The sequence below is a fragment of the Nocardia panacis genome, assembly GCF_003598715.1.
Classification (GTDB): Bacteria; Actinomycetota; Actinomycetes; order Mycobacteriales; family Mycobacteriaceae; genus Nocardia; species Nocardia panacis.
In genome coordinates this window covers 1-55,149 of sequence record NZ_QZFU01000033.1, presented here as the reverse complement: position 1 = coordinate 55,149, position 55,149 = coordinate 1, and the positions used below count along the sequence as shown (strand labels likewise).

Genomic DNA, 55,149 nt, shown 5'->3' with positions numbered 1-55,149 from the left:
CCCCGGTATTCGACGGCGACCGCCACATCGACCTGCCGGTCCATCACCATCGGCAGACTCGCGTCGCCCTCGGCGTCGTGCACGCGGACCCGGATCCGGGGCGCCGTCCGGGCGAGGCGCGCCAGGGCGGGGGCGACGACCAGGCCGATGCCGGTCGCGAAGGACGCGACGGTGACCCTCCCCTCGGTGCCCGAGTTGTGCGCGACGAGTTCGGCCTCGGCTCGCTCCAACTGGGCGAGGATGGCGTTGGTGTGGCGCACCAGGATCTCCCCGGCGGGCGTGAGGCGCACACCGCGGGCGCTGCGCTCGACGAGCCGGTGGCCGGTCTCCCGCTCCAGCGCGGCGAGCTGCTGGGAAACGGCCGAAGGCGTGAGATACAGCGCGGCGGCAGCGGAGGTCACCGTGCCGTGGTCGGACACCGCACGCAGAATGTGCAGCCGCCGTGCTTCGAGCATTGCAGCTCCCCCTGGTCAACTGGACCGCGCGGCCAAGCGGTCGGCTTGGTCGAGGTGATCGCGCAGGCCGAGGAGTTCCCAGCGCTGGAGGGCCAAGGGGACGTTGCCTTCGCACCAGAGCCGGTAGTGGAACTCCTGCAGATCCACATGATCGTACCGACTGTGGGCGGTGGCGAGGAGGTCCAGAATCTGCCTCTTACCGATCTGGTAGCTGAGGCCCTGGGCGGGGGTGGCGGCGAAGAGCGCGGCTTCTTCCCTGGCCGTGGCGCGATCCATCGGTACGGTCTCGGCCAGCAGAGCGGCGGCGTCGTCCAGGGTGATCTCACCCAGGGACAGGCCGAGGTCGATATCGACCCGCAGGGCGCGCAGCCGCATCGAGTTGGCGAGGAAGACGCCACTGGCGGGTGTGTCGTCGAACAGTCCGGACAAGAGCATCAACTCTTCGTTGTAGAACGCGATGCCTTCGTTGGGCAGCGAGTCGTAGAAGTACCGGCGGGCCGGGTTCGGGTGCTGCCAGGACAAGGCCAGTTGGTGAGCATGAACCCCTTCGTGGACGATGCCGGTGCGCGGGTCGAGGATCTTGGCCTGCTGGAAGTAGGACAGGCCAGGTTCCGGGGCGCGCACATAACGCAGTGCGTCCTCATCCGGGCGTGCCTGCGAGGAGAGGTAGTGGGGCACCCCCAGCCAGGTCAGTGGCGCCACGTAGGGCGGCATGGCGGCGAAACGGTAGCGACGCAACGTGTTCGGCAACCGCAGCAGACCGCGTTCGGCATAGAAGCGGCGCACGTCGGCCTCCAAGATGTGCTGTCGGTCGATGTAGAAGGCATCCGCGACAGGAGCGGCACCGCCGGCCGCGCGGCGGCGCCAGCTCGCCTCGGTCAGTACGGCGCGCTGGAACTCGACGCGCGCATACTGGCGCATCTGCTCGGGCGTGTACGGGACGAGCGCGACACGGTGCAGGTAGAAAGCAAGGGCTTCGCCGCCGACTGCTGTCGCACCGGTGAATGTCCGACCGCCGAGCCAGTCACGGAAGGCCGCCAGATGTCCGGCGGCGGCCTCGGCAAGGCCGGGGAGATCCGCGGCGAAGGGCGCGGGCAGCAGCGGAGCCAGCGCCGCCAGCGCCTGCGTCAGACTGCGGGGGCCATCTGCGAGCAGTCGCCCCGCGTAGGCGGCGAACGGCGCGGCGGCCTGTTCGGTCAAGTTGGTTCGCGCGTGCCGCAGCGTCTCGGGGACTTGCCGCAACTGGCGAAGGATCGCGGCCGCGCGCCCCTCTTCGAAGGGCGGCGGCGCCAGCAGCAGGGTGTACAGGGGCACCAGGGCCTGGTCGAGGTAGAAGCAGGCGTTGCGCTGCCAGTTGCGCAGAAGCTCCAGTTCCCAGTGGACCTTGGCCAGCGCGGACCCCAGGAGTCGACCGTCGATCTGAATCGCGAGGGGTGCACCGGTCAGGTCGATTGCCCTGTGGCGGCCGGCGAATTCGCCGAGTCGCCGTCGGCGGTCGGCGATCGCGTCGGGCGACCAGTCCGCGACCCAGTCCGCAGGCCGCTCCACCCGTGGGACATCGTCGTAGGAGTCGGGTTGGGTACGGATGCGCCAGTCCCAGAATTCCGCGATCAGCTGGGCGAGTTCGTGCGCGACCTTCTCGGTCATCGGTCACGGTCCTTGTCTGTGTGCGGTCGGCATTCAGGTCGGCGCGTCCGGCGAGAGCGAGGGCGCCCCGCGAGGTCAGATCATCATTTCGGGGGTGCCGACCGGAGCATCGGTGAAGCGCGAGAGTCGGAACGACTCGATGGACCGCTCGGTATGACCGTCCAGGGACAGGTCGGCGGCGATCTCACCGAGGACCGGGCCGAGGGTGAAGCCGTGGCCGGACAGGCCGGTGATGACGACAAGGCCCTTGGGTCCAGCGTGACCGTCGATGACCGGTAGCCCGTCGGGGGTCATGTCGACTACGCCGCCCCAGTAGCGGGAGATCTTCGCGTTCCGGAGTCGCGGGATCACGGTGGATAGCCGGGACAATGCGGTATGCACGACGGGCTTGTCGACCGGCGGTTCGGGCGAAATCGCAGGCACCAGGGCCGTATCCAACGTGGAGCGGTGGCGGATCTGCTCGAGAATGCGCTTGGTATCCAGGCGGAGCTTGGTGTTCTTGCGAAACGCAACGGCACGCGGCAACCAGTAGCGCAGTCCGTGGAAGTCCGCCAGCGAGACGCCGTGGGAGACCTTCGCGTTGAGGCCCGCGCTGACCACCACCTGGCCGCCGGGACGTTGCCGCGCGCCGAATCCGAACGCGCGGATGGTCTGGGTGAACAGGGGTTCGACCGGATCGGTTTCCAGCTCTGACATGACGACCGGCATGATCGGTACATCGAGCCCGACGGTCTTGACGAGGTACGGGGTCCAGACACCGGCGGCGACGACCACCGCGCCCGCCCGGATCGGCCCATCGGTGGTGTTCACACCGGTGATCGAGCCGCCTGCCTCGAGGAGTTCGGTGACCTTGATGCCGTACGCGATGCGGGCGCCTGCGCGCTCGGCGCGGCGAACATAGTGTTCGGTGCCCTTGTCCGGCCGGCATTGGGCGTCGAGGGGACTCCACATGGCTCCGAGGAATGGCCCGGTGGCGCACGGGATGATCCGGCGGGTCGCGGCCGCGTCGAGCAACCGGACCTCGGTGAGTCCGGCTCGGTGCGCTTCGATGACCAGGTCGCTCAGGAGGGGCAACTCCTCATGGCGGGTGTGGAAGTAGAGATTGCCGCCGGTGACCAGTTCGAAATCGCTTTCGGCCGCCGCCTCGGTCCACAGCTCGAGCGCCTCCCGTGCCAGCGGGAATTCGGCGCGGTGGCGGCCCTGGACTCGTAGCGAGCCCTGCGCCCGTCCCGATCCTTCCCGCGCGGGTCCTTGTTCCTTGTCGAGCAGGACGACCGAAGCTCCGCGCGCCGCGGCCGCGGCGGCAGTCGCGGCGCCGGTGATTCCGCTACCGATGACAATGACATCGACGGTGGTTGGCAAACTCATCGGGAGGATTCTCCTGCTGGTGGTTCTGGGTTGTTGCCTGCTCACGAGCGTGCGCGCGCGTCCAGGCGCCGCAGCTCGTTCTCATCGACGGTGACACCGAGGCCGGGACCCCGCGGGACCGCTATGTGCCCGTCGAGAACCTCGATCTGCGGCTCGGTGATCTGCTGCCGGTATTTCAGCGGTCCCATCAGGTAGGACGGGTAGCCCAGTCGGGGAAGAGCGGCGGCTAGTTGCAGACCCATGGCGGTGGCGATACCCATCTCGATGACGCTGCCGACCATCACTCCCACACCGCTGCCCGCCGCGATCTGCGCCGCCTGCAAGGCCGCTGTGGGTCCGCCGAGTTTGGCGTGCCCGACGTTGATCACGGTGGCGGTGCGCTCACGGGCCACCCTGGCCGCGTCGGACACCGTGCGCACGGCTTCGTCGGCGGCGATGTCGATGCGCAAGTCGCCGACGAGCTGGTGTTGGAATGCGGCGGCGGCAGGGGGCAGCGGCTGTTCCAGCATGGCGAGCCCGATCTCGCCGACCCGTGGAAGTGCGCGCACCAGGTCGCTGGGTGTCCACATGCCGTTGATATCGACGAACAGTTCGATATCGGGGCCGACCGCGTCGCGTACGGCCCGCAGTCTGTCCAGGTCGGCATCGATCTCGCCCCGGCCTGCGTAGAGCTTGAGCCACCGGTAGGTCTGGCTCTGCGCAACCGCGGTCTCCACCATCTTCGCCGGGTCCTCGTCCCAGCCGACGGACCCGTGCACCTCGGTGCGGTCGCGGCACGCCCCGCCGAGAAGTGTGTGGACAGGCACCTGCAGTGCCCGGCCGAGCAGATCCAGCAGGGCGGTATCAACGGCGGCCACCGTGAACGGTGCGGATCTCACGACACGCTCGAGATCGCCCAGCAGTCGAACCCGATTCCCCGGGTCCTTGCCGATCAGTGTCGGGGCGACGCGCTGCTCGACGAGTTCCACGACGGACTTCTGGGTCTCACCGGTGAACGCGGGCACCGGGCATGCCTCACCGTATCCGGCCACACCGTCGTCGCTGCGGATGATCACCACGACGTTGGGTGAAGTGGTGCGGTCAGTGGTCCCGAACCGGAAGGCCGTCCTGAACGACACGGTGAGTGGGACGGCCTCCACGGACTGAATCTTCATGGCGGTGTCGTGCTCCTTCTTGCCCCGAGGACGGGCAGGTGCGGGCGTCTTCGAATATACAAATGGGTCACCCACAAGTCCACATCTGAGTCAAATTGGTCCGCCATCCCTCAGCGTTGATGGAGCAGGACGTGTTGACGTGACAGAATGCTCGACCGAACGGTAAATTGGTATTCCCAATGTTCGGAGGTGGGCGCAGTGGTCTCAACCACGCGGGAGACGTCGAGATTGCTGGTTCCGCATGCGCCGAGGCGGTACGAAGCCGTGGTGGACGGCCTGCTGGAACTGGTGGAGGCCCGTGGGATACGGCCCGGTCAGGCGTTGCCGACCGAGCGAGAGCTGGCGGAGCTGTTCGGGGTGAGCCGCAATGTGCTGCGTCAGGCGTTCGGTGTGCTCGAAGAACGTGGCCTGCTGCGCACAGTGCAGGGATCGGGCCGCTATTTGCGGGAGACCACCGAGCCCCGGAACGACGGACTGGGCGCCCGCGCGGCCGTGGAGGTCGCCTCGATCGCGGATGTACTGGAGGCCCGGACCCTGATCGAGGTGCGGGTGGCCGCACTCGCCTGCGACCGTCGAACCGCCGAGCAGGCACAGACACTGGCGGTGCTGGCGGGCCGCCTGACCTCCTGGGAGGACAATCTCGCCTTCCACTGCGCGGTGGCCGCGGCCACCCAGAACTTCGTATTGGAACGACTGGTGCGCCAGCAGGCCGAACTGGCGGGCGAACTGCACCAGCGCGAGCACTACCGGGATCCCGACGAATTGGATCTGATGCGCGGCGAACACCAAGCGATCGCCGCCGCGATCGCCGCCCGCGACGGAGCGAGAGCACAGGAACTCGTGCAGCGACACCTGGAACACGCCCGCCGCGTGGTGTTCACCTCGACAGACGGAACAATCTAGGCGTCGGAGGCCGACCGCCAAGCGAACTACGAGCTTGCGCAGCCGGCGAATGGTCGATTCCGCCGCGCTCGCGAATTGCTTTCAGCCCTGTTCGGTGAGCGGCGCCAGGATGGCGTTCAGGCCGAATTCGAAGACGTCCCACTGGGTGAAGGTGGGGAAGTCGTCGGTGAGCGCGTGCATGGAGGGGTATGCCTCGGCGGGCAGGCGGGCCCACTCCTGCCGCACCCGCTCCCAGTGCTGCGGGTCCTCGTCCCAGGCGTGCCGGGTGGGATAGACGGTCGCGCAGCCGAGTACGAACCGGATCAGTGTCGCCAGCAGGCCGATGGCGGTGCGGTGGTCGATGTTCAGCCGCGCCAGCCGACCGTACAGCTGCTCGGTGATCTTGGCTTCGACGTCGTCGATTTTCTGAGTCGACTGGATATCGAGTTGCAGCAGCGCCGGATACGCGGTGTACAGGCGGAAGTAGGCACGCATCACCTGGCGGAGCCATTCGACGTCCTCGACGTCGGGATCGGGCCATTCGAACCGGCTCAATAGCTCCGTCATCACCGCGGCCAGGATGGCGTCCTTGTCGCGGAAGTGCGTGTAGAGCGCCATCGGGCGCACGGCGAGTTCTCCGGCGAGCCTGCGGGTGCTCAGTGCGGCGAGCCCGTCGCGGTCGATCAGGTCGATCGCCGTGTCCACGATGAGCTCGGGGTTGAGGGTGCCACGCGGCGCCCGCGTGCGCGGTGAGTTGTGCGACGGCATCCGGCTTCCAGTCTCGTTCGCTCGGAAATGTTCAGCAAAGTGTATTCAACAACATAGTGTACGGCGTACTGTACGGTGGCTCACCGTTGGTAGATACGAGGGAGACCCTCATGTCCGTCGAAGAACTGCCCGCCGAGGCCTACGCCCGTGCGGAGCGGTTGCTACTGCACAACCGGCCCCGGCTGGCCCTGCGCGCGAAGATCAAACCCCGCTGGATCGGCGACACGGATACGTTCTGGTATCGCGTGGAGACCGCGCGCGGCGGGGAATTCGTGCTGGTTGACGTCGCGGCCCGCACCCGAGTACCCGCGTTCGACCACGAGCGGCTGGCCGCGGCGCTGGCCGCGGCGAGCACACAGCCGGTCGAGCCGTACGCCTTGCCATTGCGGGAGATCGAATTCGTCGACGACGCAGTGGCTTTCGACGCGTTCGGAGCGCACTGGATGTACCGACCCGATACCGACACCTGCACGCAGGACCAGCAGCACCGCAGTCCTTCGCCGCTCGAAGTGGCCTCACCGGACAAGAAGTGGGTGGCGTTCCGTCGAGCACACGACGTGTGGGTGCGCTCGGTCGAAACCGGTGCGGAATTCGCGCTCACCACCGACGGCACCGCGGACCGGAGTTATGCCGCCAACCCGGACGCGGCGAGCAACCGGGTCGTGCTGGGCAAGCTCGGACTGTCGGAGGCGCCGCCGGTGCTGGTGTGGTCGCCGGATTCAACGCGCATCCTCACCCACCGCGTCGACCAGAGCGAGCTGGCCTGGATGCCTCTGGTCGAGGCCGGACCGTCGGACGGGAGCAGGCCCCGGTTGCACGCTTACCGCTACGCGATTCCCGGCGAGAACCTTCCGCGCGGCGAGTGGTTCGTGCTCGATATCGCCGAGCGGACAGCCACCGCAGCCGATGCCGAACCGTTCCTGCTCGCGCTGTACAGCCCCATCGTCCTCGGCAAGGCGTGGTGGGCTCGTGACGGCCGGACGGCGTACTACCTGGATCAACCGCGCGACCTGCGCACCCTGCGACTGCATGCCCTCGACGCCACGACCGGCGCGGTGCGCACAGTGCTCGAGGAGCACGGCGACACGCGCGTCGAGGCCACTCAGGAGATCGCACACCGGCCGATCGTGCACGTGCTGACCGGCGGACGAGAGGTCCTGTGGTACTCGCAGCGCGACGGCTGGGGGCACCTGTACCGCTACGAGGACGGCGAACTGGTCGAGCAGCTCACCAAAGGTTCGTTCGCCGTGCAGGACATCGCGCACGTGGACGAGTCCGAGCGGGTCGCGTATCTCGTTGTCTCCGGCTTGGTGGCCGACGATCCATACCGTCGGTCGCTGGTGCGGGTGGATCTGGACGGCGGCGCGCTGACCCGGCTCACCGGCGACGACCTGGACCACGTGATCACCACACCCGAGCACGGCCGGTGGTTCGTCGACTCGGAGTCCATTGTGGACACACCGCCGGTGACGACGGTGCGTGGACAGGATGGCGCGGTGCTGGTGGAGCTGGAGCGGGCCGATATCGGACCGCTGCTCGCCGCCGGGTGGACGCCGCCGGAGCGGATCCGGACCCTCGCGGCCGACGGCGTGACGCCGGTCTTCGGCCTGCTGTACAAGCCGTACGGCTTCGACGAGACACAACGCTATCCGGTGCTCGATCACCCCTACCCCGGACCGCAGAAGCATCGCGTCGAGCCCTGCTTCACACAGGATTTCTACGGAATCCGAGCCGAAGCCGCCGCCGGACTCGGATTCGCGGTGCTGGCCATCGACGGTCGCGGAACTCCGGGCCGGGACAAGGCTTTCCACGACTACTCCTACCGGAATCTGGGCAGCGCGGGCGCGCTGGACGACCACGTCGCGGCACTGCGTCAACTGGCCGAAACCCGCCCGTGGCTGGACCTGGACCGTGTCGGCATCTTCGGAGTGTCCGGCGGCGGATTCACAACAGTCCGGGCGATGGGCCTGTACCCCGAGTTCTACAAGGTCGGCGTGGCCGAAGCGGGCAACCACGACAACCGCTGCTACCACGCGCTGTGGGCCGAAACCTACGATGGCCCACCGGATCCCGAGATCTACGAGCGCACCGCCAATATCGGCCTCGCCGACCGGATCGACGGCAAGCTCCTGCTGATCCACGGCGAGCTGGACGACAACGTCACCCCGCACCTGACGATGCGCCTGGTCGACGCGTTGATCGAGGCCAACAGGGACTTCGACCTTTTGATCGTCCCCGGCGTCGAGCACAGCTTCCTCGGCCGCGAGAACTACGTCACCCGCCGCCGCTGGGACCACCTGGTGCGGCACCTCATGGGCCGACGGCCCCCGGCGGGCTACCGGCTCGCCGATGTCCCGATCACACCCGAGCTGCTCGAAGCGCTCGGCGGCTGAACCACAAAGGAGTACGACACATGCCCACCTTCTCCGCCGACGCGCTGCGGCGACTCTGCGACGACACGCGCGAACGGCTCTCCGTCACCGGCGCCCAGGTCGCGATCGCGAGCGGCGACACGGTGCTGCAGGCTGTTTCCGGCATCGCGAACGCCGAACTCGGGACTCCGGTCACCGACAACACGGTGTTCCAGATCGGCTCGACCACCAAGGTCTACACCGCCACCCTTGTCCTGCAACTGGTCGACGCGGGCCTGGTGGACCTCGACACCCCTGTCACCCACTACCTGCCCGGCGTGCGCCTGGCCGCAGGGGAACGCTGGCGGGAAATCACCCCGCGCCACCTGATGGCGATGACCAGCGGCCTGGACAACGGGCCGTACACCGACACCGGCAACGACGACGACTGCATCGGCCGCTACCTCGACCTGCTCGCCGAGATCCCGCCGGCCTTCGCACCCGGCACGGCGTACGGGTACAGCAACGCCTCCACCAACGTATCCGGCCGCCTGATCGAGACGATCACCGGAGACAACTGGGATGTGGCGCTGCGCGAGCGGCTGCTGCGCCCGGCCGGGCTCGTCGAGTCGGTCAGCCTGTTCGCGGACCTGCCCTACCACCCGACCGCGGTGGGCCACCTGCCCGGCGCGACCGGCGTGGTCCGCCCGTGGTGCTTCGCCCGCGGCTGTGGCCCGGCCGGTTCGTCACTGGCCACCACCGCACGCGACCTGGCCCGCTTCGGCCAACTCCTCGTCCGCCGCGGCAAGGCCGCCGACGGGACGCAGGTGCTCTCGGAGCAGGCCGTCGACATCATGCAGACGGTGCAGGTGGACGTGCCCGCCAGGGTGTTCGCCGACTCCTGGTGCGTCGGCCCCTACCGCAAAATATGGGACGGTGTCGAGGTTTTCGGCCACAGCGGCACCACCCCCAACGGATCCTCCTGCCTGCTCTGGATGCCCGCGCACGACATCGCGGTGGCCACGGTCGTCAACACACCGTCGCGGGGGTATCCGTTCGCCGACGCGATCTTCGACGTGATCTTCCGCGACTGGCTCGGTGTCGCCAAACCGTCCCGCCCGACTCCCGATCCCGAACTCGAATTCGATCCGTCCGTCTACACCGGCCGATACCACGCCCACGGTGTGGAGTACACGATCAGCATGGACAACGGTGTGCTGTTCTTCGACATGGAGCAGGTCGGCGGCGCGGCCGCCCGCACCGAACTGCTGCCGATCGCCGCACACCGATTCCTGCCCGCCGACGACGCCGTCACCGGCAACCACACCTGGGATATCGCCTTCACCCTCGGCCCCGACGGTGCAGCCGGTCACCTGCACAACGGCGCCTTCACCGCGCGCCGGGTCCACTGACCCCAACCTCGACGCCCTGATTCCGGTCCCCACGTCTCTCACCGTGATGTTCCAGGGCTGAAGGGTCGGTACCGCACCTGCGATATCGACCCTTCATTCGAGTCTGGGGCGGTTCGGCGCCGCCGCCGTTGGTGCGACGCGACCAACGCGGCGCCTATTCATCACCTGTCCCGCGCGTTCACCGGCCTTCGGTCCGTCGCTCGACGAGAATCGCTTCGGCGTCGAAAGCCGGTCGGTGTCGCGGCTGACGACACCTGAGTTCCTCGGATCGATGTCAACGGCCGAAAAGCCGGCGCCTGCGTGGTTGCGGCTGCTCAGCACAGGTGCATCGCTGGGCCTTCGGCACATCGCCGAGCACCTGCTCAACGTGGCTACCGCATCCGGAGTAGCCGGGCTTCCCGCATCGGCGGCAGGTGATTCGGTGGCACATTCCTCGTGTTTCCTTCCTTCTCAGGTTATTTCGTGTACCGCTCAGCGGCAGATCCGGTCCGCGCCCGCAGCGCGCCAGGTTCGATACCCGCCGTCGAGGTTGACCGCCTCGCGGCCGAGCTGGTTCAGCAATCGGGTGGCGCTGTTGCCGCGCTGACCGACCTGGCAGAGGACGAGGATCGGACCGGCCGGGATCTCCTCGACACGAGCGCGAAGCTCGTCCAGCGGGATGTTGCGTGCACCGGGGATCGACCCGGCGGCGAATTCTTCCGGCGTGCGCACATCGACAGCGTGCGAGCCCGTGCTGATCGCCTCGTCGAGTTCGTGCCACTGGATGGTGCGCAGCGCGCCGATGCGCAGGTTGTCGGCCATGTAGCCGAGCATGTTGATCGCGTCCTTGGCCGATCCGAACTGCGGCGCGTAGGCCAGTTCCAGGTCCATCAGCCGCGAGGCCGCGATGCCCCCTGCCATCGCGGTGGCCAGCACGTCGATGCGCTTGTCGACGCCGTCCGCGCCCACCGCCTGCGCGCCCAGAATCTGGTCGGTGTCGGGATCGACAAGTAGTTTCAGCGACATCGCGGCCGCGTCCGGGTAGTAGCCCGCGTGGGCGAGCGGGTGCGAATGGATAACGCGGAAGGGGCGTTTCGCGGCGCGCAGCCGCTTCTCGCTCCATCCGGTCATCGCCGCGGTGAGACCGAACACACCAACGATCGCCGTCCCCAGAGCGGGCGGGTCGATCGCAGGCAGTCCGGCGATGACGTCCGCGACCAGCCGTCCCTGGCGATTCGCGGAGTTGGCCAACGGGATCAACCCCGATTGGCCGCTGACCGAGTCCCGCTTCTCCACCACATCACCGACGGCGTAGATGTGCGGCATCGAGGTGCGCAGCCGATCGTCGACGACCACTCCTGCGCCGGAACCGATTTCCAGTCCGGCCTCGCGGGCGAGCCCACTTTCCGGGCGCACGCCGATCGACATGATCACCAGATCGGCGGGAACCACACTGCCGTCGGACAGCGTCACGGTGTCGGCCTCGATGGTCGACACCTCGGCACCCAGTTCGAGCCGAATACCGTGGGTGCGCATCTCGGCCGCGACCGGGGCCGCCATCTCGACATCCAACGGCCCCAGCACCTGCGGGCCACGCTCGATCACCGTGGTCGAGATCCCGCGCCGCACAAGATTCTCCGCCATCTCCACACCGATGAACCCCGCACCGATCACGACCGCCGACCGGGCATTACCGACCGCCTCGACCACGCGGTCCACGTCGGTGACATCCCGCAGCACCAGCGCACGTTCAACTCCGGGCAGGCGCGCAACGACAGCGGAAGCGCCTGTGCTCAGCACCAATTCGTCGAAGGACTCGACATATTCGCGGCCCGAATCCAGTTCGCGCACGGTGACGGTCCGGCCGACCGGGTCCACGGCCGTCGCTTCGTGGCGCACCCGCACATCGAGGCGGAATCGCGCCGCGAGCGACTCGGGCGTCTGCAACAGCAGCGACTCCCGCTTCGGGATCACGCCGCCGACGTAGTACGGAAGACCGCAGTTCGCGAAGGACACGTGCGCGCCGCGTTCGAGCACGACGATCTGCGCGGACTCGCTCAGCCGCCGCATGCGGGTCGCGGCCGACATGCCACCGGCCACACCACCGATGATCAGAACTTTCATCTCACACCTCTCAGACGGGCCGCGGCAGCAGCTGCGCCGGATGCCACTCTTCCGACTTGTATACCCCTGGGGGTATCTTCTGCCCAATATACCCATGGGGGTATGAAAGGGAAAGTGATGAGCGACTCTCCGACAGCGCCCCAGCCACACGCCCACGCGGCCGGACACATTCGGCGGCGCGCCGAGAGGACGCGTTCGCGGTGCGTCTGGCACTGCTGCCGGTACTGCTGCGATCGACCGGCAACGGCGCCTGGCGGTCGCCCGCCCGGCTGCGCAAGGCGTTGCCGTCGATCAGCTTCGCCCACAACCGACAAGCTCGCCCCCGGCACGGCTCACACCGAGCTCGGAAATACCCCCACGGGTATCATGAACTGAGGTATTTCGACGAAAGGACGCTCGCCATGATCGGCAACGAAGAGACCATCGCCCAAGTGCTGAACCGGCTGCGCCGCGCCCACGGCCAACTCGCGGGCGTCATCTCCATGATCGAACAGGGCCGCGACTGCAAGGACGTCGTCACCCAACTCGCCGCCGTCTCCAAAGCCCTGGACCGCGCCGGCTTCAAAATCGTCGCCACCGGCCTGCGCGAATGCCTCACCGGCGACCCCGCCGACGGCTCCGAACCAATGACCGAAGCCGAACTCGAAAAACTGTTCCTCGCCCTCGCCTGACCCGAATACGCAGGCGAGGACCATTCTTCACCGCCTTCGCCGGCGCAAACCTGCAGTTTCACAGCGCGAGCGGATGACGCCCGGCCACGTCGCTACTCCAGCGAGCCGACGTCCCCACCGCACCGGTGACGGATCGACTAAGCCGCTCTCGGCTACCTGTTTCCGCCGGCGGCATGGGGATACAGGTATGCCGCCGAGACATGCGCGGCGGCACTGGATTGGTTCGTCGACGCACTCCCCGGCGAACCGTTGGCGCTTCGCACGCACAGCGCCACCGACCGGGCGATGCGGCCGGTGGCGAAACTCGGATTCGAAGAGGTGGAGCGGATCGAGGGATACGGCACCGAACAGTGGTTCGGCGGGTCGAACTCGGGCGCGTCGTAGCTCGGGCAGCGACTGTCCAGCGCCTCCTACTGCTCGAGGTCGGTGAATCCATAAGGGACGCAGCAGGGATCCTCGAGGTATTCGTCGCTGTCGACGTCGACATCCTCGTCGAGATCCTCGTGGTCACCGTACGGATCGACTATCTTCACGAAGTCGTATTTCGTCGCGATCTCACCGACCAGTGGCGGGACTTCGATCCGGTCCCAATCGACGGTGACCACGATGGCGTCGTCGAGTTCGCCGGAGAGCACCCGGTCGCCCAGCCGGAGCCACTCCTCGGAGGCGATATCGGGATGATCCGGGAATTCCGAGGCTTGAAAGATGAGATCCGGATAGCCGTCGATCGATACCTTGACGAAAGGGTGCAGGTCGATCGTCTGCACCAGGCTGCCCTGCTCATAGACATTGACTCGAAGATCCGAGCCGAACCAGCACAGCAGATACAGATTGAAGCCTTTCTGCGACAGTTCGCTCTCCAGATCGGACCGCACCTCGTCGAGAGTGCCTCTGATGTAGTGGGCATCCTTTCCCGCACTGCCTGACACCGCCGAGAACACCAGGTCGTAGAAGCTCTTGGGCATGACGGTCAGACTAGTGACGGACTACCGCATCTCCGCGCTCCAACTATGCCTGCCAATAGTTCAAGGGGCAGCACAATTCAGGTCGGCACGGCCAATATCCAACCCTCGCAAAGCATCTCGGACAGTATCCGGGCAGGTCTGCCCGTTGGTTCCGATCGCGCGGAACCCGCCACCGAGCGCACGCGCGAACCGACCCCGTTGCGCCGGCGGCACATTCGAGATGACGAGTGAAAGGTTCAACTACCGAGTGCACACCCGAGCCGAGCGATCGCCCGCCTCGGTAATCGATTCCGCCGGTGCGGAATTCAAAACCCGACGCGACATCCACCCCGCCGTTGCTCATACGGTGACCGCATCCGATTCGGACCCGAGGGCGCGGGATGTGGGGGGGCGTGAGGTTCGCGACCGACCAACTCGAGGCATATCGGTTCGGCGGCCAGATCCGCAGCCCAATCGAGGACTTCGACATCGCCATGCGTCCTGCGCAGTGAACCGCCGCCATCGCTGACAGAACACCCAAACGCCCGGGACTGCTGCACGATCGGGTGACAGATTTGATCACGCGGGTGCCCGAGCATGGCGTGGCCGCAGCGTGGGCAGCGCAGGCGTCCGGTGAGCAGGTAGTCGGAGGAGTTCGCGGCGCGGTGGGCGTGGGATTCCCCGCACGCTTCGAGGACAATCGAGCTGGCCGGTCGTGTTCGCGCATGGGTTCTTCCTGGATTCGGCGATGTTCGCTCCCCAAGCGGAACACCTGATCGGGCAGGGCTTTCGGGTGTTGTGCCGGGATGCTCGTGGGCATGGCACGACGGAGTCGGATCCCGATGTGCCGTTCACGTATTGGGATTCCGCGCGGATCTGCTGGTGGTGCTGGAAACGGCAGGGATTGGCCGCGCGACGCTGGCGGGAATGTCGGAGGGCGGCTATACCGAGTTGCGGGTGGCCCCGACCGCGGGCCGACCGGGCCACGGCCCCCAGCACGAGCGCACTCGCCGCAGCGACGCCCGCCACCGCCACCCGGCCCCCGGCAACGCGGCGAGGTGATCGAGGAGGTACGAGGACCGGGTCTGTCCAGATACATCGACAGACCCGGCGCCGATAAAAGTCGCGGAGTCGTGCAGTCGCTTACTTCAGATCTGCCGCCGAGGCGACGACGACGCCGTAGATGTCGCCGATCTGGGCGAGCGCGGCGTGGTGAAGTTGTTCGGCGGTGACGGCGGCGACCGGGGAACGCAGGGGCCGGGTGGCGCAAGCGTCCGCGACGACGGTCGGGGCATTGCCCCGCAGGAAGGCACCCTCGGCCGTGAAGGTGACGCACATGTGAGTCATGAAGCCGGCGAGGACGATCTCGGAATTGCCTGCAGTGTCCACCTTTTCGCCGAGGTCGGTGCCGATGAACGCTCCGGGTGCGTGCTTGACGACGACCGATTCGCCGGCGATCGGTGCGACCTTCGGGTGGATCTGCCCGATGTCGGCGGCCGTGTCGTACAGCGACCCTGGGCCGTCGTCGTGTACGACATGGATCACCGTCGTTCCGGCTTCGCGCGCTCGGCGCAGCAGGTCGGCGGCGGCCTCGAGCGCGCGCTCCCATCCGGTCAGCTCCATCACGCCGCGTGTGTAGGTGTTCTGGTAGTCGATCAGGATCAGGGTCGCCTCGGCGAGCGTCGCCGGGGTCCGACCGAGTCCGTTGATCTCGCGCAGAGTGGTGCTCATCGATATGCCTTCCGGTGGATCGGCGCCACCTCATGGTGGCCGATTTCGACGGTATTGCCACCGAATCGTGTCGGCAATGTCATGTAATCTGCAGATTCGGACATCGCAGTGAGGGGCTATGGACAGGTTGATCGCCGTCGTGCTGTTCGATCGTGTCGACCTGCTGGATGTGACCGGACCTGCGGAAGTGTTCTCGCTGGCGGAGCGCGTGATGGACGGGCCGAGTGGCTATCGCGTCGTGCTGGCCGCGCCGACCATGGATCCGGTGACGACCTCCGCGGGGGTGCGAATGCTTCCGGATCTCACCTTCGACGAATTGTCCACTCACGCAATCGATACCCTCATCGTTCCCGGCGCAGTGGAGTCCGGCGATGGGACGGAGATCCGTGCCGTCGCGGATCCGGCTGTGGTGCACTGGGTTCGCGTATTGGCTTCGGGTGCCGGCCGGGTGGCGTCGGTGTGCGTGGGAGCGCACATACTCGCTGCGGCAGGTCTGCTGGACGGCAAGCGCGCCACCACGCACTGGTCCACCGCCGCCCAACTCGCCGCCGAATACCCGGCGATCCGCGTGGACGCCGACCCGATCTTCATCCGCGACGAAAACGTCTGGACGGGTGCGGGTTTGAGCGCCTGCCTCGACCTGTCCCTGGCCCTGCTCGCCGACGATTTCGGTGAGGAGGTCGCGCTGCGCGTGGCCCGTGAGCTGGTGGTGTATCTCAAAAGGCCCAGTGGGCAGAGTCAATTCAGCGTCCGCCTGGACGTCGTCTCGCCCACCCGCCGGGTCGAGGAGATACGTCACTACATCACCCGCAACCTCGCACGCCCCCTCACTGTCGCCGACCTCGCCGCCCAGGTTTGCGTCAGCGAGCGCCAGCTGACCCGAATCTTCAAGCAGGAGTTGGGAACGACGCCGGCGACCTATCTCGAATCGGCCCGCGTCGAGGTGGCCCGGCACCGCCTCGAAACCACCGACGACACCTTGGACCGGATAGCCGCCGCCTGCGGCTTCAACACCATCGACACCCTGACTCGCGCCTTCCGCCGCCGACTGGGCACTACGGCGGCCGAGTACCGCAACCGCTTCCGCATCACCTGAACGCCAGGGCTGCGTCCTCGTCGAAGCGTCGATCGGATCGTGTTGTGTCCCAGCCATTTTCGCCGGATGCCGCTCATGGTCAGGCGCGCGGCGGTGCCGCGACGGCCTGCGGGTCGTGGAGGGCGAGGCGGTATCGGTCGTAGGCGTCCGCGGCCAGGTCGAGGCGGTCGGCCAGCCCGTCGGTGACCTCCACGTCCTCGTCCGTGATCCCGACTCGGGCATACGCCTCGAGGTGGACGAGTCGCTCGATCCGGGGCCGGACCCCGAGGGGATCCGTTCCGGCGGGGACCTCGGCCGAGATGATCCGATCGAGGGCGAGGACGGCATCGATCGAGGCCCTGGTCGCGGTGCCGAGCCGGGCGAGGGCGTCATCGTATTGGTAGGCGGGCAGGTCGACGGTGTCCTACCGGTGAGAGGCATCAATGCCCGATAGATGCGTGTCTGTTCGGTATGGAATCGGGCCAAGGCGGCGGTCATGGGGTCGGTCGGCCTCGTCGGTGGTGTCCCTGCGGCACACCCCGAGGATCTGGGCGGCGGTCGGCAACATTCATGTCATTCCTTTCTGGGTGTGGTGGATTCCATTGTGGTTTCCAGGGTTTCGCCGCTGTCGAGGGGGACGACGATGCGGGTCCCGATGCCGCCGATCTCGCTGCGCGCCCGTTCCACCGTCACCCCCGCGAGGCCGTCGGCGGTGTGCTGGAGCGTGGCGGGGATCTCGGCGTGCGGGGCGTGGGGGTCCCAGAGCAGGATCGTGAGCGCTGCCCCGGCGGGGCACAGGATTTGCAGACGCGCCGCGTCCGCGCTGGTGGTTCGCGGAGTGTGCCGGGGTGGGGGTGTGATCGCGGCGCGCAGCAACTCCAGCACGCGCGGCACGAGGAGGGCCAGGCCGCCGCGTTCGAATCGGAATTTCACTCCGGCGGCCATGACATCCTCGTCGAGGACCGAGATGTTGACCAGACAGTCGGAATGCTCGGTGGCGGGCCGCACCCGATGCAACTCTATATCGAGCGTGCGTGACGCGGGCATCCGGAGCGGCGGTGGGCGCAGGTCGACGATCTCGACGGCCGGCGCTGTGGCCGAGATCAGATGCCGGACGGCCATTTCCGGTATCCCCAGCCCGGACAGGTGCCGGGCCGGGACCAGCAACCGCCCCGGCAGCCCACGCATCCCCTGATGGGTGCGGGCCATCGCCGCCATCATCCGCATCAACGCGGTATTCGGCGGCGCGGAGCCGACCACGGCCGCGAGGTCGATCCCCCGCGCCCGCGCGGCGTCACCCAACGGGGTCAGGATCACCGCCTCGTACTCCTGTTCGGCGGTGCGGGCCAGGTCGCACGCGCGGGCACCAGGCGTGTCGATGCGCCGCCTGCACGGCGTGATCGATGCCCGTGACCAGCCACGGCAGCACGACCAGCGCCAACGCCCACGGGCTGTCGATCGAATCCGACAAGACGACGGCAACGATCACAGAGACACTGTCAGACGCATGATCGCAACCGGCCAACTCAAGGCCTATCGGTTCGGCGGCCAGATCCGCATTGCCATCGCAAGACTTCGACATCGCCATGCGTCCTGTGCGGTGAACCGGCACCATCGCCGACCTAATACCCAAACGCGACCGGTGTTATTGCACGTATATTGCACGAAAAACGGCTGGTCACCGCAAAACCTGCGATGACCAGCCGTTTCCTTGTGGTCCCAACCATGATCAACCCGAACCACCCCACGGCCTACGGATCGCAATTGCGGATCAAGCCAGTCGGTACACGCAGCACGCCATCAAGGGATTGACCTGCGGATTCATCTGATGCGGCCGGCGAGGGCACTGTTCTGCGGAACATTCGGCGCAGATCCGTCACTGCCCGACTCGTCCACCGGCTGTGGTCCATCGTTCGATACGAATCGCCGTGGAGCGCGGGGGCAACTGACAGTCGCTCACTCATTGCCCGAGAAACGCTCGATAGGCGGACATTTCCGGATGTTATCGGCTAGAAGCGTATTTGCGGTACGGACGAGGTCGGCGATGGCTTTGGATCTGCTGTGTGGTGGCCAGGCGATGACGGTTGTGACGGCCGGTGCGTCCGGTACCGGCACGATGGCGTGATCGTCACGTAATTGAGCTCGGAGCGACTCGGGCATGACCGCGCAGGCCCGTCCGAGCCTGATCAGCTGGGTCAACTGGGTGTGGTCGCGAACCTGCGGGCCCGGGCCGTCCGGATAACTTCCATCAGGTCGAGGCCAGCGCGGTAGGGGCAGGTCTGTCAGGGCGTTGACCTCGGCCATCGACATGTGGGTCCGGTTGGCGAGGGGGTGCCCGGCGGGCAGGACCACGACCTGCCCTTCGGTGTGCAGGTCCTCGGTGTCGAATCCGGCCGTCGTGTCGTACGGCTTCAGGAGCAGAGCAACGTCGGCACGCCCGTTGCGTAGCAGGTTTTCCGTTTCGCCTGGCCCGCACACCACCACCTCGACTGCGACAGCGCCCGGTTCGGCGGCGTAGGCGTCGAGCAGTTTCAACAACAGTTCGCCCGATGCTCCGGCCTTGGTGGCCAGCACCATTCCGGGCTTGTCGGCAGCGGCGCGGCGGGTGCGGTGCTCGGCGGCTTCGACCGCTTCGAGGGCGAGGCGGGCCTGGCGCAGCAGCACCGACCCGGCTTGGGTCAACGTGATCGCGCGGGGATTGCGGTGCAGCAGAACGACTCCGAGCCGTCGTTCCAACCGCTGGATCGCCCGCGACAGCGGTGGTTGCGCCATCGTGAGCCGTTGTGCCGCCCGCCCGAAGTGCAATTCTTCGGCGACGGCGACGAAGTATCGCAACTCCCTGGTCTCCACCGTGGCATCGTATCCGGCGCCCACCACGACCGATACCCGTGCGGTATCGTCGACCACCCGATCGGTCTTGGACGCCCCACCTGCGGCCGAATCAAGATCGACGGCATGAGTGAGCAGACAATCGCGCTGGTGACCGGCGCGAACAAAGGAATCGGATACGAGATCGCGGCGGGCCTGGGCGCCCTCGGCTGGCGAATCGGTGTGGGCGCGCGCGATCGGCAACGCCGCGAGACTGCGGTGGAGAAGTTGCACGCGGCCGGAATCGATGCGTTCGGCGTGCCGCTCGACGTGACCGACGACGCGAGCGTCGCCACCGCGGCCAAGCTGATCGCCGATCATGCCGGAGGGCTCGACGTCCTTGTCAACAATGCCGCGATCAACGGCATCACCGGCAATTTGCCGCAGACACCCACCACGGTCGATCCCGCGACCGTGCGAACTATAGTGGAAACCAACGTGATCGGGGTCATTCGGGTGACCAACGCGATGCTGCCCATGCTGCACGCTTCGGCTTCACCGCGAATCGTCAACATATCCAGCAGTGTCGGTTCGCTCGCCCTGCAAACCACACCCGGCATCGACATGGGCCCAGTTCCTGCTGCCTATTTGGCGTCGAAGACCTTCCTCAACGCCGTCACCATCCAGTACGTCAAGGAACTGGGTGATACCAACATCCTGATCAACTCGGGCTGTCCCGGTTTGACCGCCACCGACTTCACCGGTTTCAGCGGCGACCGCACACCACAACAGGGGGCGGCGATCGCGATTCGCCTCGCGACCCTGCCCGACGACGGCCCGACCGGCGGATTCTTCGACGACGCCGGAGTAGTGCCTTGGTGACAGGCGCACCGGTCCGAACCATTCCCGTTCTCGAAGTCAGCGGCGCATCGCGCGCCGAAGGAGCAGCAAGACAATGACAAAGGCAGTCAGGTACGACGAATTCGGCGGAATCGACGTCCTGCGGATCGAGGAGGTCGACCGCCCCGTGCCAGGGGACCGGCAGGTCCTCGTGCAGGTGAAAGCGGCAGGCATCAACCCCGGCGAGGCGGCTCTACGCACCGGCGCGATGACGGACATCTTTCCCTCGACCTTTCCCTCCGGGCAGGGCAGCGACCTCGCCGGAGTCGTCGTCGAGATCGGTGCCGGAGCCGACCGATTCGCGCCCGGCGACGAGGTGATCGGATTCTCCGAGAAGCGCTCCTCCCAGGCCGAACTGGTCCTCGTTGACGTCGACAACCTCACCCCCAAACCGGAGAACGTCACATGGGAGGTGGCGGGCGGCCTCTACATTGCCGGCGTGACCGCATGGGGGGCAGTGCATTCCGTACAGCTCGAGAAGGGCGAGACCATCGTCGTCTCCGGAGCCGCCGGAGGAGTCGGCTCACTCGCCGTCCAGCTCGCCCGCCGCGCCGGAGCCACGGTCATCGGCCTGGCGAGCGAGCGCAACCACGAGTGGCTGCGAGGCCACGGCGTGATCCCCGTCGCATACGGTGACGGTGTCACGGACCGGATCACCGCGGCCGCACCGGGCGGCATCCACGCCTTCATCGACACCTACGGCGACGGGTACGTCGAACTGGCCCTCGCTCTCGGCGTCGCAATCGAGCGGATCGACACCCTCATCGATTTCCCAGCAGCCGCAAAGCACGGGGTCAAAACCGAACCCGGACCCAACGGCAGGCCGGGCGCCCAGGTCCTCGCCGAACTGGCCGGCCTGATCGCCGACGGGCACCTCGAAGTCCCGATCGCGAACGCCTACCCGCTGACCCAGGTTCGTCAGGCCTACACCGAACTCGAACGCAGACACACCCATGGCAAAATCGTTCTGAGGCCCTAGCCGACGCCACACAGTGCGGCGCGCTTTCAGGGAACTACCCGACCGTAGGGCTGATTCCCATCAGCACGGTTGCCTGCCACCCCAAGATCACGACACCGCCGATATTCGATGCAATTGCGGACGCCGTTCCGCCCGCCTCGGATCAGCACGGCCAGTCGATCTTCCGATGACTTTCGAACGGACCGCGGTTGGGGCTACGCACCGTCGAAAGTCGACCCGGTTCGGGTTGATACTCAAATGCAGCGAAGCTGCAGGCCCTCTGGCCTGCAGCTTCGCCGAGTGGTGGTCCCAGCTGGGATCGAACCAGCGACCTTCCGCGTGTGAGGCGGACATCGATTCTGGTTTACCTGCACGAATGTGACTGGTAGACATAGCCTCAACGTGTACAACAGTGGGCAACTGTGCCACCTTGGCTACAGTGTCCGGCCACAGTTGAAGGGGCTGCCACCAGTGGAGTTACGCAACGGCGTATGGGTCGAGACCGTCGTCATCGAAGCGGCCACGAAAGCCGATCTGACAAAACGCGTCGCGGCGGTGAAACGCACCATTAAGGAATTCGACAAGAAAAAGCCGAAACCGCGTCGCGAGTCCGGCGAAGGATCGGTGTACCGACGTGAATCCGATGGAATGTGGGTGGGGCGGCTCGAATTGGAGGCAGGATCGGATGGGCAACGGCGGCGGTCGAAACCCGTGTACTCGGCGGACCGGGCGGAGCTAATCAAGAAGTTGGACAAGCTCAAAGGTGAGCTGTCGCAGGGACTCACACAGCTAGATCAGCAGATGACCATCGCGGTGTGGCTCGAGTACTGGATCGACCATATCGCGAAGTTCAGGATGCGCCCACATGCATGGCGGTCCTACAGGTCCGCGATCAGGACACGCATCATCCCCGCTATCGGGCATCTGAAGCTGGCGCAGTTGGAGCCGAAGCACGTCCGGTACATGCACAAGCACATCCTGGGGCGGACGTACAAGCGCGGCGGGGAAGACGTTCCGTACACGACGCGGAGCGTCGAGGAGGCGCACAACGTCTTGTCAGCGGCGCTGGCAGCCGCCAGAGAGGAAGGGAAAGCGCATCGCAATGTGGCAGAGAAGGTGACGAAGCCGCAGGTGTTGTCCGAGTCGCATGGAGCGCTCACGGCGACTCAGGCTCGGTCGGTGTTGCTGGCGGCGATGGAGGCCAAGGACCCCTTGGTGACCCGTTGGGCGGCGGGACTCATGCTCGGCGGCCGGCAAGGTGAGCTGCTCGGTTTGCAGTGGGATCGGGTGGATTTCGAGGAAGGGTCGCTAGATCTGGCGTGGCAGTTGGAATGGTTGCCGCTGAAGAAGGAAGCCGACCCGGACGACCCGAAGCGTTTCGACGTGCAGCCCGGTTTCAAACACACGCCGCTGTGGCGGGGTGCCGCGTTGACGGACCCGAAGACATCGAAGTCGCAGCGAGTTACCCCGCTGCCTGTGCCGCTGGCCGCGATCCTCAAGGTGTACCGCGAGACGTGGGAACCGAACCCGTGGAATCTGGTGTGGACACTGCCGCGGCCGAGGCTGAAGGAGTTGCCGGGAATGCCGATTTCGGATGTGCTGGATCGGAAGGGATGGAAGGCGGCGCAGGAACGCGCGGGCATCAAGGATGTGGTGGACGTTCACGCGATGCGGGGGACGACGGCAACGCTACTGCTGGAAGCTGGTGTCGACGCGAAGATCATCCAGTCGATCCTTGGGCACGCTTCCGTAGTGACGACTCGCGGCTATCAAACAGTGGATCTGACGCTGGCGAGGTCGGCGCTGGGGAACCTGGATGCGCTGCTGGAGCTGGAGTGAGCCGCTGATTTTCCCATTCCTGGGTCCGGAATTTTTCAAGGTGAATGAGACCATTCGGTGTGTTATGCCGCTTGGGGTCGCTGGTCCTCCTGTTCGGGTTGGTTGATCCACGCGGCGGTGGGTAGGTCGATGATCTTCGGGGCGGTGGTGATGGCGCCGAATCGGTGCGGGTGGCGGGCACGGGCGGCGGTGAGAACCCGGCGGCGTTCGGCGTCGCGGGCGGCGGCCAGGCCGTGGAACACCTCGGCCGGAGTGTGCAGCCCGATCCCGGTGTGGCGGTGTCGGTGGTTGTACCAGTCGACGAAATGGTTCATGAATTGCCGTGCCTGCCAGAGTGATCCGAACCGGGTGGGGAATTCCGGCGCGTATTTCAGGGTCTTGAACCACGCCGCGGAGTACGGGTTGTCGTTGGACACCCGTGGCCGCGAGTGCTAGCGGGTGACCTCGAGGTCGGCCAGCAGCGCGGTCACCGATTTCGAGGTCATGGCGGTGCCCCGGTCGGCGTGGACTACGTGCGGGACGCCGTGTGTGCCGAAGATCTGTTCCATCAATTCCGCTGCCAGCACACCGGATTCGCGGTGATGGACATGACAGCCGACAATGTAGCGGGAATAGATGTCGATCATCACGTAGGCGTCGTAATAGATGCCCTTGCCCGGCCCGGCCGGCTTGGTGATGTCCCACGAATACACCTGGCGCGGTGCGGTGGCCACCAGTTCCGGGCAGTTCGATTTCGGGTGCCGCGCCAAGCGTCTTCGCTCCTTGACCAGGGTGTTCTCGGCCAGAATCCGATACATCGTGGACACCGAGCACAGGTAGGTGCCCTCGTCGAGCAGGGTCGCCCACACCGTCAACGGTGCACAATCGACGAACTCTGGCGAGTTCAGCACCGCCAGCACCCGCACCCGCTCGGCGTCGGTGAGCTTGTTGCGCGGTGTCGACCGACGTTGCGGGAGCTGTTGCGCGGCACTGGGTTTGGTATTCCTGTTCATCGTGGCTCGCGACAGGCCGGTCAGGGCCGCGGCCGCGCGGGTGGCCACCCCGGCCTCGCGCGGTCGGGCGTAGGCGCTGCTCAACGCTTGCCGGGCCGCTGGTCCTGCTCCGCGCTCTCGGAGATCGTTTCCAAGAGCGCGACCGCTTTTCCCATGATGTCCAGCGCGGCCTCGGTGGTCGCCAATCGTTTGTCCTTCAACTCCAACTCCTGCTTCAGCCGGGCGATCTCGGCTTGTTCGGCGGTGAGTTTGCCGCCCCTCTTCCCAGCGGTGACCGCTTGCTCATAGGCGGTCAGGTGCGCCAATTTCTCGGCCGCGGTGAACGCGCGCCGACGGCGGGGACCATCGCCCCGAGCAGAAGAAACCATGCGCCCAGTCTCGCGCACCGGCATCGCCGTAGTCATCGACGGATAGATCCGATCTCGCCCCGCGTCAGGCAGAAGTTGCTGTGAACCGGTGGTCTCAACTCACCCTGACACGCAGGGGTCCGGCAAACATTCTAAATGGTAACAACATCATAAAGCGGACGATTTGCCGGTAAAACCGGCCGGTTCGTCCTATCATGACTGGCTACCAGCGCGTTCAGCGCCGAGGGATGGGGCGGATCTATGGCGATTGCATGTGATGACACACATGGAGATTCCGCCCCTCCGCTCACTCCGGTGGCCATGGCTTGGTCGCTGGGGTTTTGCGGCGGCGCTTCCATTCGGAAACGTCCGAATGTATGTTCGGGATAAGTGGCAGTGGGAGGTCGCAAGGCGATGAGGGGCGAGTGCAGCGAGTCAGAGAGCGGTCGATTACATCCGAGGCCGACGCGGTGAGCGCACCAGACTGGGCGCGCCGCACGGCGGGGGATCGAAGCGAGGTTCGCGGTTCGCGAGCGCAGATGATCATTCCGCGGACTCTGGCTGCGCTGAGTGAGCTTGGGATCGTGATGGCGGAGCCGTGCGGTCGTGTGGCCATCGATCCGGCAACGCTGTATGCCGAAATCGGTTGTCTCATTGTCAATTACGACGGCACTGTCGAGGTGGTGGCGGCCGACGATGCGACGGTCGAACAGCAGGTGGAGCTTATCCGACAGGCGAGGATCGCGCGCATTGATGGGCCAACCGGTGTTGGCTGGCGGGGCGTGGATGGGTTGGGTTGGGTGTGCTCGGTGTTCGAGCCGCCGCGCTGACTAGATGGCGCGGCGGGTCGCGGACCGCCGCGCTTTGAGCTGATCGATTTTCTCGATGCTTGTCTCGCCGGTGACGGACCCTTTGCCGGTGACGCGGGGGCCATACCCGTCTTCGGCGGTGGCGCCTCGGCTTTGCGTCAGTAGGTCCGCTCGCGTCAGGAGAGTGTGGGGACTCATGCCGAGCGCTTCGGCGATTGTCTCGATGTCGTTGAGGTCGAATGGTTTGTCTCCGCGTAGGCGGGCGGACAGGTAGCTGGACGAGATCCCTGTGACCTCTACGACGGTCTTCTGCTCGAGATTGCGCCGCGCCAGTTCGGCCCTGATCTCGTCGGCCACCGCGAGGGCGTATGGGCCAGCAGGCCCTTTGGCTGCCTTACTCATGAGCAAAACGGTACCAGTTAGAGGGTGAATCCCTCAATGATGTGCACAGTCCTTAACAAATCAATTCAATCCTTAACTGCCTTGCTCAATCCTTATTTAAGGACTAGGGTTGAGGTATGGATCAGCCGACAGCCAGCTACGCGAGCTTCGTGGCCACGGAAATCCGTGCTGAGATGGCCCGTCAACGAAAATCACGCGTCGATTTGGCCAGGCTCCTCGGGGTTTCCGAAGGCACAGCAACCAACCGGGTATCAGGCACATACGCTTTCGACCTGAATGAACTCGTGACCGTCTGCCAATGGCTGGGGAAGCCATTGGCAGACATCACGAAGGCCGCCCAGCAGGAATGGGATGCCGCGTCATGACCAGGGCGCGAACACCGGACGACCTGGCAACGCCTGTCGCGGTGCAGATCAGCTACAGCGTGAAGCAGGCCGCCGCAGCGACCGGGATGAGTGAGTGGACCATTCGAGACCTGGTGCGCCGGAACCGGCTTGCCGCTCGGTACGCTGGTTCCCAGATCCTCGTGGATGCCGAATCCCTGGCGTCCTACTACAATTCGCTGCCGTCCGAGCGGCAGGTCGAGCGTGAATGCGCGGCCAATCGGAGGTCGGCGTGACCGTCGATCTGATGCCTTTCATCTACGAGGGTGCGCAACTACGGACGATCGTCATCGACGGTGAGCCGTGGTTTGTCGCGGCCGATGCGTGCCGGATGCTTGATCTTCGCGACACGTCATCGGCCCTGAAGATGGTGGACGAAGACGACCGGACCCATTTGCGCAGGTCAGATACTCCGCAGTTTTTGCGGAGTATCGCCCCGCAGGTTCAATCCCTCATTGCCGTGAACGAGTCCGGCCTGTACGCGCTGATCTTCCAGAGCAACAAGGACACTGCGCGACGAGTGCGCCGATGGGTTACCGGCGAGGTATTGCCCGCGATCCGTAAAACCGGCGGCTACGGCCAGGCCGTGAACCGCCTCACCCCGCTGGAGTACGCGCGCCAACTGGTCGCCGCCGAGGAACGCGCCGCCATTGAGGAAGCCGCGCGCATCGAGGCCGAGCAGCACGCCCGCGCCTTGACCGCTCCCGCCTCCGCTTGGTCACATCTCGCGGAATCGAGTGGGGACTACTCGGTCGCTGACGCAGCGAAAGTTCTTTCCCGCGACTCGAATATCTCGATCGGCCGCGATCGACTGTTTCGGTTCATGCAGGGAGAGGGCTGGGTTTTCCGTGACGCCAGCACGGATGCGTGGAAGGCGTATCAGACCCAGGTCGACACCGGCCGCCTGGTGGAGAAGTTGGGACACCCATACCTGCACGAACCATCCGGTGAGAGGCGTCTTCCCGCGCCGACGATCCGGATCACCGCGAAAGGTCTTGCCGCCCTGCATAGACGGCTGGGCGGTGGTGACGCGCTGCCGATTCCGACGGCCGCGCCCCAAGAGGAGCACTGAACATGCCCGATATGCCCGATATGCCCGATATGGTACAAGGAGGCTGTGCAATGGGCACACCGCTCGAACAGATCGACACCGAAACCCTTGCCGCACGCGCGGCTGTGCTGGCAGACCTCGCCAAATTCGTTGGCGAGCAACGCGACCTGCACAAGGCCGAGCTGTCGAAGCGGATGCCGCGCGGCTCGAAGATCACCGGCCGCCACCCTGCTGATGACACTCTGTCGCTGGGCACGGTCACCATGTCGGACCCGCGCGCAGAGGCATACATCGTTGACCGCGACGCATTCGAGAAGTGGTGCAGGTCAACCTATCCCTCTCGTATCGAGGTCTGGCCGGAATTCGGTCCCGCTGAGGAAGTGGCAGCAGTTCTGGCCGAGCACGCCCCGCACCTGGTCACCATCCATTCGAGTGTGCCGGGTCCGGTAAAGGAGCAAGCGTTGGACCGCGCGGAGTCCGAGGACGTGCCGGGTACCGAGCGCAGGCTGCCGACGCCAGTGCTGAGTGTGCGGGCTACCACGAACGCCCGCGCGGTGGTGCGGGCGATGGTTTCCGCATCCTCAGTGCTGCGAGAGCTGGAGGCGTGACCATGGCGGATACGAAACCAACGGTGGTGGAGGCTTTCTCGGCGGTGATGGCTGCCGTTCAGGCGATCGGCAAGGGGGAATACAACAAGGATCAGCGGTTTCATTTTCGCGGAATAGACACGGTGACCGATGCTGTGGGTCCGGTCCTGCGCGAGCACGGGGTAGTGATCCTCCCGACCGCCGAGGATATCGAGGTCGAGCGGTATCAGACTGCCAGGGGCACGGCCATGCAGGGCGTGATCGTCCGGATGCGCTACACCGTGTTCGGCCCGGCCGGTGACTCGTTCTCCGGTGTGACATTCGGTCAAGCCAGCGACGCGGGCGACAAGGCCGTGGCGAAGGCGCAGAGTGTCGCTTACCGCGTGTTCTTGTTGCAGGGGTTGACGATTCCGACGAACGAGCCGGACCCCGACGCCAGCTCACATGAGCGCGTCGCCTACAGCCAAGCGGCGCAGGATGCGCGCAACGAGCTGGAGGCCCTGTGTCGCGAACTGGGCATCCATCCCCGCACGGCCATGAACGACTTCGCTGCCGCGAACAATGGCCTGGACATCCGCGACGCCACCGATCCCGGTTCTATCCGGGCGCTGGACGCCCGGTACCGCACCGAGCACGGTACTGCTCCCGCCGATGACCGGAGGGCGGTCGATGACCAGGGCGCGTGAGGTGTGGTCACCGGTCGCTGTGGAGCAGCGCTTGGCCACCATCGACCATCTGATCACGCAGGGTGTGGACGAGCTGGCGGAGGCGTATTCCGTGTACGCGCACGCGAAGAACGAGCTTGAGAAGGCCACTGCCCGCGCCTATATGGCGCACAAGGGTCCGGCGCATGAGAAGAAGTACGCCGCGATCCTGGCGACGGCGGAGCTGCGCGACAAGCTGACCGTCGCCGATATCGCGTACCACTACGCGAAGTCGCGTTCAGAGTCGTTGAAGGACCAGCTCAGCGCGGTTCAATCGATAGGCGCCAGTGTTCGGTCCCAGTATGAGATCGCAGGCCGGGGTGCCGCGTGATCACCGAATCGGAGGCCCGCCGCATCGTGGAGGCACGGTGCGGAGGGCGGTGCGAGCGGTGCGGCACCGCTGGATATAGCGTGCACCATCGCCGCAAGCGCTCCCAGGGCGGTACTTGGGAGCCGTCGAACCTGTTGGCGCTGTGCGGGTCTGGCACGACCGGTTGTCATGGTTGGGTAGAGGCCAATCCGGCCGCGGCGATGGATTCGGGGTTCTGGCTTTGCGCTGGGGAATCGTCGTCTGATGTGGCGGTGTGGTTGTGGCGGCGCTGGGTGCTGCTGCCCGACGACAGTGGCCCGCTGCTGACTATCGCCACGAAGTACCGCGTGTAGCCCCCCTTGTTACACGCTTATGTATGTATTATTGAGGTCGCTTGGGCGGATTAGCCGCCACTGAACCGGAGGAGCCGGGTTGAGCATCGCCACCACTACGTGGGCACTCCACGACGCACCCACCAAATCCGCGCAGGAGCTGGTGATCCTGTGGGGGTTGGCCGATGCCGCACATAGTGACGGCACCAGCGCCTTCCCGAAACAGGCCACCCTCGCGAAGTTCGGCCGCTGCGACGAACGCACCGTCCGGCGACATCTGCGAGCGCTGGAGGAACGGGGACTGATTCGGCGTGGTGATCAGCGGTTGGTGGCGCACCTGCCGAAGGATCGGCGGCCGATCGTGTGGGACCTGGACATGTCGATGCGGCGCGATGACGACCCTGAGCGTGTGGACAACTGCCCGAAACGGCCGGACAATCTGTCCCCCCGCGACCGGACATCGGCGGCCGGACAACCCGAACGGGCGGACACGGTTGTCCCCCCGCGAGGGGCCACGGGTGACCGGTCGCCGGGGGACACTGCTGCCCCCTCTATAGAACCGTCCTTTAGAACCGTCCATAGAACAGGGGATTGCTTATCCGGGGTACGTCACCACGCGCCCGCCCCGGCTGTGGACAACCCCTCCCCTGTCTCGAATTCGAGAGACGATGATCCGGCAGGCCCGCCGCAACCGTGGTGCGCCAACCACCCCGGAGGCACCGAGACCCCTTGCGGCCCATGCGGAGACCAACGCCGCGCCCGCAAAGCATGGGAGACGGAGCAAGCCGCTGCCCAGGCCGCCGCTACCCGGGCCGAGGTCATCGCCCGCAACCGCGACGAGGCCGACCAGATCGCCGCCTGCGAATCGTGCGACGTGGACGGATACGTCGGTCCCGGGCTGAAATGCCTGCACGATCCGTGCGCCATCGAAACCGCCCGACGCGGCGCGGACAAGGTGCGCGCCGCCCTCGCCGCCCGACCCCGCCGCCACACCACGCCCGCCGCCATCCCTACGCGAGAACCGGTGTCCGCGTGAGCTACCGCGAGCCGACACCGCGCGAATGGCACTGGCACAACACCCGCTGTCGGGGCACCGGCTGGCTCACCCCCGAGCACGCATCCCAGCCCGCCCCATGCGTGGTCTGCAAGAAGCACCTGCGCAGCGGCACCGCCACCGTCTACGACTGCGACCCCGACACCCGAACCCGGAGGTGAACCCATGTCCGTCGTACCGCTCCGCCAGGCCCGCTGGCACCCCGACGAACACCTGATCGACGCCGCCATAGCGGGCCGCGTCCACAGCAACGACCTGGCCACTAGCGACCGCGCGTGGCTCGTCGCCCAACTCACCCACCGCGGCCATCCGAACGACACCATCGCGGCGTGGTTGCACTGCTCGCGGCGCACCGTGCAAATGGCGCGCATCGATCCGATCGCCGTATTGACGGCGCGTCTGCTGGCGGCCGAAGCCGCGGCCGAGGACGCGCGGAGGCAGGTCCGCGCCTCCCAAGTGACCCCGGCCGCGATGGCACAACTACTCGCGGATCGCGACCGGTTGCGTGATTCCCGCGCCCAACTCATAGACCAGTTGGCCGAGATGCGCCGCCGCTGCGACACCCCCTGTCCCCCGCAAGTTTTGGTCATCCATCCCACCCGCCCTCACCCACGGGCCGCTGCCGCCGATGCGACGCTGCCCCTGTTCCAGATCGGAGACCCGAATTGCGTTTCGTGACCACCTCATACGAGCCGTCACGGTTCCGCGCGCGCGGTTGGAAACGCGCGCGCTTTGAACTACGCACCCGTTACGGGGGAGCGCCCGGCTACATCTCTCCCGAACCCGTGCGCGCGCACATACTTGAGCTGACGGCGTTGGGACTGCCGATGGCGTCCATCGCTCGAGACGCCGGCTGCACCGAAGTCTGTGTCCGCTCGGTCGTAGAAGCGAAATGGGCGACTATCCGCATCCGGCAAGCCGCCGCGATCATGGCCGTCGACTTCCGTCCGACCGAGCGGCAAGGCAACGTCCTCGCGGTCGGGGCGGTCCGCCGACTGCGGGCGCTGCAAGCGATCGGATGGACCTGGCCGGCAGTAGCCGAGCACACACCCGGCATCTCGACAGGCGCCATCCGTCAGATGACCCGCCCAGGCCATGAACGCATCCTCATCGCCTGGCAGACATGGGCCACGATCCGCGACGCGTACGAAAGACTGTCCGGCACACCGGGAACCGCAGGCAGGACGCGATTGGTTCGCAATGCCGCCCGTACCAAGCTCTGGGCACCGCCGCTGGACTGGGAAGACCACGATATCGATGACCCGCGCGTGTCGGTCAAACCGTCCGGCCAACCGACCGGAACCGGGTTGAGGGAACGCGCCGCCGAACGACGCCGACAAGTCGCCCAACTGACCGCACTGGGCCGGACTGCCGACGAGATCGCGGACCGGCTGGGAATCAGCCAACGGCAGGTCGTCCGCCACCGCTCCACTACACGCGAAGGCATGCCTGACGCATGACGAGTCAGCGGCTGGCTATGAGCGCGAAAACTGACACCACCCGAGCGCGAATTCGAACACCGCTTTGCGATCTTGGTCCTCCGATTGTGAGCGCGAATTTCGACACCACCTAGACGAGAGGGCAGGCCGTTGCACAGACGGCCATCGCGCCACCGGATCGCACCGTCCGTGCGGAGGTCGCCCAGACCAGCGAGAATCGGCGGCCTGCTGCTGCCGGACGGTGCGCGGACCGGGCGAGCGGTGCCCGGACCGTGGTGTCGAAATTCGTGCTCATGGGCATCGAGCGGGCGGGGAGTGGTGTCGGGATTCGCGCTCACGTGATGTCCACATTGGCGCTCAGAGCCAAGCGGCGTGATTGCGCTGCACCACAACGTATTTTCGAGATAGCAACCGCTCGAAAATACACACTAATGAATGTATATTATTTCTCGGCGACGGAATAGCCGTCACGAACCGGAGGAGCCGGAACCTATGGGTCCATCCTGCAAATTCTGCGACCAACGCTGTTTCGTACACGACCCCACACCAGGGTCGACGCAGATCCTTGCCACCTGCACCAAAGGACAGGAACACGACAAAGCGAAACTGGGCTACAACATCGCCGACGCCACCGAATACAAGCAGCCGGGTACCGAAACACCCGACCGCATCGACATCATCAACCGCCTGGCCCACCAGCTCGTCGCCGACCACCTCCAAACCCGATTCGGAGAATCCGCCATCCCTGCCCGCGCCGACCAAGCCGATATCGCCGACACCAAAGCGATCATCGCCCGCGCCAACCAACTCATGGATGCCCTCACCGACGCCCTCGCCTACGCCACCGCCGAAGACGACCAAACCCCGACGCCCCGCCACAGACCTATCGCCTCAGCCCAGGAATACGGCGTCCGAAAACGTGACGGCGAAGCCATCACGTTCGACAACGACGCACCACTCCATGACGCAATCCACTACTTCGATCGCATGAACGCCGATGCGAAGGCCCTCGGATTCGCTTCCGCTGAAGCCCAAGTCGTCCAGCGACGCCGCGCCACCCATGTCTTCGACTGGAAACCCGTGTCAGCCGAAGAAATCGCGATGGTCCGCCACCCGCAACCGTCGGACGACGAGTGCCCGTTCTGACACACAGATCCCGCGCCGCCCACCCGCGGCAGCACGGGATCTGCACCCACGCTTGGGCGCTGTGCTGGTACTGCAACGGCGGCGGCTGCCGCTGGTGCGGCAACACCGGCGAAGTACAAACCGGCGAAGACGGAGCCGACAGCAGACCCAGGTGATGTATCAATTCTCCCGATTCCCGTTCACACGGTCACGATGGCTACAGCGCGGCCCCCAGCCAGGTGGCGAACCCCAGCAAGCTGTCGGACTGGCGCCGCTGCGCCTGCGCGATACCGTGGACGGTCTCGCGGACGGACGGGTGTAGGCGGGTCTGCTGCGGTGCGACCGTGCGGGCCTTGTTGAGCGCGATGAGCGCCTTGTCGGGCTTGCCGGTCATCAGCCATGCCCGCGCGTTGTCCTGCCAGTGATGGCCCGCTCTGGGCGCGGGCACGTCGCTCGGCAGCGCCAGGGCGGCTCCGTCACGGGCTGCTTTTCCTGGGTCTCCCGCTTCCAGTTCGACCGCGCACGCGTGGATCTCGACATTGCCGGGGCCGAAATCGGTTGTGTACAGGTTGCTTTCGCTTCGCATTGGTGACGCGATGGCGCGGGCTTCGGTCAAATATTCGTTCGCGCGGTCGAGTCGTCGCCCGCGCGCCGACACGATCGCGCCGCGCAGGTATCCGTATCCACGAAGTACCAGCTCCGCATCACTCCCGCCCGCAGCCATGGCTAGCCCACGATCTACCAACGCCATCGCAACATCGGTCGAGTCGTGCGCCATCAGCAGCCGGGACCGCTTCATCAGGCTGCGCACCAGATATCCGGGATCGTTGGCGTTCTGCGCCGCCGAGTCGAGCCGGTCAAGGACCAACGCCGTCATGGACGAATAGCCGAGACGAACGCACGCCCCCTCGGCGACGATGTACGCCGCGCAGAGCATCCGATAAGCGGCGACACGCTGTTCGTCGTCACGGGCCGCATGAATAGCTCCGTGCAACTGACGAATCAGGAGAGGCAGCAGGGCTAGAGCCTGGCGGGTTTTGTCCCGTCGCAACGCATTCTCGGCGGCGGCGAGCGAGGCGGCCAACTCGGTTGCGGCAGGCGGTTCGGTCGGCAGAACGAAGGACCCTTCTGCCAGTATCGCGCGAAGCTCAACCAGCCCCTCTATAGGTCCCCCCTCTTCCAGGGTCTCGACATAAGGAGTGCCCTGCAAACGGTCGGCATCAACTCTGAGCGCCTTGGCCGCTGCCGAAATGAATCCAGGCGAAGCGGGTTCGCGTCCCTGCTCAACGGCTTTCACCATCGACAGCGAGTAGGCGGCTCGGTCGGCCAATTGCCGCTGACTCAGACCGGCAATCTTGCGCTCGGCCGCGATGCGCTGTCCCACGTGCTCGCCCATGGTTCGAGGGTAAGGGTTCTGAGCTGGGATGTCTTCCTGTCCCTTCGTTGTCCTTCCTGTCCCTTGCCGACAGGGACAGTTGAACAACGCCGCACTACCAGGCAGCCATCGGGCGAGCAGGGGGCACCTCATCACGCCACAGGGGTTGAGGTGCCAAATGACCCGACCAGCGCGCGGGCAGGCGGCTCCGACCGACTCAACAAGCCGATTGAGGTCTATCGATGGCAATCCGAAACGCGTTGCTTGCGCGCATCCGCTACTACCGGGAAGTGGTTGGACTCCCCACAGTCCTGTACGCCGCCACGGGCCGAATCACCGTACGTACATCGCCCCAACTCGGGGCAATCGGCGTTCCCGGTGTGCTCGGCGGGCAGGTCGCGGCGCGGCTGGACTATTGGCACGGGGTGCTCGTGCCGGTAGTAATGCATCCCGCGACCGGACGCCGGATCTTCCTCGTACGGAACGACATTGACGACCGCACCGGGGTACAGGAATGGCTGCACCCAGTCAACGGGGACGTGCTCGATACCGATGTCGAGGTGGCATTGCCGAGTCCCGCGCTCGGTGTCGAGCGGTGGACGTGGGTGGATTGGCCGCAGGACGCCTACCTGCCGTCCGGGGCGGATGTGCTGGCGGCGATAGGCGACTGCGCGGGCCTGGCGGTGGCCGGTGTCTGATGAGCTGAAACCGGCAGTACCGGAACGCATTCCGGGTACGCACATTCACCGCGCGCTCGATACCGGGGCAAAGCATCAGCCGCCCCCCAAGTGGGTCGAATACCTGCGGGACGCAAGTCCCACGGAGGAAACGCTCGCGGCGGTCGCGCAGGAGGCGCAGGCATGAATGACCTTGTGTGGGGCGAGGGATTCGACCCGACCGCAGTCGGCAGGTACTTGTCCCTGACGCAGCCGGTCGTGGACGGATTGCGCCAACTGATCAACGAATACGCGGAACTGGAGGCGAAGCTGTGACCCGCCCAGACGTGCTGGGGTATCTACGCCGCGACATCGCCGGTATCCATCAGCAAGCGACAGAGATCCGAATACGGAGCGCCGCAGGAGATTTCAGGCACAGCTACACCAAAACAATGGCGGTTTCCGATCCGCTCACGGCAGAGAACGACCTGATCGCCCAGGTCGCCAATACCGGCGTACCCGCCGTGATCGTGCCCAGCCTCGAGCATTTCGTAGACGGTCGACCGCCCGAGGCGCTGCTGCGCCTGGCCGATGTGCTGGTGATGGAGCCGAAAACCACGTTCACGCGGCTCGAACCCGAACAGGCGGCATCGTGACCTGGGGCCTCCTCGCGGCGGCGATTTACCCGGCCACCGCTTTCGTGTGGCAGCTATGGCGGTACTGGCGACAGGTGCACGGAGACGACTCCGGCACCGACGAGGGTTGGGACAAGCTGTGACCTGGATAGACGCTGTCACGGTGGCGACCGGCGTCGTGGTGATCGCCGCGTGGGAGCGGGTATCGCCCGTGCGGTGGCGGGGACCGCACGAAGCCCCGCGAATCGAGATGACATCAGCGAACTGTGAAACATGTTGTGACGCAGATTATTACGAAGAGCAAAGGAAAACGAATGCGAACAAGCGGGAACTTGAGGACTGGACCAACGCCTACGTGACCGACCCGACCGCCAGGCGACGCCCCTACGCCTACCCGATCCGCCGCACCGGAACCAACACGGCACCGGGCCACACAGCAGGGAGGAGCGTCGACACCCAACCTCACACCGCATGATCGGATCGAGTGTCCGCGCTGCGGCCTACTTCACAGGAGGGCCGCGACGCGGCATCGACACGTGCTCGATTTGTTTCAAATATCAAGTCCCACAACATCTTTCGATATTGACACCATTCGATGTGACGCATGACACTGTTGAAGTCCGAAATGTATTGATAGACAAGGAGAGGCATCATGACAGTCGACTCACCAAGGGCGGCACTGGATCGTCGGAGTAGTTCCGGGAAGGCGATGCGGCCCACCGTGTTGGCGACGTTCCCGAAATCCGAGCTGGTGGATGATCTTCCGGAGACGATCACTCCGCACATCCATTCTTCTCAGAGCAGCTGAGTTCGCGCGGGGTGTGGGATGCGATACAACACGCTCGGGATTCACCTGACGAATGCCTGCCCACTCACCTGCGATCACTGCATCACCGACTCGTCACCCCGTTCGCGGGGTGACTTGTCGTGGGAGCAGATCGAGGGTGCGGTACGCAGCGCGGCTACATACGTGGACGGGGTATGCGTCACCGGCGGCGAACCGATGCTCCGTCCCGATTTGGCATTGGCGACGATCCGATTGACCCATGACCTCGGGCTGCGGTCGTCCATGGTTACCAGCGGCTATTGGGCGCGCACACCGGCGAAAGCCGCAGCGGTCGTCGCCGAGCTGGTGGCCGCCGGCCTCGACAAGCTTGCGGTCAGCTTCGACCAGTTCCATCTGACCCAGAAGACGGCGCGGTTCGTCGGCGCGGGCACGCTGCATCACCTCCTGGAGGCGGCGGCACCGACCCGGATGGAACTGGTCGTTCAGTACTGCGGCACGGGCGGGGACGAAGCGCACGGGATCGCCGAGTCCGCCGCCGTACGCTACGGTGCCCGGCTGGAGACAGCCGAAGTGCTCCCCTTCGGTCGGGGTGCGGCCTTGGCGCGGCGGCGGGACGCGGACATGGCCGATGTGCCGACGGGACCGTGCGGGGTGGTCGGGCGACCGATCCTGACTCCGGAGGTCGATTTCTACACCTGCTGCGGCCCAGCTCGAGGCGCCACGGTGCACTCGCCGTTGCGGCTGTCGATCGACTCGGCGGCGCAGGCGGGCAGCGCGCTCGCGGCGGCCTCGGTTGATCCGATCATCAATTCGATACACACCCGGGGGCCGCGAGCGCTGTTCGATCGGCTCAGCTCCGAGGCGAGACAACGGGTTTCGCGGAATCTTCGCGATTCTTCGATGTGCTCGTTGTGTCGCGCGATCACCGACGACGAGGAAGCGGTGTCGGAGCTGCGCGGCGAACTCGACCGTGAAGCGCTGCGGCTGGTGGCCCTGTCGGGGGTTCTGCATGTGGCCCAGGATGAGGAGGTAGCTCGGTGTCATCGGTAGCGCTGGCGCAGGTGGCCCCCGGCCGCGACGCGCGGGCTGATACGAAGCTGATGGCGGCCGCCATGGCTGACCGGTCCGCGGCATGGGCGCACGCGGGTTTTCCGGCTGTGTCTGTGGCGGCGGGGGCCGACGACGGCAGAACAGCGGCGGGGAGCGTGTACACGTTCACTGGCGGTGACCTGCTGGCGGCGGTGTCCGCCCCGGCATGGGTGCATCGTCGGATGAAGGTCGGGCTCGGCGAACTCGATGGCGCGGCCGCGCCGGAGACGATTGCGGCGAAGTTGAGCACCGTCGCCGGGGATGCGCATTGCGTTGTGGCGTCGCGGGAACAGCGGTGGACGGTGGTGTATCGGTCGCCGATGTCGGCGCGGCCGCTGTTCTACTTCGCCAGCCACGGATCGGTACTGGTGGCGTCGCAGATTCGCGGACTGCGCGCCGCGAACTCCGGAATTGCGGTGGATGCGATGGGCCTTGCGCCGTTCCTGGTGCCGTCGATGTGCGATCCGGCCGGGTCCGCGTGGGCTGGGGTGCGCCGGGTGCCGCCTGGCCATGCGCTGATCGTGCGCGACGGCGCGGCCAGCCTGCACCGAACGGCGCAGATCGACGCCGAGCAGGTGACCGGGCTCGCTCGCGGCGAGCTGGTGGCCGAGTTCCGTGCGCGGCTGCTGACCGCGATGCAGCGGTGTAGCAGTCCCACGGACGCGGTGTTGCTCTCGGGCGGGATCGACTCGGCATCGCTGGCCGCCGCTGCAATGGCCGGCGGGCTGCATCGGCGGCCGCGAGCGTTCGCGCTGACCTATAGCGCCGGAGAACTGGCCGCGTGCGACGAACGGCGGTACGTCGATGCGGTCGAGCGGGCCACGGGTATTCCGGTGGATCGGCTGGCCGCCGACACGTTGCTGCCGCTGGCGGCCGAGTACCCGTTCGGCGATGAGCCGGAGGCGTGGACCTACGCCGGGCGGAACTGGGCCATGCTGCGCCGGATCGCGGCTGATCCCGATCCGGTGGGGTCGGTGGTCGCGGGCGAGGGCGGTGACGAACTGCTGCTCGGGCAGGTGTTCACCGTGGCCGATCGGCGGGTCAATGGGGACACCGACGGCGCGCGGGCCGAGCTGGTGACCTTTCCCGATCCGGCGGGCGCGGCGCGGGTTGTCGATGGCCTGATCGCCGGGGATTACGAGCGGCGCGGAACACGGGTTATGCGGGCCCTCGGCGATATCCCGCCGTGGCTGTCCCAGACCTACATCAGTGCGTGCGGGCTGGTGGACCGGATCGCCGACGGCTACCCGACGCTGAGCGAGCCGGGCCAGTTCACTACCGCCTATTCGCGGGCGCTGATCGGTGAGGCAGGCGCGGCCGGGCGCGTGCACTGCGGCGGCTGGTGGGAAGACACCGCGCGCCGCGCGGGCGTGCGGGTCACCTATCCATTCCTCGACCCCGACCTTGCCGCGTTGACGTGGGCTCTGCCGCCGGAGATGTTGCGCGAACACGGAATCGAAAAGGTGGTGCTGCGGGACGCGCTCGCCGCCGAGCTGCCCGCGGCGGTGGCCGCGCGCCGGGACAAGGCCGATGCGCGGGTGCTGATGCACGCCGGGCTGACGCGGGCCGCGAGCAGTATCCGCACGGTGGCCGCCGGTGGTCCGCTGGTGGATCGGGCGGTGATCGACGGGGACAAGCTCGCGGCCGCTCTTGATGACTACCTGGCAGGCCAGCACGACCACGGACCCGCGCTGTGGGCGACGGTCGCGGTCAATTCCTGGCTCGAACACGTAGGAGAATCGCAATGACCACGAGCATGGTAGATCGCCCGAAAGCCGTTGCGGCATCGGTGAAACGAACCGGTGATGTCTGGGTGCTGGTGCCCGCCGGAGACGGTGAGGTCGCCGTGGTGGACGAACTCGGCTATGAGGTGATGCAGCGCTGCGACGGCACCCGCAGCTGTGCCGAGATCGCCCGCGAACTAACCGCCCACCACGGCGACCGCCCCGTTGATGGCGAGGCGGTGGCCGAGTTCGTTACCCGGATGCGGGCCACGGGCCTGCTCGACGCGGCCTGACCGACCAGCCGCCGGAATCCGGCGGCTGGATCCCGCGTACCACTACGCGGGCGGGACCAACAGCGTCCGGGCCTTCTCCGGCCCGATCGACAACAGCAGCGTCGGGAGCCGGGGACCAGTATCGCGCGAGCACAGCAGTCGGTAGAGGGCCTGGAAGAACGCGCGCTGCGCCTTCTTCAGCTCCGGCGTCGGCGCGGCATCGGCGGGCAACCCGTGCATGAGCTTCGGTACCGCGTAGACCGTCGTCGTCAACTCCTCGAGCGTCCACGCGCCGGTCATGCGCTCAACGAGCATCTGCACGCCGTCACGGGTATGCTCGTCCAGTTGCGCCCATGCCTCGGCGTTGAACGTCGCCCGGATCACCGTGCGGTCGGCCTCGGGCAGCGACTTCGCATAGTGGATAGCGTTGTTCAAACGCGGTTCGAGTTCGGTGAGTAGCGCGGCGTCGTCGGGCAGGTCTACGGCACCATCGGCGGTGAGCTGTTGGCGCACAAGGCGTTCCATCTGCTCGGCGTTGCTCGCGGTGATATCGGCGACCGAGGCCAGCAGCCGGAAAGGGACAGGCCGGGCGGACGATTCGACCGGACCCGCTGAAGTACGGACGCTCATCTGATGCAGGTGGGCTTCGACCGGGGAGGCGTCACCGGCGGCGGTGCGGGCGGAGAACCGGTCCCATTCGTCGTACAGGCGCAGCACGGCGGACGGGGCCAGGTCAATGGTGAACGAGTTGGACGGCAGCCGCCGGGCGTAGAGCCAGCGCACCATGGCAGGCTCCAGGATATCCAGCGCCGTGTCCGGGGTGGCCGCTCCTCCAGCGGAACTGGACAGCTTCGCGCCGCCTCCGGCGACGCGGACGAACGAATACACGGTGGTGCTGGGGGCCGCACTGCCGAAGATGTCGCGCACCAGCACCTTGCCTGATGCGAAACTGCTGCTCGGGGCGTGGTGGTCCTCTCCGGCGGGCTCGAACGCCACCCGCTCGAACGCCCACCGCATCGGCCAATCGACCTTCCACACCAGCTTGCCCGAGATCCGCGCCCCATCGGCCAAACTCATCGAACCGCGGTGACCGCACCGGCACTCATAGGACACCCAATCCCCGGCCCAACCGGTGACCTCGGTGACGTCCTTCCCACACACCTCGCAGTACGGCTTGAACGGGAAGTACGCTGCGCGCCGCTCCTCTATCGATGTCTCATGGCGGCCCTCGGTCTGGAACTGCTCCAAGATGTCGAAGATCCGACCACGAGAGTCCATCGCGTGCCGGATCGACGCGTTGTAGGCCCCCGCCGGGTATTGCTGAGACTGACGGACCTCGCGCATCTCGACACCGAGACGCCGCACGGCTGCGATAAATTGGTCGATGAAATGCGTGGCGTACGAATCGGCGCGGCCGTATGGATCGGGGACGGACGCCAAGGGCATCCCGATGTATCGCGCCCATTCCTCGGGCAGCCCGGCGGGTACCTTGCGGAGGCGGTCGTAGTCATCCCAGCTGTGCACGTGCACCGCCTCAATACCGCGCGCTTTGATTTCTTCCGCCACCAGGTGCGCCGTCATCACCTCGCGTAGATTCCCCAGGTGGATCGGCCCACTCGGGCTGATTCCCGAAGCGCACACAATCGAAGCCGAAGACGATTTTCGGGCGTGCTCGACCGCAGCATCAGCCACGCGCTGAACCCAACTCGCCTCAGTATGCGAATCATTCACCTGGGTCGTCGAATGCACCCGCACACGCTACCAGCGCCTACGTGCGGGCCGATGAATCGGTGCCAGATCCCGCCTCTTGCACACCACATCCCTAGCCTCCAACCATGAGCGCTACCGCCGGTCGGAGCCGACGTGCGGACAGTCGACGTATCGAGCGCACACAGGATTGACGCGATACTTCAGTGCGGCAACACCAGACGGCTACACCTGCATTTGGGCGTGATGCAGCACCTACCCAAAGTTGATCCACCTCGGGTGGATCGCTACAGGAGCGTTCCTCCGTAGTGGCCGTCCATCATGACATTCAGCTCGGCCAGATCCGGATGGTCGGCCACGTCCCGATTGACACCGGACCGGAAGGCGTTGCAGAGCCTCCGACAACTCGCAGCAGCCTCCAGCTTGGCGGCGCGGAATCGCAGAGCGGAAGCCTGCACCTCGTGCATCTGGGCGGCGAGGCGCAACAACCGCGGCCGCAGGTCTGGTTCGTCGTTCATAGCCGGATTCTTCCCCATCAACAGCACACTGGGGCGTACAGCCTGAGATCAGTCGCGACCAGCACGACAAGCAGCGAAATCCGGTGACCTGCCGCAGATCCCGTCGCCTGCACACCCAGTTCCTAGCCTCCAGCCATATGGCCAGCTTCACCGCAACTTGGTGCGCGCACGAAACCACCGACCGCGACGACGGTTCGGCAAATGTTCGCGCGAACACATCGCGAACTTCCGCCGAAGTTCGCCGACCCCGCCCCGACCCGACCCGACCAATAGAACCAACGTGTCACTTCGGGCGGCACTCTCACGGATGTAGCGCGAGCGGGGACCAACAGCCGCGTAGCTCTGCGGTCAGGGGTGATGCGGGTGGCGCGTAAAGGCAAGGCGGGCGGGCGAGTCGACCCGGAAGTGCAAGCCCGCCAGCAACGCTGTCTCGACTTGAAGGTCCGCGGCCTGCCCTACGCGGATATCGCCGAACGCGAAGGATATGCGAGTGAGTCCGGTGCGCGGGCGGCTGTGGAGGCGGCGCTCATGCGGGCGGCGGCGGAGGCGGCGGAGGTTGTGCGGCCGTTGATGATCGCGCGCGCGGAGCGGCTATGGGAGCACGGGTTGGGTGTGATGCTGGAGGGCCGCAACGACGGCGACATGGAGCGGTATAGCAAGGGGGCCGCGGTCGCCGATCGCGCGCTCGCACGGCTGATGAAGCTTCACGGCCTCGATACGCCGGACGTGGCACTGCATGTCGGGGCAGGTGCGGGTGATCTGGAGCGGTTGAAGGCGGATTTTCTGCTGGAGATCACGCGGGCGGGTGGTGGTGTGGTGGATGCGGAGCTGGTGGAACCGGGCGGCGATGGGTGTACGGAGTGATAGCCGCCATCGGGTTTCGCGGGGTTGGGGGTGTTCGGCGAAGGGGGTTCGATCTGGGGTAAGTCTCCGAATTTTCGGGGCGAGACTCCAGTGGGTGAGTGATCGCTGAATCGTTGCCTAGGTTCGGCGGCTCGAATTGCCCACCCCGCCAACGCATCCCACTTGTCAACACATACATAGGTGTGTATTATTGAGTCTATTGGAGCGGATTAGCCGCCACTGAACCGGAGGAGCCGGAAATGATTCTCTATCACTGCAAACGCATCAATCGCTTCACGATCGCACGGATACGGAACTCTCTCGCATTTTCACTCACATTGGTAGGTATATTTCTGGCCGCTATGGCCGCGATCGTTCCTGCCGTCATCGGGACCAGCGCGGGCGTGGTTGTGCCCGCCCTCGCGGTCGTGGTGGCAGGTCTCGCCACGGTGGTGCTGCTGTGAGCCGCGCAGGCTATCGCTTCGCCGATGGCCGTCCCGCATCCGACGACGAAATGGAATGCGTCGCTGTCGCTTTCGGCTTCGCAGGGATAGACCACCTGCGGCGCGTGATGCTCGCCGCAGACGCGCGGCGCGCAGGAGCATCCCCCGCGGCAGCCGAGCGGATCGCCGCCAAGGCCGCGCGGGAAATCGAACTGGCGGAATTCAGCCTGCGGGCCGAGCCGGTGCGCCGTCGGAGTCAACAGCGTCGGACAGCCGTATAGACAATACACGCTATAGTGTGTATTATTTTCGGTGTCGGAGCAAGCCGACACGAACCGGAGGAGCCGGAAAATGACCATCACTTTGCCGACCGCCTTGACCGATCTCGGCGAAATCGGAGCCATCGCTCGCGCCGAGATCGAGGAGTACGGCCACTACCGAGGCGACACCGCCGCCGCTATCGAATCGGCGTACGAATCCGCCTGGAACGCGGGCGCGGACGAAGGTGTCGCGGAAGCCGCCTTCCAAATCGGCTATGACCCTGACGAGGCACTTTCGCCCTGGCGTGAACTCGTCACGGTCGGAGCCAAGGCCCGCGCCGAATACGAGGACGGATACCCAGAGCTGCGGTCAACCGTGGATGTGGTCGCCCGCGCATTCGACCGCGCCACACGCGCGGGCATGTCGATGGAGGACGCGAACGCCTTCTATCAGCGCGGTATCGATCGCGGCATCTGAGCAGAAAGTCCCGGCCCGCCTCCTGCGGGCCGGGGTTGGCCAATCTTCACGAACCCTATCTAGTCAATACACACTAATGCGTGTATAGTAAATGTTATTGGAGCGGATCAGCCGCCACCGAACCGGAGGAGCCGGAATGAACACCACCATCCACCACGCCGCCGAGATCGCCGCCGCCCTCGGCATCTGGGCCAACCCCCGCATCCGCATCGAAGTCACAGACAGCGGCTGGGACAACGCCTGCTGCGAAGAGACCGGCCGGCCCGGCGCGGTCCTGGTCGAATGGTCCACCAGCGAAGAAGGCGGATACACCACCACCGACCGCTGCCTGTCCGGCGACATCGCGGGCGACTACATCAACGCCCTCCAGATCGGTGACCAAATCGATTGGGAAGATGGAATCGACGTCAAGATCGCTCGCACCTACCTGCGGTTCGTACATCCCACCCTGGCCGATATCGCCCGCCAGGTGGACACTCCCACCCAGATAGCGGCGTGACCGTACGCCACTCCCTGACCCCATGGCGACACCGCACCACGTGCCACCATGGGGTCCAGCACTCTCGAGGGGCGAGAGCGCTGGACGAAAGGGAGTCGATGACCCACCCCGCCCGCGAGCACGGTCGCAGCGCACGGATGGTCGCCAGCCGCCGATACCTCGGCCTCGAGCAGCAAGATATGGCCGAGCAGTTCGGCGTCCGGCTCGGCACCTACCAAAGTTGGGAGTCGGGACGCGACCCCATCCCCGTCACCATCTGGGCCGAACTGGACAACATAATGGCCAAGCTGGACGAGGAAGCGGCGGAAGTGGTCGCGGCGGCGGCCGAGCAACCGAACGCCGAACGGGTCCGCGTCAGGATATGGCGCGGCGCACGCACCCATAAACCAGGCCACCTGTGGCGGCAGCGAGTAGTAGCCGAAGCGATGCGACGCGACCCACGAATCGAACCCGTTTTCCCCGAAGACGATCAGGACGACTGACGACGCTGGGCATATCCCTCGGGTAGAAGGCTGAGCATGACCGACATTTGGGAACGCGCCGCGAAACTACCGCCGTCCCAGCGGGCGGCATTCGCCACCTGGGCGCGGCAGAACATGATCCGCGCCCAGGTCGCCCACGTCTACCCGTCCGCCGGAGCACTCGCGCAAGCGCTCGACCCGACCACGATCCAGACGCCCGACCTGGCGATGATCGATGACGCGTTGGAATGGGCGTTCACAACACCCGCCGCCCGACTGATGATCTCGAAACCATCCCAGACCGGGAAGTCGCAACGCGTAGTGAAATGGGGCGTCACGCGAGCGCTCCAGCTAAACCCGGACTGGCGGATCATCATCGCCACCCACAGCGAAGACCTGGCCCGCACACACAGCGAGGAAATCCGCACCGTCCTGCGCACCCACGGCACCGGTGCCCGCGACGCCGTGACCGGCCTTCCACTCCCAGACCGGCTTGGACTCGGCATCGGCGACAAGTCCGCCGCGACCCGATGGCAACTCGCCGGCCATCGCGGCGGAGTATTCGCGTGCGGTGTCGGCACAGCGCTACCCGGCCGCCCCGCCGACTGCATGATCCTCGATGACCTGTACGCGGACATGCTCGCAGCCGACTCACCCGCAGAGCGACGGCGCGTCAACCTGTGGTGGGATTCCGTGGCATCCCAACGGCCAGGGCCGGACGCGCCGATCATCTTCATCGGCACCCGATGGAACGAACAGGACGCGCACGCCTACCTGATGGGTCAGGAGCCAGGCCGGTGGCGGGTCCTGAACTTCCCCGCCATCGCCGAACCGGGCGTGCCAGATGCGCTCGGACGGGAACCCGGTGTGCCACTGGAGAACCCGCGCGGGCGAACCGACTGGGAAAAGATCCGAGCGACGAAACCGGCCCGCGTTTGGTCCTCGATGTACCAAGGCAGTCCCACCCCGGCCGATGGCGCCCTGTTCAACGCGCAATGGTTCGAGACCTACCGCCTACCGTCCGCACCGTCGTTGTACCGGCGGATCGTGGGCGTCGACCCGGCCGAGACGGGGCAGGGCGACGAAGCGGGCATCATCGCTGCGGGCCTCACCGGTGACGGCACCGTGATTCTCACCGATGACTGGTCCGGACAACTCAGCTCGGCACAGTGGCCGCGCCAAGCATGTCTGCTCGCACTACACACCGGAGCGACCGAATTGGTATTCGAGGCGTATTCGGCCGCGGTCGCCTATAACCGGCTACTCAAGCGCGCCTATGACGATCTCGTGGCCGAAGCGGACGGCGGCACCGTGGAAGGGATAGCGGTACCGCTGTCGCGTCCGTTCCACATCGCGGCATGGACGCGGTCCGGCAACGCGCTGATCCGGTCCACCGGGCTACGGCACGCGGTGAGCAACGGTCGCTGCCGTGTCCTGGCGCACCAACTGGCGACGATGGAGGCCCACGCGATCCGCTGGTTCGAGTCGCAGCACCAACCCGACCGGGTAGCCGCGGCGACCATCGCGTATGACGTGCTCGCAGGCGGCGGGGAGGTGTCCTCGTCGGCTCGGCCGGGCGGGTGGGGTGCCATGCCGGACGGCATCACCGGAAGGTGACTAGCGGGCATATCGGCGCTGATCTGTGGGCGGCTAGGTCGGCACACACCCCTTTGACTTTACGTACATAGGTGTGTATATTTAGTGGAGTCGGAGCAAGCCGACACAAACCGGAGGAGCCGGAAATGTCCGATACCGCCCGCATTCCCTGTATCAAACTGCCCAACGTGCACGCCGCCATGTACTTGATCGGCCTGCCGCTGCTTTCGATAGGTGACGCGGTCACCTACCACGGATCACACACCGTCGAACACGGCGAGGAATTCGTGGTCACAGGCGCAGACAACGGCCGCCTGCGCATCATGCACCGCCAATACGGCTACACCATGTCCCACGTGCGCCGCACCTCCGTAACCCCGACCGGGGACGTAGCGGACATGTGCGAGCAGTGCAAGCACCCCATCGACGGAGAGACCTGTGTGCGCAGCGATTGCCGTTGCCGCCATGTCGCGGCGGAGACGTTCGCCGAGCAGTTCGATGCAATTGCGGTCGGCACCGAACATGTAATCCGCGCCGACGACGGCACCCCCGTTGCGGTGATGCTGTCCGCCGCCGAGTATCTGCGCCTGCTCGAACAGGTCAACTGGGGCAAGAACTAACCCCGCCCGCGTCGTGGCCCGTCCCTATATCGGGCGGGCCACGACGCACGGCGAAACACCCTTCACCCACTGGATCAGGAGCGACATGTCCGCCTACCAGCCCACACCCGAGCAAGCCCAGATCATCGACGCCGGAGCAGAAACCGGCAAACCCAACACGCTAAAGGTAGCGGCCCAACAGGTCGAGTTCGAGGTGCTGCTCGACCTGTTCCTCGACGGAATGTGTTCCGGCGCTGCGAGTATCATCGCGCATTTCAACCCAACCCTGTCCGGCAGCGAGGTCGACCAGTCCGCCCGCGCGCTGCTCCGATCCTTCCCCGGCGACCCGCTCGCCCTTGAGTCTCTTCGGCACCACATCCGCCGCCGCCTCGACGGCCACACCACCGACGACGCCACCGAAGTTCGCGTTTACAGAAGCAAGTGACCATGTTGCCCAAGACCGCCAGATCCGGCCGAAAGCTGCTGCGGCGCTTCGCGGCCGAGGCCATCGACATCTACCCCACCCCGACCAGGCCCGGAAACGGCTTCTCCCGAGTCGATCTGGACCGGCTGCTCGATGACCAGTTCGTCACCGTCGGAGAGCATGCACGAGGGCTTGGCCGTCGTGTCCGGGTGACTGAACTCGGGCATGCCGTGCTCACCGCGCATTCGGAGGCAGCCGACCATGGCTGACCAGGACGACGCCGCACAGCCCCAAGGATCGCAATGCCCGAACTGATGGGGCCGCCCGCTCCGCGCCCTTGCGCTTCCTGCCCGTATCGCCGTGACGTGCCGTCCGGCATCTGGCACGAATCGGAATACAACAAACTCCGCTCCTACGACTTGGACACCGCCTATCAGCCCACGGCCCTGTTCGAATGTCACCAGACCGAGCCAGACACCCCGGCGGCCCGCATGTGCGCGGGCTGGGTCGGCTGCCTGGCTTTGGTCGTCAATTCTGGCGTCGTTTGGTCGTGGATCTCGGCAGCGGTCAGCGTCGTAACGACTCGTTTCCGATCGCGAATTTTGGCACCACTGGTGCACCCGTGTCCTGCTGCGAGCGGGTCCGCGGTTCCAGTCGCACGGGTAGGTAGTTCAGATGAATGATCGCGATAGTCCCGATGCCACCGACATCCCCAACGGCGGGAAGCTGAGGATCTTGGCTTCGGTCAACATGGTGTGTCAGGCAAAGGAAGGGCCACGCGATTGGACAGCAAGCCAGGACAGGCCCGTGCACGGGAGGAGGCTCTCACGCGGTGGCTCAAGGGTATCTGCACCACCTATGACTTGATGGATCTGGTGATTCCCGACGATGTGGTATTAGACCATTCGGCACAGTCGCTGGAGATGTTCGTCGACGTCATGGATGACGTCGACGACGTGCCCGATTTCGACGAGGCCGCAGCCGCCTACATCGGTCAGACTTTGCTGGTACTGGCCGGCGGTGAGTGGGGGTGGGACGACGCACCCGATTCCAGCACTTTCGGCCAGCCGCTGGTTGTGCCCTCCCCGGAGCTGGGACTTGCGCCGCTCGCACCGATCGCCCTGATGGGTGAAGGCGACAACGCCATCATCGATACCTATGTCTGCTGGGAGCAGGCAGTCAACCGTCACACTGCGGCACATCCGGATTGGCGGCCAGTCAAGGCGCACACGCCAGGGTTGGACCTTCCGACCGAAACCAGTGACAGTAATTGTGACCGGCTTTCCGCCTGGCTGGTCCAGCGTGAGCGAGGATTTCCCCACTGGGTGGCCGTCTACGGGTCCGGCACTGAATGGGACTTCTCGCCGTCGACCCTCGACGATCTCGCTGGCGTTCTGTTTCGGGTGACACCGACACCCGAGCAGTTCGGCGATCCAACGAACGCCGAGTTCGTGGAGAGCGCCACGTGGTATCTCGGCGAGACGATGCGGCGCGCGGATCCTGGCGAATGGATTGCGGGAGAACGCAACTTTCACCTGCGCAAGCATCCGGGCGACGACTGGTCGCCGACACCGAAACTCGACCTCGAGGGAGCCGTCCGGGACGGCAATCCCCTGCGGCTGCACAACGCGTTCCGAGAATGGACGACTCCGTGCGACGCCACGGATCGGCCCGAGCCCGAGTATCGGTGGACCGGTACGGCCTGGCAGACACCGGTGCACGACTGGGTCGAATCGATCGCCGCCCGCATCGACACCCTGGCTGGTGTCATACCGTCCATCGTCCTGGACTATTCGGCGGAATCTCTCCACCGACTCGAGGCGTATTGCCACACAGCAGGCACTGATCTGGGACGGGATCTGGCCGAGAATCTTGGTGCATACGTCGGCGAGGCACTGCTGCGAATCGAGGGTGGCTGCTGGACCCTCGACGAAGCGCCCCGCAGTGTCTCGTTCGGCCGACCTGTCGTGCACGGTGACCGCTATATGTCGGGCCAGGTCTCGCCGATCGACCTGGTATTGATGGCCTGCCGGTGGTCCGCCCCCGGCGCGCTCACTCACGCCTATAAGGCATGTGAACGGTTAGCCGCCGAACAGGTAGCAAAAGACCCCTCATGGCATCCCACGAGAGAACCCACGCCCGGCCTGGACCCGGCACCTGCACCGACTCTCGTCGAATCCTGGTGCACCGCACGCGAGCATGACTTCCCTGCCTGGACCGCCCGATACGGTGCGGGCCGGACCTGGGATTTCTCCCGCAATTCGCTCGTCGACCTCGCCGATGTCGTGCTCACGATCCTGCCGACCGTGACCCAGTTCCAGGATCCCGCGCATGCGGCATTCGTCGACGAGGCCGCCTGGTATTACGGCGAGGTCCTGCGCCGTGCCAAGCCCTCCCGATGGGATCACAACGACAACCTCGACGCCAACGACCGCTGGCACCGTCACGTGAGCGCGCTGGGGCCCGACACCGGCTTTCCGTTGAGTGTCTTCGTTGTTCAGGATCTGCATAGCATGGTGGCGGGACCGCTGCGGGATGGTCGCCATTTCTGGCCCCCGGACCTGATCGAGCGACGCCCGAAAGCACTACGCGGCCATTTCGACTCCTGGGTCACCGCGGCCTTGCGGGAGCGTGCCAAGGATGCCTTGCGTCGCAGGAACCGCAAGAAGTCCCGACGCAAGCAGCCCGACGCTGACTACGCGCTCACATGGACAACCACACAGGCACAGCAGTTTCCGGCATGGCGACAGCGCTACGGTACGACACTCGGGCGCGAGTTCTCCCCGGAGTCGCTCGACATGTTGGAGACCGTCCTGCGACAAATCACACCGACTCCGGAGGAATTGCTGGAAGACACCGAAAACGCCGAGTTCCTCGACGTCGCAGCGTGGTACTACGGTGAAACCGTTCGTCGTGCAACGCACCTCGCATGGAAATACGACCGCAACTACGGACCCGACTGCTACCTGAGCGACGACAACACCTCGCTCAATCCGGTATACGACCTCGCCGCAACCTACCGCTACTACGACATCGGCGCTCTCCGGGACAGATACGATCATCAGACCCGGCAATGTGGGAGAGCATCCCCACAGTAGCCAGGTTTCAGCAGAGGCGCTGGTCAGTGTCTGGTGGCGCGGGTGTGGGCGAGTCGGTAGGAGTCGGTGCCGGTTTCGATGATGTGGCCGCCGAAGGTGAGACGGTCGACGATCGCGGCACACAGGCGCGGGTCGGTGAAGGTTTTGGTCCAGCCGGCGAAGGATTCATTGGAAGCGATGGCCACAGAGTTCTTCTCCTCGCGTTCGGTCAGGACCTGGAACAGTAGTTCGGCACCACGTCGGTCGAGTTCCATGTAGCCGAGTTCGTCGATACAGAGCAGGTCGACGCGCCCGTAGCGGGCGATGGTTTTCGTGAGGACCTTCTCGTCTGCGGCTTCGACCAGTTCGTTGACCAGCTTGGTGGCCAGGGTGTACTTCACACGGAAGCCCTGCATGGCGGCCTCGGTGCCGAGGGCGATGAGCAGGTGCGATTTGCCGGTGCCGGAATCACCGATCAGGCACAGCGGCAAGCCTTTGCGGATCCAGTCGCAGGTGGCCAGGGTGTGGATTCCGGCGGGGTCGATGTTGGGGTTGGCGTCGAAGTCGAAGGCGCGCAACGATTTGTCGCGCGGGAAGCCCGCGGCGCGGATGCGGCGTTCGGACCGCCGTCGTGCACGGTCGTCACATTCGCCCAGGAGCAGCTCGGCCAGGAACGCGCGGTAGGACATCTGTTCTTTGGCTGCGGTGTCGGCGGTTTCGGTGAACTGGGTGCGGATGGTCGGCAGTCGCAGGACTCGGCAGGCTTGGTCGATGGCCGCGTCGGCGGCCTGCTCGGTCATGCCTTTGCGCCGTCCGATCACCGGAATGCCGGTCATGAGATACCTTTCTGAGCTCTGGGGAGGCGGAGGAGCTGGTCGTAGTGGGCAACAGAGGGGAGTGGGCGACGGTCCGCAGGTAGGTGCGCGAGGCGCCGCGCGGTCAGCGACGGGATCGGATCGATCTGTGCGTCCAGATCGGTAACTGTCTCGGGAACGGGCTGGGATTCGCTGATCTTGCGGGCTTCGAGGGCGACCGCGTCCGCAGTCAGTGCCCCGGACTGCAATGCGGCAGCCAGCGCATCGACGAGCAGATCGTGGGGCAGGTGTCGTTGCAGCAGCAGTACTTCGATCAGTGCGCGGGTGCCGTGGGAGTCACCGTGGGCTTTGCGGGCGGCTGCCCACCAGGATTCATGGATCGGGGTGAACTTTCCTGTCGCGCGGGCCTGTTCCAAAGCCGTCGCGCCCGGCAATGCCCCGGGTTTGCGCAGCAGCCCTTCCAGATAGTGGTCCAGTTCGAGGCGGGTTCCGCATTTGGCCAGCAGCCGCTCGTGGCGGGCGATCTCGGTCCGCTCGTCGTAAACGACCAGCTCCGAAGCGTGCAGCAGGACCCGGACCTGGCGGCCGATGTAGCGGACCGGGACCGAGTACTTGTTGGTACGCACCGAGATCTGGGAATAGCGGTCAACCCGCACGCTGAACCAGCGACCGGTCTCGAACGGCTCACTCGGCAACGGTGCCAGCAACGGCTGCTCCGCAGCGAACATCTCTCCGATCGTGCGAGCCCGCGATCCGATCCGCCGACCGTCATCGGCCGCGTCCCAGGCGTCGATCAATGCATTGAGCTGCGCGATCGAATCCACCTCGGGCACCGGGACCAGATGGTTGCGGCGGAACCAGCCGATCTGGCCCTCGACTCCGCCCTTCTCGTGCGCGCCTTCGATGCCCGGCTGGCAGTAGAACGGCTCCAGACCCAGATGCGAGCGGAACACTGTCCAACGCTCGGCCTCGACTCGAGCCCGGGTGAATCCAAGGACCTGCGCCACCGCAGAACGCAGATTGTCGTAGCGGACCTTCCCGGTCGGGACCCCACCCAGACTCTGCAGCGCGTGCAGGTGCCCCTCGAAAAACGCTTCCTGCCCGGCCGAGAGTGAGGCGCGGTGGATCGCCTTGCCCGAGAACGACATCCGGAAACAGAACAGATAGCACGTCACCAGCTCGCCACGCAGCCGGATAGTGATATCGCCGAAATCGACCTCGGCCTCCTCACCCGGACGATGGGTTTGAGCGATGAAAACTTTCGACGGCGCCTTGCCGGACTCCTGGAGTATCCGCGGGCGGCGTTCGCGAACATACCGTCCCACAACCGGATACGACACATCGCTCATGTGGTGTTCGTCGATCAGCCGGCGATAGATCCGCACCAGGGTGTGACGCTGTTTGCGCGGTGCGTCCAGATCAGCGATCAGGATCGCATCGATCACCGGCTTGAACGGATCCAGCTTCGAGCCCCGCGCCGGATACTGCTTGCGCTGCGCCGGCCACGCCGAGCCCGCCGCCTCGCGCACCGTCCGATAGTTCACCCCGTGCCTACGTTGAATCGCCCTGTTCGACAGGCCATCACGCAAGTCCCGGCGTATCGCGGCGAACACCTCCGCCCGCGACACAATCCCCATCAGCGACTCCCTCACCCGAGCGCCGTCCGCCCAGGTCGGACGACCTCAACGGTGAAGCACGGTCATCCTGCCACGCAACCCCCACAGTGGTGCCCAAATTCACGACCACGAACATCGGACTCGGGCGTGTGGTGCCCACATTCACGACCAACCGACACTCACAACCACGACCAGAACCAGCTGCCATAGTGACGAGCTGCTGGCGCTACGCCTCGCGGTTCCGATGGGCGCGATCACTGCCGAAACTCACCGGGCCGCACTCGAATACGTCTCCCCGGTGCCGCTGTTCGCGTCCGGTGCCGCCGCCGCCGACCATGGGACGGCCGAGATCGCATCGCCCGGCCCTGCCGCCGTGCGAGCTGTCGACAAGATCACGCGCCGCCGATCGGACATCACCTAGCCGGATCTGGTTGCGCGGGTGGTGTTTACGGTCCGCGCCATGCCACACAGCACCCTCGCAACCCTGCTTGCACTCGCCGTGTACGTGCTTGCCTCCGCCCGTCTTACCCGCATCGTGGTCGCCGACAAGATCGGCGACCCGATCCGGAACGCCGCGATTCGCAGATTCGGCTCCGGCTCCATGTGGACGTTCTTGGTGCATTGCCCGTGGTGTTTCGGCTGGTGGGTGTGCGCAGTGCTCGCGTGGCCGACTGCGGTAGTGGCGGGTCTGCCGTGGTGGTGGGGGTTCGGGTTGTGGCCTGCGGGCAGCTATGTACTTGGTGTTCTGGCGCGGTGGGATTCGGAGTGAACAGTCGATTGCTAATACACGCATAAGCGTGTATAGTAAGTGGTGTCGGAACGAGCCGACATAAACCGGAGGAGCCGGAATGCGCCCCATCATCTCCACCATCGCCCGCGCCGCTGCCAAGGCCATCCGCAGCCGCATTACCCAGCTCGCGGCCCCGCTCATCGTCCGACACCGCAACGGCAACGTCATCACCGCCGCCATCGCGGACGGCAAACTGATCACTGTCACCGCCCACCTGGCCGTGCTCGGTGCCAGCGACGACACCCAACACCGCTACGGCTCCCACGCAGGCAAGAAGATCGCCGCCGCTCACCGCGCCCGCACCGGCCGCGCACCCCTGCGCATCTGGACCATCGCCAGCACCGGCTACCCGATCCACGTGTACGCGTACAGCCCGGCTGACCCGGCGTTGGCCGAAGGGCTGCGCGCGTACCCGCGTACCGCGCACCTGATCGCCGCCTGACCATCCTCTGCGGCCCGCGCACCTGGCGGGCCGCACACAGCTCGACAAACCATGGAAGGACCTGATGCGTACCATCCTGCTCGCAGACCCCTGCGTCGTCACTGGCTATGCCGACGCCCTCACGCCGGTCTACTACGGGACCGCCAAGCCCATCGGGATCGCACCCGGAACCAATATGGCCATCCGGTACCACGCGGGCCGCGCAACAGCGTCCCTGAGTGGCTGGAGCTTCGGGGCACCGGCCGGTGCCCTGACCTGCCGCATTCTCCACGGCGACATCCTGGTCATCGGGAGCCACCGGTTCCGAGTGCACTGTCCAGACGAATGGCCCGCCCGACCGCCCGAACTCCATCGCATCACCGCATAGGTAAAGAAGACCCTGACAGCCTCAAACCACTTGCGCTCGAATCGGTTCGCGTCAAGATCGTCAATCTGTAGCCCCACGGCCCGACCACTCTGCGGGTCGCCCATCGCACGACGGAATAGCCGTCACAAACCGGAGGAGCCGGACATGATTCTCTACACCCCCGCGCAGATCGCTGCAGCCCGAGCACTCGTCTCAGCAGACGAGGAAGTATGGGACTACCTCCACGACGAACCCCACAGCGAGGGCCGCGCACGCGACGAATGGGACGACGGCTACGAAGCCGCGTGCGCCCGACAGCAAGCCGCGGCGGGCGTATTCGCGCACCTGTTCGGCGATATCGACCCCTACAACGTGATTGAGGGCGCTCCCACCAACCCGCTGCACCCCACCGCACCGGGCGTGAGCGAGACCGGAGACGGCCGGTTCATCGCGGGGCCGGAACGACTGGGCCAAGACAAAGGTCTCTGGATGGTCGACCTGTACGACCCGCCGCTGCTGGAGCACGGCACCCGCAGAGTGCTCACAATCCGCGCCACCGGGTACGACCACGCACAGCAGCTCGTGGACCTCGCGAGCTGGGCACTCGGTGCCGGTGCCCGCACGGACGAAACCGCCTGAACGGCAATAGCTTAACAAACGCGCCAGCGGCCCGAAACCCAAAACGATTTTGGTGCGGGCCGCTGGCTTGATCAGGGAAATAGGCATGACAGCGGCAATGCAAAACCTCGAACGACAGGACATAGTCGAGGCGCAACTAACCAGGTCGCTCGGGCGGCGGAAACCGCACGGGCTTCGAGTACTTGACCTGTGCTGCGGCGCAGGAGGAGCCTCGGCCGGCTACTGGATGGCGGGATTTGATGTTGTCGGCGTCGACGTGAATCCACAGCCGCAGTATCCATTTCATTTCATCCAGGCCGACGCACAGACTGTTTCGTTGGATGGCTTCGACCTAGGTCGTGTCTCCCAATAGTTTCAGCCATTCAACGGCCAGGGCCATGACGATTCCGGCGCGGTAGGTCGAGGCGAGTTTGTCGTAACGGGTAGCGACACCGCGCCAGTGTTTCGCCTTGTTGAA

Annotated in this window: 65 protein-coding genes and 3 pseudogenes (1 of these 68 only partly in view); 49 read left to right on the top strand and 19 right to left on the bottom strand. The window is 65.9% G+C overall.

The genetic code is table 11. The features are described 5' to 3' along the window. The 4 genes from D5S18_RS25145 to D5S18_RS25130 all read right to left on the bottom strand — a co-directional run. Positions 1-455, bottom strand: partial view of a LysR family transcriptional regulator gene (locus D5S18_RS25145; RefSeq protein WP_120043566.1) — the 5' portion only. It extends 451 nt beyond the left edge of the window; only the first 455 of its 906 coding nucleotides appear in the window; the start codon lies at positions 453-455; the stop codon falls past the left edge of the window. Between the two features lie 15 nt (positions 456-470). After that, complete coding sequence (locus D5S18_RS25140) at positions 471-2,102, bottom strand: DUF885 family protein (RefSeq protein WP_120043565.1); 1,632 nt, start codon at positions 2,100-2,102, stop codon at positions 471-473. 75 nt (positions 2,103-2,177) lie between these two features. Next, entirely contained in the window at positions 2,178-3,470 is a 1,293-nt protein-coding gene (locus tag D5S18_RS25135) for an NAD(P)/FAD-dependent oxidoreductase (protein WP_120043564.1), read from the bottom strand. Positions 3,471-3,511: 41 nt separating this feature from the next. Beyond that, entirely contained in the window at positions 3,512-4,624 is a 1,113-nt protein-coding gene (locus tag D5S18_RS25130; RefSeq protein WP_120043563.1) for a mandelate racemase/muconate lactonizing enzyme family protein, read from the bottom strand. Between the two features lie 198 nt (positions 4,625-4,822). On the opposite strand from D5S18_RS25130, the gene D5S18_RS25125 reads away from it, so the two are divergent. Then, complete coding sequence (locus D5S18_RS25125; protein ID WP_158607952.1) at positions 4,823-5,527, top strand: FadR/GntR family transcriptional regulator; 705 nt, start codon at positions 4,823-4,825, stop codon at positions 5,525-5,527. An 81-nt stretch (positions 5,528-5,608) separates the two neighbouring features. Here D5S18_RS25125 and D5S18_RS25120 read toward each other — a convergent pair whose 3' ends face one another. Then, positions 5,609-6,274: a TetR/AcrR family transcriptional regulator gene (locus D5S18_RS25120; RefSeq protein ID WP_120043561.1), complete on the bottom strand. Its 666-nt coding sequence runs from the start codon at positions 6,272-6,274 to the stop codon at positions 5,609-5,611. A 110-nt stretch (positions 6,275-6,384) separates the two neighbouring features. On the opposite strand from D5S18_RS25120, the gene D5S18_RS25115 reads away from it, so the two are divergent. Beyond that, a complete protein-coding gene (locus D5S18_RS25115; RefSeq protein WP_120043560.1) occupies positions 6,385-8,667 on the top strand; it encodes a S9 family peptidase in 2,283 nt (760 codons plus the stop codon). 20 nt (positions 8,668-8,687) lie between these two features. Next, complete coding sequence (locus tag D5S18_RS25110) at positions 8,688-10,037, top strand: serine hydrolase (protein ID WP_120043559.1); 1,350 nt, start codon at positions 8,688-8,690, stop codon at positions 10,035-10,037. Positions 10,038-10,311: 274 nt separating this feature from the next. Here the strand turns inward: D5S18_RS25110 and D5S18_RS36730 are convergent, their stop codons facing one another. Beyond that, positions 10,312-10,467, bottom strand: a complete 156-nt coding sequence (locus tag D5S18_RS36730; protein ID WP_500797144.1) for a DUF8730 family Cys-rich protein — start codon at positions 10,465-10,467, stop codon at positions 10,312-10,314. A 41-nt stretch (positions 10,468-10,508) separates the two neighbouring features. Then, positions 10,509-12,140, bottom strand: coding sequence for an FAD-dependent oxidoreductase (locus D5S18_RS25105; protein ID WP_120043558.1), 1,632 nt, complete (start codon positions 12,138-12,140; stop codon positions 10,509-10,511). A gap of 401 nt (positions 12,141-12,541) precedes the next feature. On the opposite strand from D5S18_RS25105, the gene D5S18_RS25100 reads away from it, so the two are divergent. Together D5S18_RS25100 and D5S18_RS36280 are read left to right on the top strand one after the other, a co-directional pair. Continuing rightward, positions 12,542-12,811: a metal-sensitive transcriptional regulator gene (locus D5S18_RS25100; protein ID WP_120043581.1), complete on the top strand. Its 270-nt coding sequence runs from the start codon at positions 12,542-12,544 to the stop codon at positions 12,809-12,811. A gap of 156 nt (positions 12,812-12,967) precedes the next feature. Further along, positions 12,968-13,195 (top strand): GNAT family protein, encoded by a 228-nt coding sequence (locus D5S18_RS36280; RefSeq protein ID WP_345789817.1) that lies wholly within the window; start codon positions 12,968-12,970, stop codon positions 13,193-13,195. Positions 13,196-13,221: 26 nt separating this feature from the next. Here D5S18_RS36280 and D5S18_RS25090 read toward each other — a convergent pair whose 3' ends face one another. Continuing rightward, positions 13,222-13,776: a hypothetical protein gene (locus D5S18_RS25090; protein WP_120043557.1), complete on the bottom strand. Its 555-nt coding sequence runs from the start codon at positions 13,774-13,776 to the stop codon at positions 13,222-13,224. A gap of 727 nt (positions 13,777-14,503) precedes the next feature. On the opposite strand from D5S18_RS25090, the pseudogene D5S18_RS36455 reads away from it, so the two are divergent. Both D5S18_RS36455 and D5S18_RS25080 read left to right on the top strand, forming a co-directional pair. Continuing rightward, positions 14,504-14,581: pseudogene (locus D5S18_RS36455) on the top strand (hypothetical protein); the annotation flags it as partial. A 32-nt stretch (positions 14,582-14,613) separates the two neighbouring features. Next, positions 14,614-14,817, top strand: coding sequence for a hypothetical protein (locus D5S18_RS25080; RefSeq protein WP_120043555.1), 204 nt, complete (start codon positions 14,614-14,616; stop codon positions 14,815-14,817). An 81-nt stretch (positions 14,818-14,898) separates the two neighbouring features. Here the strand turns inward: D5S18_RS25080 and D5S18_RS25075 are convergent, their stop codons facing one another. Continuing rightward, positions 14,899-15,486: a cysteine hydrolase family protein gene (locus D5S18_RS25075; RefSeq protein WP_120043554.1), complete on the bottom strand. Its 588-nt coding sequence runs from the start codon at positions 15,484-15,486 to the stop codon at positions 14,899-14,901. Positions 15,487-15,604: 118 nt separating this feature from the next. Between D5S18_RS25075 and D5S18_RS25070 the strand changes: the two genes are divergently transcribed. Both D5S18_RS25070 and D5S18_RS25065 read left to right on the top strand, forming a co-directional pair. Next, positions 15,605-16,582, top strand: a complete 978-nt coding sequence (locus tag D5S18_RS25070; RefSeq protein ID WP_120043553.1) for a GlxA family transcriptional regulator — start codon at positions 15,605-15,607, stop codon at positions 16,580-16,582. Between the two features lie 232 nt (positions 16,583-16,814). After that, positions 16,815-17,015, top strand: a complete 201-nt coding sequence (locus D5S18_RS25065) for a hypothetical protein (protein WP_120043552.1) — start codon at positions 16,815-16,817, stop codon at positions 17,013-17,015. A gap of 119 nt (positions 17,016-17,134) precedes the next feature. Here D5S18_RS25065 and D5S18_RS25060 read toward each other — a convergent pair whose 3' ends face one another. The 3 genes and pseudogenes from D5S18_RS25060 to D5S18_RS36640 all read right to left on the bottom strand — a co-directional run. Further along, positions 17,135-17,878, bottom strand: a complete 744-nt coding sequence (locus D5S18_RS25060; RefSeq protein ID WP_120043551.1) for a hypothetical protein — start codon at positions 17,876-17,878, stop codon at positions 17,135-17,137. A gap of 639 nt (positions 17,879-18,517) precedes the next feature. Beyond that, positions 18,518-19,225, bottom strand: coding sequence for a LysR substrate-binding domain-containing protein (locus D5S18_RS25055; protein ID WP_439651171.1), 708 nt, complete (start codon positions 19,223-19,225; stop codon positions 18,518-18,520). A 63-nt stretch (positions 19,226-19,288) separates the two neighbouring features. Continuing rightward, positions 19,289-19,411: pseudogene (locus D5S18_RS36640) on the bottom strand (LysR family transcriptional regulator); the annotation flags it as partial. Positions 19,412-19,516: 105 nt separating this feature from the next. Between D5S18_RS36640 and D5S18_RS25050 the strand changes: the two are divergent. From D5S18_RS25050 to D5S18_RS25035, 3 genes are all read left to right on the top strand, one after another. Next, on the top strand, positions 19,517-20,251 hold the full coding sequence (locus D5S18_RS25050) for an SDR family oxidoreductase (RefSeq protein ID WP_120043550.1): 735 nt from the start codon (positions 19,517-19,519) through the stop codon (positions 20,249-20,251). Between the two features lie 73 nt (positions 20,252-20,324). Continuing rightward, complete coding sequence (locus D5S18_RS25045) at positions 20,325-21,248, top strand: NADP-dependent oxidoreductase (protein WP_120043549.1); 924 nt, start codon at positions 20,325-20,327, stop codon at positions 21,246-21,248. A 450-nt stretch (positions 21,249-21,698) separates the two neighbouring features. After that, entirely contained in the window at positions 21,699-23,066 is a 1,368-nt protein-coding gene (locus D5S18_RS25035; RefSeq protein WP_147404152.1) for a tyrosine-type recombinase/integrase, read from the top strand. Positions 23,067-23,128: 62 nt separating this feature from the next. Here D5S18_RS25035 and D5S18_RS25030 read toward each other — a convergent pair. Then, a pseudogene (locus D5S18_RS25030) lies at positions 23,129-24,450 on the bottom strand (transposase). Between the two features lie 425 nt (positions 24,451-24,875). Here D5S18_RS25030 and D5S18_RS25025 point away from each other — a divergent pair. After that, positions 24,876-25,235: a hypothetical protein gene (locus tag D5S18_RS25025; RefSeq protein WP_147404150.1), complete on the top strand. Its 360-nt coding sequence runs from the start codon at positions 24,876-24,878 to the stop codon at positions 25,233-25,235. Here D5S18_RS25025 and D5S18_RS25020 read toward each other — a convergent pair whose 3' ends face one another. Continuing rightward, positions 25,236-25,616: a helix-turn-helix domain-containing protein gene (locus D5S18_RS25020; RefSeq protein WP_120043546.1), complete on the bottom strand. Its 381-nt coding sequence runs from the start codon at positions 25,614-25,616 to the stop codon at positions 25,236-25,238. It lies immediately after the preceding gene. 116 nt (positions 25,617-25,732) lie between these two features. On the opposite strand from D5S18_RS25020, the gene D5S18_RS25015 reads away from it, so the two are divergent. The 12 genes from D5S18_RS25015 (at position 25,733) to D5S18_RS24965 (ending at position 32,622) form a co-directional block, all read left to right on the top strand. After that, positions 25,733-25,981: a helix-turn-helix domain-containing protein gene (locus tag D5S18_RS25015; protein WP_120043545.1), complete on the top strand. Its 249-nt coding sequence runs from the start codon at positions 25,733-25,735 to the stop codon at positions 25,979-25,981. Continuing rightward, positions 25,978-26,235 carry a helix-turn-helix domain-containing protein gene (locus D5S18_RS25010; RefSeq protein WP_158607951.1) on the top strand — a complete coding sequence of 86 codons (258 nt, stop codon included), beginning with the start codon at positions 25,978-25,980 and terminating at the stop codon, positions 26,233-26,235. The genes D5S18_RS25015 and D5S18_RS25010 overlap by 4 nt, the downstream gene beginning before the upstream one ends. Beyond that, on the top strand, positions 26,232-27,071 hold the full coding sequence (locus tag D5S18_RS25005) for a phage antirepressor (RefSeq protein WP_239003985.1): 840 nt from the start codon (positions 26,232-26,234) through the stop codon (positions 27,069-27,071). Before D5S18_RS25010 ends, D5S18_RS25005 begins: the two co-directional genes overlap by 4 nt. 50 nt (positions 27,072-27,121) lie before the next feature. Next, entirely contained in the window at positions 27,122-27,658 is a 537-nt protein-coding gene (locus D5S18_RS25000; RefSeq protein WP_147404148.1) for a hypothetical protein, read from the top strand. A 2-nt stretch (positions 27,659-27,660) separates the two neighbouring features. Then, positions 27,661-28,323: an ERF family protein gene (locus tag D5S18_RS24995; protein WP_120043541.1), complete on the top strand. Its 663-nt coding sequence runs from the start codon at positions 27,661-27,663 to the stop codon at positions 28,321-28,323. Positions 28,324-28,354: 31 nt separating this feature from the next. After that, complete coding sequence (locus D5S18_RS24990) at positions 28,355-28,672, top strand: hypothetical protein (protein ID WP_147404146.1); 318 nt, start codon at positions 28,355-28,357, stop codon at positions 28,670-28,672. Next, positions 28,669-29,004, top strand: coding sequence for an HNH endonuclease (locus tag D5S18_RS34535; RefSeq protein WP_147404145.1), 336 nt, complete (start codon positions 28,669-28,671; stop codon positions 29,002-29,004). Before D5S18_RS24990 ends, D5S18_RS34535 begins: the two co-directional genes overlap by 4 nt. 79 nt (positions 29,005-29,083) lie before the next feature. Then, positions 29,084-30,019 (top strand): helix-turn-helix domain-containing protein, encoded by a 936-nt coding sequence (locus D5S18_RS24985; protein ID WP_120043539.1) that lies wholly within the window; start codon positions 29,084-29,086, stop codon positions 30,017-30,019. Then, a complete protein-coding gene (locus D5S18_RS24980; RefSeq protein WP_120043538.1) occupies positions 30,016-30,198 on the top strand; it encodes a hypothetical protein in 183 nt (60 codons plus the stop codon). The genes D5S18_RS24985 and D5S18_RS24980 overlap by 4 nt, the downstream gene beginning before the upstream one ends. 4 nt (positions 30,199-30,202) lie before the next feature. After that, the gene (locus tag D5S18_RS24975; RefSeq protein ID WP_120043537.1) at positions 30,203-30,715 is read left to right on the top strand and encodes a hypothetical protein; all 513 of its coding nucleotides are present in this window, start codon (positions 30,203-30,205) and stop codon (positions 30,713-30,715) included. Then, complete coding sequence (locus D5S18_RS24970) at positions 30,712-31,497, top strand: helix-turn-helix domain-containing protein (protein WP_120043536.1); 786 nt, start codon at positions 30,712-30,714, stop codon at positions 31,495-31,497. The genes D5S18_RS24975 and D5S18_RS24970 overlap by 4 nt, the downstream gene beginning before the upstream one ends. 471 nt (positions 31,498-31,968) lie before the next feature. Continuing rightward, a complete protein-coding gene (locus D5S18_RS24965; protein ID WP_120043535.1) occupies positions 31,969-32,622 on the top strand; it encodes a hypothetical protein in 654 nt (217 codons plus the stop codon). Positions 32,623-32,818: 196 nt separating this feature from the next. On the opposite strand, the gene D5S18_RS24960 is transcribed toward D5S18_RS24965, so the two are convergent. Continuing rightward, positions 32,819-33,997 (bottom strand): helix-turn-helix domain-containing protein, encoded by a 1,179-nt coding sequence (locus D5S18_RS24960; protein WP_120043534.1) that lies wholly within the window; start codon positions 33,995-33,997, stop codon positions 32,819-32,821. Positions 33,998-34,218: 221 nt separating this feature from the next. On the opposite strand from D5S18_RS24960, the gene D5S18_RS24955 reads away from it, so the two are divergent. The 8 genes from D5S18_RS24955 (at position 34,219) to D5S18_RS24935 (ending at position 39,160) form a co-directional block, all read left to right on the top strand. Then, positions 34,219-34,674, top strand: coding sequence for a hypothetical protein (locus D5S18_RS24955; RefSeq protein ID WP_147404141.1), 456 nt, complete (start codon positions 34,219-34,221; stop codon positions 34,672-34,674). Further along, positions 34,667-34,840, top strand: a complete 174-nt coding sequence (locus D5S18_RS35005; protein ID WP_158607950.1) for a hypothetical protein — start codon at positions 34,667-34,669, stop codon at positions 34,838-34,840. The genes D5S18_RS24955 and D5S18_RS35005 overlap by 8 nt, the downstream gene beginning before the upstream one ends. Next, on the top strand, positions 34,837-34,968 hold the full coding sequence (locus D5S18_RS36170; protein ID WP_282434877.1) for a hypothetical protein: 132 nt from the start codon (positions 34,837-34,839) through the stop codon (positions 34,966-34,968). The genes D5S18_RS35005 and D5S18_RS36170 overlap by 4 nt, the downstream gene beginning before the upstream one ends. A 116-nt stretch (positions 34,969-35,084) precedes the next feature. Next, on the top strand, positions 35,085-35,288 hold the full coding sequence (locus D5S18_RS24950) for a hypothetical protein (RefSeq protein WP_120043532.1): 204 nt from the start codon (positions 35,085-35,087) through the stop codon (positions 35,286-35,288). Beyond that, complete coding sequence (locus D5S18_RS36165; RefSeq protein WP_282434876.1) at positions 35,285-35,410, top strand: hypothetical protein; 126 nt, start codon at positions 35,285-35,287, stop codon at positions 35,408-35,410. Before D5S18_RS24950 ends, D5S18_RS36165 begins: the two co-directional genes overlap by 4 nt. Positions 35,411-36,093: 683 nt before the next feature. After that, on the top strand, positions 36,094-37,104 hold the full coding sequence (locus D5S18_RS24945) for a radical SAM protein (RefSeq protein WP_120043531.1): 1,011 nt from the start codon (positions 36,094-36,096) through the stop codon (positions 37,102-37,104). Then, complete coding sequence (locus D5S18_RS24940; protein ID WP_147404139.1) at positions 37,092-38,891, top strand: asparagine synthase-related protein; 1,800 nt, start codon at positions 37,092-37,094, stop codon at positions 38,889-38,891. The genes D5S18_RS24945 and D5S18_RS24940 overlap by 13 nt, the downstream gene beginning before the upstream one ends. Then, on the top strand, positions 38,888-39,160 hold the full coding sequence (locus D5S18_RS24935; RefSeq protein ID WP_120043529.1) for a PqqD family protein: 273 nt from the start codon (positions 38,888-38,890) through the stop codon (positions 39,158-39,160). Before D5S18_RS24940 ends, D5S18_RS24935 begins: the two co-directional genes overlap by 4 nt. A 42-nt stretch (positions 39,161-39,202) precedes the next feature. Here D5S18_RS24935 and lysS read toward each other — a convergent pair whose 3' ends face one another. Continuing rightward, the gene (gene lysS, locus D5S18_RS24930) at positions 39,203-40,870 is read right to left on the bottom strand and encodes a lysine--tRNA ligase (RefSeq protein WP_120043579.1); all 1,668 of its coding nucleotides are present in this window, start codon (positions 40,868-40,870) and stop codon (positions 39,203-39,205) included. Between the two features lie 263 nt (positions 40,871-41,133). After that, on the bottom strand, positions 41,134-41,364 hold the full coding sequence (locus D5S18_RS24925; protein ID WP_120043528.1) for a hypothetical protein: 231 nt from the start codon (positions 41,362-41,364) through the stop codon (positions 41,134-41,136). Between the two features lie 363 nt (positions 41,365-41,727). On the opposite strand from D5S18_RS24925, the gene D5S18_RS24920 reads away from it, so the two are divergent. The 11 genes from D5S18_RS24920 to D5S18_RS24870 all read left to right on the top strand — a co-directional run bounded on the left by D5S18_RS24920 (position 41,728) and on the right by D5S18_RS24870 (position 50,065). After that, positions 41,728-42,228 carry a hypothetical protein gene (locus D5S18_RS24920; RefSeq protein WP_147404137.1) on the top strand — a complete coding sequence of 167 codons (501 nt, stop codon included), beginning with the start codon at positions 41,728-41,730 and terminating at the stop codon, positions 42,226-42,228. Positions 42,229-42,667: 439 nt separating this feature from the next. Beyond that, positions 42,668-42,931, top strand: a complete 264-nt coding sequence (locus tag D5S18_RS24910; protein ID WP_120043525.1) for a hypothetical protein — start codon at positions 42,668-42,670, stop codon at positions 42,929-42,931. A gap of 70 nt (positions 42,932-43,001) precedes the next feature. Beyond that, positions 43,002-43,388: a hypothetical protein gene (locus D5S18_RS24905; protein ID WP_120043524.1), complete on the top strand. Its 387-nt coding sequence runs from the start codon at positions 43,002-43,004 to the stop codon at positions 43,386-43,388. Between the two features lie 136 nt (positions 43,389-43,524). After that, positions 43,525-43,887: a hypothetical protein gene (locus D5S18_RS24900; protein WP_120043523.1), complete on the top strand. Its 363-nt coding sequence runs from the start codon at positions 43,525-43,527 to the stop codon at positions 43,885-43,887. Between the two features lie 98 nt (positions 43,888-43,985). Beyond that, entirely contained in the window at positions 43,986-44,369 is a 384-nt protein-coding gene (locus D5S18_RS24895; RefSeq protein WP_120043522.1) for a helix-turn-helix domain-containing protein, read from the top strand. 36 nt (positions 44,370-44,405) lie between these two features. After that, positions 44,406-45,965: a hypothetical protein gene (locus tag D5S18_RS24890; RefSeq protein ID WP_120043521.1), complete on the top strand. Its 1,560-nt coding sequence runs from the start codon at positions 44,406-44,408 to the stop codon at positions 45,963-45,965. Between the two features lie 125 nt (positions 45,966-46,090). Further along, complete coding sequence (locus tag D5S18_RS24885) at positions 46,091-46,564, top strand: hypothetical protein (protein ID WP_120043520.1); 474 nt, start codon at positions 46,091-46,093, stop codon at positions 46,562-46,564. A gap of 85 nt (positions 46,565-46,649) precedes the next feature. After that, positions 46,650-46,988 (top strand): hypothetical protein, encoded by a 339-nt coding sequence (locus D5S18_RS24880; protein WP_147404135.1) that lies wholly within the window; start codon positions 46,650-46,652, stop codon positions 46,986-46,988. A 2-nt stretch (positions 46,989-46,990) separates the two neighbouring features. Continuing rightward, the gene (locus D5S18_RS24875) at positions 46,991-47,236 is read left to right on the top strand and encodes a hypothetical protein (protein ID WP_120043518.1); all 246 of its coding nucleotides are present in this window, start codon (positions 46,991-46,993) and stop codon (positions 47,234-47,236) included. Between the two features lie 33 nt (positions 47,237-47,269). Beyond that, a complete protein-coding gene (locus D5S18_RS35900) occupies positions 47,270-47,650 on the top strand; it encodes a DUF6283 family protein (protein ID WP_345789815.1) in 381 nt (126 codons plus the stop codon). A gap of 99 nt (positions 47,651-47,749) precedes the next feature. Beyond that, positions 47,750-50,065: a hypothetical protein gene (locus D5S18_RS24870; protein ID WP_147404133.1), complete on the top strand. Its 2,316-nt coding sequence runs from the start codon at positions 47,750-47,752 to the stop codon at positions 50,063-50,065. A 23-nt stretch (positions 50,066-50,088) separates the two neighbouring features. Here D5S18_RS24870 and istB read toward each other — a convergent pair whose 3' ends face one another. Next, positions 50,089-50,880: an IS21-like element helper ATPase IstB gene (gene istB / locus D5S18_RS24865; RefSeq protein WP_120043516.1), complete on the bottom strand. Its 792-nt coding sequence runs from the start codon at positions 50,878-50,880 to the stop codon at positions 50,089-50,091. Beyond that, entirely contained in the window at positions 50,877-52,496 is a 1,620-nt protein-coding gene (gene istA, locus D5S18_RS24860) for an IS21 family transposase (protein WP_439651170.1), read from the bottom strand. Before istA ends, istB begins: the two co-directional genes overlap by 4 nt. 223 nt (positions 52,497-52,719) lie before the next feature. Between istA and D5S18_RS36725 the strand changes: the two genes are divergently transcribed. The 5 genes from D5S18_RS36725 (at position 52,720) to D5S18_RS24840 (ending at position 54,692) form a co-directional block, all read left to right on the top strand. Continuing rightward, positions 52,720-52,896, top strand: coding sequence for a hypothetical protein (locus D5S18_RS36725; protein WP_158607949.1), 177 nt, complete (start codon positions 52,720-52,722; stop codon positions 52,894-52,896). A gap of 39 nt (positions 52,897-52,935) precedes the next feature. Further along, positions 52,936-53,244, top strand: a complete 309-nt coding sequence (locus tag D5S18_RS24855; RefSeq protein WP_147404131.1) for a hypothetical protein — start codon at positions 52,936-52,938, stop codon at positions 53,242-53,244. A gap of 79 nt (positions 53,245-53,323) precedes the next feature. Next, positions 53,324-53,707 carry a hypothetical protein gene (locus D5S18_RS24850; protein ID WP_120043514.1) on the top strand — a complete coding sequence of 128 codons (384 nt, stop codon included), beginning with the start codon at positions 53,324-53,326 and terminating at the stop codon, positions 53,705-53,707. 64 nt (positions 53,708-53,771) lie between these two features. Further along, positions 53,772-54,074 (top strand): hypothetical protein, encoded by a 303-nt coding sequence (locus D5S18_RS24845; RefSeq protein WP_120043513.1) that lies wholly within the window; start codon positions 53,772-53,774, stop codon positions 54,072-54,074. Between the two features lie 144 nt (positions 54,075-54,218). Then, a complete protein-coding gene (locus D5S18_RS24840) occupies positions 54,219-54,692 on the top strand; it encodes a hypothetical protein (protein ID WP_120043512.1) in 474 nt (157 codons plus the stop codon). Positions 54,693-55,149 lie beyond the last annotated feature (457 nt).

Excerpts from the sequence above, each read along its gene's own strand:
- D5S18_RS24875 (WP_120043518.1), top strand. The coding sequence starts at position 46,991 with ATGTTGCCCAAGACCGCCAGATCCGGCCGAAAGCTGCTGCGGCGCTTC.
- D5S18_RS25110 (WP_120043559.1), top strand. The coding sequence starts at position 8,688 with ATGCCCACCTTCTCCGCCGACGCGCTGCGGCGACTCTGCGACGACACG.
- D5S18_RS25140 (WP_120043565.1), bottom strand. The coding sequence starts at position 2,102 with ATGACCGAGAAGGTCGCGCACGAACTCGCCCAGCTGATCGCGGAATTC.
- D5S18_RS24855 (WP_147404131.1), top strand. The coding sequence starts at position 52,936 with ATGCCACACAGCACCCTCGCAACCCTGCTTGCACTCGCCGTGTACGTG.
- D5S18_RS35900 (WP_345789815.1), top strand. The coding sequence starts at position 47,270 with ATGCCCGAACTGATGGGGCCGCCCGCTCCGCGCCCTTGCGCTTCCTGC.
- D5S18_RS24840 (WP_120043512.1), top strand. The coding sequence starts at position 54,219 with ATGATTCTCTACACCCCCGCGCAGATCGCTGCAGCCCGAGCACTCGTC.
- D5S18_RS24960 (WP_120043534.1), bottom strand. The coding sequence starts at position 33,997 with ATGGGCGAGCACGTGGGACAGCGCATCGCGGCCGAGCGCAAGATTGCC.
- D5S18_RS36170 (WP_282434877.1), top strand. The coding sequence starts at position 34,837 with ATGAATGACCTTGTGTGGGGCGAGGGATTCGACCCGACCGCAGTCGGC.
- D5S18_RS24850 (WP_120043514.1), top strand. The coding sequence starts at position 53,324 with ATGCGCCCCATCATCTCCACCATCGCCCGCGCCGCTGCCAAGGCCATC.
- D5S18_RS36730 (WP_500797144.1), bottom strand. The coding sequence starts at position 10,467 with ATGTGCCACCGAATCACCTGCCGCCGATGCGGGAAGCCCGGCTACTCC.
- D5S18_RS24880 (WP_147404135.1), top strand. The coding sequence starts at position 46,650 with ATGTCCGCCTACCAGCCCACACCCGAGCAAGCCCAGATCATCGACGCC.
- D5S18_RS24895 (WP_120043522.1), top strand. The coding sequence starts at position 43,986 with ATGACCCACCCCGCCCGCGAGCACGGTCGCAGCGCACGGATGGTCGCC.
- D5S18_RS24890 (WP_120043521.1), top strand. The coding sequence starts at position 44,406 with ATGACCGACATTTGGGAACGCGCCGCGAAACTACCGCCGTCCCAGCGG.
- D5S18_RS25010 (WP_158607951.1), top strand. The coding sequence starts at position 25,978 with ATGACCAGGGCGCGAACACCGGACGACCTGGCAACGCCTGTCGCGGTG.
- D5S18_RS24950 (WP_120043532.1), top strand. The coding sequence starts at position 35,085 with ATGGCGGTTTCCGATCCGCTCACGGCAGAGAACGACCTGATCGCCCAG.
- D5S18_RS24975 (WP_120043537.1), top strand. The coding sequence starts at position 30,203 with ATGTCCGTCGTACCGCTCCGCCAGGCCCGCTGGCACCCCGACGAACAC.
- D5S18_RS24925 (WP_120043528.1), bottom strand. The coding sequence starts at position 41,364 with ATGAACGACGAACCAGACCTGCGGCCGCGGTTGTTGCGCCTCGCCGCC.
- D5S18_RS25020 (WP_120043546.1), bottom strand. The coding sequence starts at position 25,616 with ATGAGTAAGGCAGCCAAAGGGCCTGCTGGCCCATACGCCCTCGCGGTG.
- istB (WP_120043516.1), bottom strand. The coding sequence starts at position 50,880 with ATGACCGGCATTCCGGTGATCGGACGGCGCAAAGGCATGACCGAGCAG.
- D5S18_RS25045 (WP_120043549.1), top strand. The coding sequence starts at position 20,325 with ATGACAAAGGCAGTCAGGTACGACGAATTCGGCGGAATCGACGTCCTG.
- D5S18_RS24995 (WP_120043541.1), top strand. The coding sequence starts at position 27,661 with ATGGCGGATACGAAACCAACGGTGGTGGAGGCTTTCTCGGCGGTGATG.
- D5S18_RS25105 (WP_120043558.1), bottom strand. The coding sequence starts at position 12,140 with ATGAAAGTTCTGATCATCGGTGGTGTGGCCGGTGGCATGTCGGCCGCG.
- D5S18_RS25100 (WP_120043581.1), top strand. The coding sequence starts at position 12,542 with ATGATCGGCAACGAAGAGACCATCGCCCAAGTGCTGAACCGGCTGCGC.
- D5S18_RS24965 (WP_120043535.1), top strand. The coding sequence starts at position 31,969 with ATGGGTCCATCCTGCAAATTCTGCGACCAACGCTGTTTCGTACACGAC.
- D5S18_RS25135 (WP_120043564.1), bottom strand. The coding sequence starts at position 3,470 with ATGAGTTTGCCAACCACCGTCGATGTCATTGTCATCGGTAGCGGAATC.
- D5S18_RS25075 (WP_120043554.1), bottom strand. The coding sequence starts at position 15,486 with ATGAGCACCACTCTGCGCGAGATCAACGGACTCGGTCGGACCCCGGCG.
- D5S18_RS25050 (WP_120043550.1), top strand. The coding sequence starts at position 19,517 with ATGAGTGAGCAGACAATCGCGCTGGTGACCGGCGCGAACAAAGGAATC.
- D5S18_RS24885 (WP_120043520.1), top strand. The coding sequence starts at position 46,091 with ATGTCCGATACCGCCCGCATTCCCTGTATCAAACTGCCCAACGTGCAC.
- D5S18_RS24900 (WP_120043523.1), top strand. The coding sequence starts at position 43,525 with ATGAACACCACCATCCACCACGCCGCCGAGATCGCCGCCGCCCTCGGC.
- D5S18_RS25000 (WP_147404148.1), top strand. The coding sequence starts at position 27,122 with ATGGGCACACCGCTCGAACAGATCGACACCGAAACCCTTGCCGCACGC.
- D5S18_RS25120 (WP_120043561.1), bottom strand. The coding sequence starts at position 6,274 with ATGCCGTCGCACAACTCACCGCGCACGCGGGCGCCGCGTGGCACCCTC.
- D5S18_RS25015 (WP_120043545.1), top strand. The coding sequence starts at position 25,733 with ATGGATCAGCCGACAGCCAGCTACGCGAGCTTCGTGGCCACGGAAATC.
- istA (WP_439651170.1), bottom strand. The coding sequence starts at position 52,496 with ATGGGGATTGTGTCGCGGGCGGAGGTGTTCGCCGCGATACGCCGGGAC.
- D5S18_RS24905 (WP_120043524.1), top strand. The coding sequence starts at position 43,002 with ATGACCATCACTTTGCCGACCGCCTTGACCGATCTCGGCGAAATCGGA.
- D5S18_RS24845 (WP_120043513.1), top strand. The coding sequence starts at position 53,772 with ATGCGTACCATCCTGCTCGCAGACCCCTGCGTCGTCACTGGCTATGCC.
- D5S18_RS24945 (WP_120043531.1), top strand. The coding sequence starts at position 36,094 with ATGCGATACAACACGCTCGGGATTCACCTGACGAATGCCTGCCCACTC.
- D5S18_RS25090 (WP_120043557.1), bottom strand. The coding sequence starts at position 13,776 with ATGCCCAAGAGCTTCTACGACCTGGTGTTCTCGGCGGTGTCAGGCAGT.
- D5S18_RS25070 (WP_120043553.1), top strand. The coding sequence starts at position 15,605 with ATGGACAGGTTGATCGCCGTCGTGCTGTTCGATCGTGTCGACCTGCTG.
- D5S18_RS24955 (WP_147404141.1), top strand. The coding sequence starts at position 34,219 with ATGGCAATCCGAAACGCGTTGCTTGCGCGCATCCGCTACTACCGGGAA.
- D5S18_RS36725 (WP_158607949.1), top strand. The coding sequence starts at position 52,720 with ATGGGCGCGATCACTGCCGAAACTCACCGGGCCGCACTCGAATACGTC.
- D5S18_RS24935 (WP_120043529.1), top strand. The coding sequence starts at position 38,888 with ATGACCACGAGCATGGTAGATCGCCCGAAAGCCGTTGCGGCATCGGTG.
- D5S18_RS25115 (WP_120043560.1), top strand. The coding sequence starts at position 6,385 with ATGTCCGTCGAAGAACTGCCCGCCGAGGCCTACGCCCGTGCGGAGCGG.
- D5S18_RS25130 (WP_120043563.1), bottom strand. The coding sequence starts at position 4,624 with ATGAAGATTCAGTCCGTGGAGGCCGTCCCACTCACCGTGTCGTTCAGG.